49 protein-coding genes, 2 pseudogenes and 1 riboswitch (1 of these 52 running past the window's edge) are annotated in these 57,671 nt (G+C 44.9%); of the genes and pseudogenes, 29 read left to right on the top strand and 22 right to left on the bottom strand.

Annotation, left to right across the window (positions count from 1 at the left end):
• From leuS to lipA, 12 genes are all read left to right on the top strand, one after another.
• Positions 1–2,391, top strand: partial view of a leucine--tRNA ligase gene (gene leuS / locus AB6E30_RS13635; RefSeq protein WP_017068503.1) — the 3' portion only. It extends 186 nt beyond the left edge of the window; only the last 2,391 of its 2,577 coding nucleotides appear in the window; the start codon falls outside the window, past its left edge; its stop codon occupies positions 2,389–2,391.
• 179 nt (positions 2,392–2,570) lie between these two features.
• Positions 2,571–3,209, top strand: coding sequence for an LPS assembly lipoprotein LptE (gene lptE, locus AB6E30_RS13630; RefSeq protein WP_102321181.1), 639 nt, complete (start codon positions 2,571–2,573; stop codon positions 3,207–3,209).
• Between the two features lie 12 nt (positions 3,210–3,221).
• Complete coding sequence (holA, locus tag AB6E30_RS13625) at positions 3,222–4,247, top strand: DNA polymerase III subunit delta (protein ID WP_372103931.1); 1,026 nt, start codon at positions 3,222–3,224, stop codon at positions 4,245–4,247.
• Between the two features lie 66 nt (positions 4,248–4,313).
• Positions 4,314–4,631, top strand: a complete 318-nt coding sequence (gene rsfS, locus AB6E30_RS13620; protein ID WP_004735247.1) for a ribosome silencing factor — start codon at positions 4,314–4,316, stop codon at positions 4,629–4,631.
• 3 nt (positions 4,632–4,634) lie between these two features.
• A complete protein-coding gene (gene rlmH, locus AB6E30_RS13615) occupies positions 4,635–5,105 on the top strand; it encodes a 23S rRNA (pseudouridine(1915)-N(3))-methyltransferase RlmH (protein ID WP_017068506.1) in 471 nt (156 codons plus the stop codon).
• 6 nt (positions 5,106–5,111) lie between these two features.
• Positions 5,112–7,004, top strand: a complete 1,893-nt coding sequence (gene mrdA, locus AB6E30_RS13610; RefSeq protein WP_372103928.1) for a penicillin-binding protein 2 — start codon at positions 5,112–5,114, stop codon at positions 7,002–7,004.
• Positions 7,004–8,125, top strand: a complete 1,122-nt coding sequence (gene rodA, locus AB6E30_RS13605) for a rod shape-determining protein RodA (protein ID WP_017062334.1) — start codon at positions 7,004–7,006, stop codon at positions 8,123–8,125. The genes mrdA and rodA overlap by 1 nt, the downstream gene beginning before the upstream one ends.
• A 3-nt stretch (positions 8,126–8,128) precedes the next feature.
• A complete protein-coding gene (locus AB6E30_RS13600) occupies positions 8,129–8,968 on the top strand; it encodes a septal ring lytic transglycosylase RlpA family protein (protein ID WP_372103925.1) in 840 nt (279 codons plus the stop codon).
• A 93-nt stretch (positions 8,969–9,061) separates the two neighbouring features.
• Positions 9,062–10,243: a serine hydrolase gene (locus tag AB6E30_RS13595; RefSeq protein WP_017068508.1), complete on the top strand. Its 1,182-nt coding sequence runs from the start codon at positions 9,062–9,064 to the stop codon at positions 10,241–10,243.
• A gap of 232 nt (positions 10,244–10,475) precedes the next feature.
• On the top strand, positions 10,476–10,754 hold the full coding sequence (ybeD, locus tag AB6E30_RS13590; protein ID WP_026084358.1) for a DUF493 family protein YbeD: 279 nt from the start codon (positions 10,476–10,478) through the stop codon (positions 10,752–10,754).
• A 195-nt stretch (positions 10,755–10,949) separates the two neighbouring features.
• On the top strand, positions 10,950–11,609 hold the full coding sequence (lipB, locus tag AB6E30_RS13585) for a lipoyl(octanoyl) transferase LipB (protein ID WP_017068510.1): 660 nt from the start codon (positions 10,950–10,952) through the stop codon (positions 11,607–11,609).
• 4 nt (positions 11,610–11,613) lie between these two features.
• Positions 11,614–12,579 (top strand): lipoyl synthase, encoded by a 966-nt coding sequence (lipA, locus tag AB6E30_RS13580; RefSeq protein ID WP_017064177.1) that lies wholly within the window; start codon positions 11,614–11,616, stop codon positions 12,577–12,579.
• A 204-nt stretch (positions 12,580–12,783) separates the two neighbouring features.
• Here lipA and AB6E30_RS13575 read toward each other — a convergent pair whose 3' ends face one another.
• The 3 genes from AB6E30_RS13575 to AB6E30_RS13565 form a co-directional block, all read right to left on the bottom strand.
• A complete protein-coding gene (locus AB6E30_RS13575; RefSeq protein WP_017059919.1) occupies positions 12,784–14,145 on the bottom strand; it encodes a sodium-dependent transporter in 1,362 nt (453 codons plus the stop codon).
• Positions 14,146–14,434: 289 nt separating this feature from the next.
• A complete protein-coding gene (locus tag AB6E30_RS13570; RefSeq protein ID WP_136982350.1) occupies positions 14,435–15,211 on the bottom strand; it encodes a YggN family protein in 777 nt (258 codons plus the stop codon).
• Positions 15,212–15,299: 88 nt separating this feature from the next.
• A complete protein-coding gene (locus tag AB6E30_RS13565) occupies positions 15,300–15,773 on the bottom strand; it encodes a GreA/GreB family elongation factor (RefSeq protein ID WP_017059917.1) in 474 nt (157 codons plus the stop codon).
• A gap of 145 nt (positions 15,774–15,918) precedes the next feature.
• On the opposite strand from AB6E30_RS13565, the gene AB6E30_RS13560 reads away from it, so the two are divergent.
• Positions 15,919–17,853 carry an ATP-dependent DNA helicase RecQ gene (locus tag AB6E30_RS13560; protein WP_017059916.1) on the top strand — a complete coding sequence of 645 codons (1,935 nt, stop codon included), beginning with the start codon at positions 15,919–15,921 and terminating at the stop codon, positions 17,851–17,853.
• Between the two features lie 64 nt (positions 17,854–17,917).
• On the opposite strand, the gene dinB is transcribed toward AB6E30_RS13560, so the two are convergent.
• Positions 17,918–18,994: a DNA polymerase IV gene (gene dinB, locus AB6E30_RS13555; RefSeq protein WP_372101237.1), complete on the bottom strand. Its 1,077-nt coding sequence runs from the start codon at positions 18,992–18,994 to the stop codon at positions 17,918–17,920.
• A 162-nt stretch (positions 18,995–19,156) separates the two neighbouring features.
• Here dinB and AB6E30_RS13550 point away from each other — a divergent pair, with 162 nt between their 5' ends.
• Entirely contained in the window at positions 19,157–20,395 is a 1,239-nt protein-coding gene (locus tag AB6E30_RS13550; protein ID WP_372103921.1) for a response regulator, read from the top strand.
• A gap of 135 nt (positions 20,396–20,530) precedes the next feature.
• On the opposite strand, the gene nqrM is transcribed toward AB6E30_RS13550, so the two are convergent.
• From nqrM to bolA, 9 genes are all read right to left on the bottom strand, one after another.
• Positions 20,531–20,785, bottom strand: coding sequence for a (Na+)-NQR maturation NqrM (gene nqrM / locus AB6E30_RS13545; RefSeq protein WP_009848378.1), 255 nt, complete (start codon positions 20,783–20,785; stop codon positions 20,531–20,533).
• Positions 20,786–20,801: 16 nt separating this feature from the next.
• Complete coding sequence (locus tag AB6E30_RS13540) at positions 20,802–21,806, bottom strand: FAD:protein FMN transferase (protein WP_017059913.1); 1,005 nt, start codon at positions 21,804–21,806, stop codon at positions 20,802–20,804.
• A gap of 174 nt (positions 21,807–21,980) precedes the next feature.
• The gene (gene nqrF, locus AB6E30_RS13535; RefSeq protein ID WP_017059912.1) at positions 21,981–23,207 is read right to left on the bottom strand and encodes an NADH:ubiquinone reductase (Na(+)-transporting) subunit F; all 1,227 of its coding nucleotides are present in this window, start codon (positions 23,205–23,207) and stop codon (positions 21,981–21,983) included.
• Positions 23,208–23,236: 29 nt separating this feature from the next.
• Entirely contained in the window at positions 23,237–23,833 is a 597-nt protein-coding gene (gene nqrE, locus AB6E30_RS13530) for an NADH:ubiquinone reductase (Na(+)-transporting) subunit E (RefSeq protein ID WP_009848375.1), read from the bottom strand.
• Positions 23,834–23,840: 7 nt separating this feature from the next.
• A complete protein-coding gene (locus tag AB6E30_RS13525; RefSeq protein ID WP_008223083.1) occupies positions 23,841–24,473 on the bottom strand; it encodes an NADH:ubiquinone reductase (Na(+)-transporting) subunit D in 633 nt (210 codons plus the stop codon).
• Positions 24,473–25,240, bottom strand: a complete 768-nt coding sequence (locus AB6E30_RS13520; protein WP_372103918.1) for a Na(+)-translocating NADH-quinone reductase subunit C — start codon at positions 25,238–25,240, stop codon at positions 24,473–24,475. The genes AB6E30_RS13525 and AB6E30_RS13520 overlap by 1 nt, the downstream gene beginning before the upstream one ends.
• Positions 25,230–26,474, bottom strand: a complete 1,245-nt coding sequence (locus AB6E30_RS13515; protein WP_010439046.1) for an NADH:ubiquinone reductase (Na(+)-transporting) subunit B — start codon at positions 26,472–26,474, stop codon at positions 25,230–25,232. The genes AB6E30_RS13520 and AB6E30_RS13515 overlap by 11 nt, the downstream gene beginning before the upstream one ends.
• A 5-nt stretch (positions 26,475–26,479) precedes the next feature.
• On the bottom strand, positions 26,480–27,820 hold the full coding sequence (locus tag AB6E30_RS13510; RefSeq protein ID WP_032545690.1) for a Na(+)-translocating NADH-quinone reductase subunit A: 1,341 nt from the start codon (positions 27,818–27,820) through the stop codon (positions 26,480–26,482).
• Between the two features lie 519 nt (positions 27,821–28,339).
• The gene (gene bolA, locus AB6E30_RS13505; RefSeq protein WP_017059909.1) at positions 28,340–28,648 is read right to left on the bottom strand and encodes a transcriptional regulator BolA; all 309 of its coding nucleotides are present in this window, start codon (positions 28,646–28,648) and stop codon (positions 28,340–28,342) included.
• A gap of 174 nt (positions 28,649–28,822) precedes the next feature.
• Here bolA and AB6E30_RS13500 point away from each other — a divergent pair, with 174 nt between their 5' ends.
• The 4 genes from AB6E30_RS13500 (at position 28,823) to AB6E30_RS13485 (ending at position 32,570) form a co-directional block, all read left to right on the top strand.
• Positions 28,823–29,974 (top strand): methyltransferase, encoded by a 1,152-nt coding sequence (locus AB6E30_RS13500; protein WP_372084251.1) that lies wholly within the window; start codon positions 28,823–28,825, stop codon positions 29,972–29,974.
• Between the two features lie 66 nt (positions 29,975–30,040).
• Positions 30,041–30,610, top strand: a complete 570-nt coding sequence (locus tag AB6E30_RS13495; RefSeq protein WP_017059907.1) for a YajG family lipoprotein — start codon at positions 30,041–30,043, stop codon at positions 30,608–30,610.
• Entirely contained in the window at positions 30,610–31,158 is a 549-nt protein-coding gene (locus AB6E30_RS13490) for a peptidylprolyl isomerase (RefSeq protein WP_372103915.1), read from the top strand. Before AB6E30_RS13495 ends, AB6E30_RS13490 begins: the two co-directional genes overlap by 1 nt.
• A 53-nt stretch (positions 31,159–31,211) precedes the next feature.
• Positions 31,212–32,570, top strand: a complete 1,359-nt coding sequence (locus AB6E30_RS13485; RefSeq protein WP_017059905.1) for an AmpG family muropeptide MFS transporter — start codon at positions 31,212–31,214, stop codon at positions 32,568–32,570.
• Between the two features lie 66 nt (positions 32,571–32,636).
• On the opposite strand, the pseudogene AB6E30_RS13480 reads toward AB6E30_RS13485, so the two are convergent.
• Positions 32,637–32,856 (bottom strand): annotated as a pseudogene (locus AB6E30_RS13480) (2-dehydropantoate 2-reductase); the annotation flags it as partial.
• 360 nt (positions 32,857–33,216) lie between these two features.
• On the opposite strand from AB6E30_RS13480, the gene AB6E30_RS13475 reads away from it, so the two are divergent.
• The 3 genes from AB6E30_RS13475 (at position 33,217) to csdA (ending at position 36,301) form a co-directional block, all read left to right on the top strand.
• Complete coding sequence (locus AB6E30_RS13475; RefSeq protein ID WP_372103912.1) at positions 33,217–33,999, top strand: outer membrane protein OmpK; 783 nt, start codon at positions 33,217–33,219, stop codon at positions 33,997–33,999.
• A 110-nt stretch (positions 34,000–34,109) separates the two neighbouring features.
• A complete protein-coding gene (gene panE / locus AB6E30_RS13470) occupies positions 34,110–35,030 on the top strand; it encodes a 2-dehydropantoate 2-reductase (protein WP_372103909.1) in 921 nt (306 codons plus the stop codon).
• A gap of 59 nt (positions 35,031–35,089) precedes the next feature.
• Positions 35,090–36,301, top strand: a complete 1,212-nt coding sequence (gene csdA / locus AB6E30_RS13465; protein ID WP_372103906.1) for a cysteine desulfurase CsdA — start codon at positions 35,090–35,092, stop codon at positions 36,299–36,301.
• 69 nt (positions 36,302–36,370) lie between these two features.
• Here csdA and csdE read toward each other — a convergent pair whose 3' ends face one another.
• The 4 genes from csdE to AB6E30_RS13445 all read right to left on the bottom strand — a co-directional run bounded on the left by csdE (position 36,371) and on the right by AB6E30_RS13445 (position 39,431).
• Positions 36,371–36,799 carry a cysteine desulfurase sulfur acceptor subunit CsdE gene (gene csdE / locus AB6E30_RS13460; protein WP_372103904.1) on the bottom strand — a complete coding sequence of 143 codons (429 nt, stop codon included), beginning with the start codon at positions 36,797–36,799 and terminating at the stop codon, positions 36,371–36,373.
• A 41-nt stretch (positions 36,800–36,840) separates the two neighbouring features.
• Positions 36,841–37,650, bottom strand: coding sequence for a tRNA cyclic N6-threonylcarbamoyladenosine(37) synthase TcdA (gene tcdA, locus AB6E30_RS13455; protein WP_372103901.1), 810 nt, complete (start codon positions 37,648–37,650; stop codon positions 36,841–36,843).
• 113 nt (positions 37,651–37,763) lie between these two features.
• Entirely contained in the window at positions 37,764–38,876 is a 1,113-nt protein-coding gene (gene mltA / locus AB6E30_RS13450; protein WP_017059898.1) for a murein transglycosylase A, read from the bottom strand.
• A gap of 81 nt (positions 38,877–38,957) precedes the next feature.
• On the bottom strand, positions 38,958–39,431 hold the full coding sequence (locus AB6E30_RS13445) for a DUF2850 domain-containing protein (protein ID WP_372082521.1): 474 nt from the start codon (positions 39,429–39,431) through the stop codon (positions 38,958–38,960).
• Between the two features lie 161 nt (positions 39,432–39,592).
• Between AB6E30_RS13445 and argA the strand changes: the two genes are divergently transcribed.
• Together argA and AB6E30_RS13435 are read left to right on the top strand one after the other, a co-directional pair.
• Positions 39,593–40,930, top strand: coding sequence for an amino-acid N-acetyltransferase (argA, locus tag AB6E30_RS13440; protein ID WP_017064194.1), 1,338 nt, complete (start codon positions 39,593–39,595; stop codon positions 40,928–40,930).
• A gap of 283 nt (positions 40,931–41,213) precedes the next feature.
• Positions 41,214–41,405, top strand: coding sequence for a hypothetical protein (locus AB6E30_RS13435; RefSeq protein WP_046224581.1), 192 nt, complete (start codon positions 41,214–41,216; stop codon positions 41,403–41,405).
• Between the two features lie 81 nt (positions 41,406–41,486).
• Here AB6E30_RS13435 and recD read toward each other — a convergent pair whose 3' ends face one another.
• From recD to AB6E30_RS13415, 4 genes are all read right to left on the bottom strand, one after another.
• On the bottom strand, positions 41,487–43,697 hold the full coding sequence (gene recD, locus AB6E30_RS13430) for an exodeoxyribonuclease V subunit alpha (RefSeq protein WP_017064195.1): 2,211 nt from the start codon (positions 43,695–43,697) through the stop codon (positions 41,487–41,489).
• Positions 43,697–47,371, bottom strand: a complete 3,675-nt coding sequence (gene recB, locus AB6E30_RS13425; protein ID WP_372103898.1) for an exodeoxyribonuclease V subunit beta — start codon at positions 47,369–47,371, stop codon at positions 43,697–43,699. The genes recD and recB overlap by 1 nt, the downstream gene beginning before the upstream one ends.
• 428 nt (positions 47,372–47,799) lie before the next feature.
• Complete coding sequence (gene recC, locus AB6E30_RS13420; RefSeq protein WP_372103895.1) at positions 47,800–51,276, bottom strand: exodeoxyribonuclease V subunit gamma; 3,477 nt, start codon at positions 51,274–51,276, stop codon at positions 47,800–47,802.
• A gap of 127 nt (positions 51,277–51,403) precedes the next feature.
• Positions 51,404–52,354, bottom strand: a complete 951-nt coding sequence (locus AB6E30_RS13415; protein ID WP_170960774.1) for a TDT family transporter — start codon at positions 52,352–52,354, stop codon at positions 51,404–51,406.
• A gap of 208 nt (positions 52,355–52,562) precedes the next feature.
• Here AB6E30_RS13415 and AB6E30_RS13410 point away from each other — a divergent pair, with 208 nt between their 5' ends.
• The 6 genes and pseudogenes from AB6E30_RS13410 (at position 52,563) to dapD (ending at position 57,609) form a co-directional block, all read left to right on the top strand.
• The gene (locus tag AB6E30_RS13410; protein WP_048657887.1) at positions 52,563–53,459 is read left to right on the top strand and encodes a LysR family transcriptional regulator; all 897 of its coding nucleotides are present in this window, start codon (positions 52,563–52,565) and stop codon (positions 53,457–53,459) included.
• 88 nt (positions 53,460–53,547) lie between these two features.
• Entirely contained in the window at positions 53,548–53,841 is a 294-nt protein-coding gene (locus AB6E30_RS13405; protein ID WP_008223840.1) for a YebG family protein, read from the top strand.
• Between the two features lie 155 nt (positions 53,842–53,996).
• A riboswitch (Fluoride riboswitch) is annotated at positions 53,997–54,081 on the top strand.
• A 193-nt stretch (positions 54,082–54,274) separates the two neighbouring features.
• Positions 54,275–54,967 (top strand): iron-sulfur cluster assembly scaffold protein, encoded by a 693-nt coding sequence (locus AB6E30_RS13400; RefSeq protein WP_102432259.1) that lies wholly within the window; start codon positions 54,275–54,277, stop codon positions 54,965–54,967.
• Positions 54,968–54,988: 21 nt separating this feature from the next.
• Positions 54,989–55,978 (top strand): GGGtGRT protein, encoded by a 990-nt coding sequence (locus AB6E30_RS13395; protein WP_372103892.1) that lies wholly within the window; start codon positions 54,989–54,991, stop codon positions 55,976–55,978.
• Between the two features lie 197 nt (positions 55,979–56,175).
• A pseudogene (locus AB6E30_RS13390) lies at positions 56,176–56,319 on the top strand (MarC family protein); the annotation flags it as partial.
• 258 nt (positions 56,320–56,577) lie between these two features.
• Positions 56,578–57,609, top strand: a complete 1,032-nt coding sequence (dapD, locus tag AB6E30_RS13385; RefSeq protein WP_017059885.1) for a 2,3,4,5-tetrahydropyridine-2,6-dicarboxylate N-succinyltransferase — start codon at positions 56,578–56,580, stop codon at positions 57,607–57,609.
• Positions 57,610–57,671: the final 62 nt, after the last annotated feature.

The following is a 57,671-nucleotide window of genomic DNA, read 5'->3' as shown; positions in this document are numbered from 1 at the left end:
TCTCGTTTCCAACGTCTACAAGGCAAAAACGTAATGCAGCCAATTGGTTGGGATGCATTCGGCCTACCTGCAGAAAACGCCGCTGTTAAAAACAATACAGCACCTGCACCATGGACTTACGAAAACATTGAGTACATGAAGAACCAGCTTAAGCTTCTAGGCTTTGGTTACGACTGGAACCGTGAATTCGCAACGTGTACTCCAGAGTACTACCGTTGGGAACAAGAGTTCTTCACTAAGCTTTACGAAAAAGGCCTGGTTTACAAGAAGACATCTTCAGTGAACTGGTGTCCAAACGACCAAACAGTACTGGCAAATGAGCAAGTAGAAGACGGTTGTTGCTGGCGTTGTGACACTCCAGTAGAGCAAAAGAAAATTCCACAGTGGTTTATTAAAATCACTGAGTACGCTCAAGAGCTACTAGACGATCTAGACAACCTTGAAGGTTGGCCTGAAATGGTTAAGACCATGCAGCGCAACTGGATCGGTCGCTCTGAAGGTGTTGAGCTATCTTTCGCTGTTAACGGCGAAGAAGCACCATTAGAAGTGTACACAACACGTCCAGATACACTAATGGGTGTTTCTTACGTTGGTATCGCTGCAGGTCACCCTCTTGCAGAGAAAGCATCGAAGAACAACCCAGAGCTTGCTGCATTCGTTGAAGAGTGTCGTAACACTAAAGTTGCTGAAGCTGAACTCGCAACGATGGAAAAGAAAGGTATGGATACTGGCCTAACGGCTATCCACCCTCTTAACGGTCGTGTTGTTCCTGTATACGTAGCAAACTTCGTACTTATGGATTACGGCACAGGTGCGGTAATGGCGGTTCCTGCTCACGATCAACGTGACTACGAGTTCGCAACTAAGTACGGCATCGATATAATCCCAGTAATCAAACCTGAAGATGGTTCTGAACTAGACGTGTCTGAAGCGGCTTACACTGAAAAAGGTGTACTGTTTGATTCTGGTGAATTCGATGGTCTTGCGTTCCAAGAAGCATTCGATGCAATTGCTGCGAAGCTTGAAGCTGAAGGCAAAGGTAAGAAGACAGTAAACTTCCGTCTACGTGACTGGGGTGTATCTCGTCAACGTTACTGGGGCGCTCCAATCCCAATGGTAACCACTGAAGACGGTGAAGTTCACCCAGTACCAGCAGACCAACTGCCAGTCATTCTTCCTGAAGATGTAGTAATGGATGGCGTAACGAGCCCAATCAAGGCTGACAAGTCTTGGGCTGAAACAACATTCAACGGCGAACCCGCTCTACGTGAGACTGACACGTTCGATACGTTTATGGAGTCTTCTTGGTACTACGCACGTTACTGTTCACCGCAAGCAGACGACATTCTAGATCCAGAGAAAGCAAACTACTGGCTACCAGTTGACCAATACGTTGGTGGTATCGAGCACGCTTGTATGCACCTGCTTTACTCTCGTTTCTTCCATAAGCTTCTACGTGATGCTGGCTACGTGACGTCTGATGAACCGTTCAAGCAACTACTATGTCAAGGCATGGTTCTGGCTGACGCGTTCTATCACGAAAACGAAAAAGGCACCAAAGAGTGGATTGCACCGACTGACGTAACGGTTGAACGTGACGGTAAAGGTCGCATCGAAAAAGCAGTCGACGATCAAGGTCGTGAAGTTGAACACTCAGGCATGATCAAAATGTCTAAGTCTAAGAACAACGGTATCGACCCACAAGAGATGGTAGACAAGTACGGCGCTGATACAGTACGTCTATTCATGATGTTTGCATCACCTGCAGACATGACGCTTGAGTGGCAAGAGTCTGGCGTTGAAGGGGCTAACCGCTTCCTTAAACGTGTTTGGAAATTGGTTCACGCTCACTCTTCTAAGGGTGCTGCTGAATCTGTTGATGCTTCTGCGCTATCTGGCGACCAAAAAGCACTTCGTCGTGATATCCATAAAACTATCGCGAAAGTAACGGACGATATCGGCCGTCGCCAAACGTTCAACACAGCAATCGCTGCGATCATGGAATTGATGAACAAGCTAGCGAAAGCACCTCAAGAGTCTGTACAAGATCGTGCAATCCTTGATGAAGCGCTAAAAGCTGTTGTTCGCATGCTTTACCCAATGACGCCACACATCTCTTACGAAATGTGGATTGCACTGGGTGAATCAAACGTAGACTCAGCAACATGGCCAACTTTCGATGAGAAAGCGCTAGTTGAAGACGAGAAAACTATCGTTGTTATGATCAACGGTAAGCTACGTGCGAAACTAACCGTTGCTGCTGATGCAACAGAAGAGCAAGTTCGTGAGCTTGGTCTAAACGATGAGAACGCTAAGAAGTTCCTAGATGGCTTAACTATCCGTAAAGTTATCTTCGTACCAGGTAAGCTTCTAAACATCGTTGCTAACTAATTTCGTTAGCACAATGCAATTGCTAAAGAATTAACGAACTTAATTCATCAAAAGCAGTCTGTAGACAGGGTAGCTAATTGCCCTGTCTACTTATTTAAGCGCTTTAGACTTGAGCCTAACCACTCAAACGAACTAAAGCCTTTAAATAAGTATTCTACCTTCATGAGAGCCATCAAATAATGCGCCTGATTTCACTATCTTCATTGAAAGTTACTGTTGTTGTTTTAACCGTCAGCCTATTAAGTGCGTGTGGTTTCCACCTACGTGGTGATTACTCCGTACCAGAAGAACTCAACAAGATCTCCGTAACCAGTTACGACCAATACAGTACGTTTACACGTATGATGAAAGGTCAACTGCGTATGAATGATGTAGAAATTGTGCCACCGGCTGAGAATACACCTAACCTGCATATTATTAGTGAGAGCGTAGGTGAGCGAACTCTGTCTCTATACCAAAACACTCGTGCAGCAGAGAAAGAACTGACATTCCGCGCTTCATACCGCGTAACTGTCCCGGATCTAGGCTCAAAGACGTTCTCAACCAGCGTAACCCGTAGTTACCTAGATAACCCGCTAACTGCACTTGCGAAGTCGGTTGAACGAGACATGATCGAAGATGAGATGCGTAAGTTGGCAACAAGCCAAATCCTTCGTCAGATGGCTCGACTAAAAGCGAACATTGCAGCTGATAGCATGGACCTAGATGCACTAGAGCACGTTCAAGTGAAAGAACTCGAAAAGCAATACAACATCAAGAATGTTGAGATCGTACCAGCTTCAGAAGAACAACCAATACTTAGCGATTCGGCTGAGTAATAGGTTTATTTGATGCGTATTTTTGCTGACCGCTTATCAGAGCAACTTATTAAACAGTTGAGTAATGTTTACCTAATTTTTGGTAACGAACCGCTACTGTTGCAAGAGAGCCGAGAAGCGATTCAAAAGGCTGCAAAACAGCAAGGCTTTGAAGAACGTCACCGCTTTGCGATTGATAGCAGTCTCGACTGGAATCAAGTCTACGACTGCACTCAAGCACTGAGCCTATTCTCTAGCCGTCAGGTCATCGAGCTTGAACTGCCAGAGTCAGGCGTCAATGCCGCAATAGCGAAAGAGCTACTCGCAATCTCCGAGTATATCCACAGTGATATCTTGTTAATCTTGGTGGGCACTAAGCTCACCAAAGCTCAAGAAAGCGCTAAGTGGTTTAAGGCTCTTTCGAATCAGGGTCACTGGGTCAGTTGCCTAACGCCAGATGTCAGTCGGTTACCTCAGTTTGTCCAAGCGCGTTGCCGTCAAATCGGTTTAACGCCAGACCCTGAAGCGATTCAAATGCTGGCGCAATGGCATGAGGGTAATCTATTTGCTCTCACCCAAAGCCTAGAAAAACTGGCTCTCCAATACCCAGATGGAAAACTCACGTTAGTACGCTTAGAAGAATCGCTGAGTCGACACAACCATTTTACTCCATTCCATTGGAGTGATGCGTTATTGGCAGGCAAAGGTAACCGAGCACAACGAATCCTGCGTCAGCTAGAAGCTGAAGGTGTCGAACCCGTCATTTTATTACGTAGCATACAACGAGAGCTTGCTCTGCTATTACAAATGCAGCAACAAATGAAACAGATGCCGATTGGTCAGGTCTTCGAAAAACACCGTATCTGGCAATCTAAAAAGCCTCTTTATAACGCCGCGCTAACAAGAGTTTCGATTTCTCAATTACACTCTTTGTTCGCGTTGCTCACTCAAGCTGAATTGATGACAAAAACTCAATATGAGCAGTCGCCTTGGCCACTAATTCATCAGTTAAGCGTAGAGTTTTGTATCCCTTCAGCTTCAATACCATTCCACGCATAAAAGCGTGTTATATTCTAGGGTCAACAAGCCCTAAACAAAGCTAAATTCAGATTAAAGGAACACCCAGTGTTACGTGAAGAACTAAAAGATTTTCTTGCAGACAAAGCCGACGACATGAAAGCAGAATCGATTGTAACTATCGATGTAGAAGGCAAATCAAGCGTTACTGATTACATGATTGTTTGTACTGGCACCTCTAAACGCCATGTTGCCTCTATTGCACAGCATGTTGCTGATGAAGTGCGTAAAGCGGGTATGCAACCTCTAGGTATGGACGGTCAGCAAGAAGGTGAATGGGTTGTTCTAGATATGGGCACAAGCATGCTTCACGTTATGCAAGAAGAGCATCGTGAGCTGTACCAACTAGAAAAACTTTGGGGCTAAGCTTTGAAGATCCAGTTAATCGCAGTTGGCACAAAAATGCCAAAGTGGGTTGAAGAAGGGTTTCAAGAATACAAACGCCGCTTCCCTCACGATATGCCATTAGAGCTCATTGAAATTACTGCAGGAAAGCGCGGTAAAAATGCAGATATTGCACGCATTCTTCAAAAAGAAGGTGAAGCGATGCTGGCTGCAGTTCCAAAAGGCAACCGTATTGTCACGCTCGATATCCCAGGTAGAAAGTGGGATACACCTCAACTTGCTGAGCAATTAGAAAGTTGGAAGCTGGATGGACGTGACGTATCTATCCTAATTGGCGGGCCTGAAGGATTAGCACCTGCATGTAAAGCGGCCGCAGACCAAAGTTGGTCTCTGTCTGCGCTTACTCTCCCTCACCCATTAGTACGCGTTATCATGGCTGAAAGCTTGTATCGAGCTTGGAGCATCACTGCTAACCACCCTTATCATCGAGAATAAGCGTTAATGTTACGTAAACGTAGCCAAATCCGCGATTACAAAGCAGAAGCACGACTATTTACTAGCCGTGCTTTTGTTGCGTTTGCGGGGATCATAGTCATGATGTCGATGTTGGTTGTTAACCTGTACAACATTCAGGTCAATCAATACCAAGACTATAAAACTCGTTCTAACGACAACCGTATCAAGGTCGTTCCGATCGCCCCTAACCGTGGTTTGATTTACGATCGCAACGGTATACTTCTTGCCGAAAACCGTCCTGTTTTCAATCTAGAAATCATACCCGAAAAAATTAAAGATATGGATGACACGCTTGCTCGTCTGCAAGCATTAATTGAGATCCCGCCAGAGCGTATCGAGCGCTTTAATCGTGATCGTCGTAATTCACGACGCTTTAAATCAGTACCTATTCTTAATCAACTGTCTGAAGAACAAGTTGCCGTCTTCTCTGTAAACCAACACAAATTCCCAGGTGTTGAAGTTACGGGAACTTTGAAGCGTTTCTACCCTTACGGTGATGTGCTCACTCACGTAATAGGCTATGTATCGCGCATCAATGACCGTGATATGCAGCGCTTGATGCGAGAAGAAAAAGACGCCAATTACCAAGCTACACGTGATATCGGTAAGTTGGGTATTGAGCGTTATTACGAAGATATGTTGCACGGTACAGCTGGCTACCAAGAAGTCGAAGTTAACAGTCGTGGACGAGTGATTCGTACCCTCAAATTTGTCCCTTCGGTTCCAGGCAAAGATATCGTACTTAACTTAGATATCAAGCTACAGCTATACGTACATAAGTTACTTGATGGCCGCCGTGGTTCAGCTATCGTTCTCGATCCGAAAGACAATGGCGTGTTAGCCATGGTATCGAGCCCAAGCTACGACCCAAACGCATTCGTGCATGGTATCTCGTCTAAAGGCTATAACGCCCTGCTTCAAGACAAAGACCGCCCTTTGGTTAACCGTGCCACGCTAGGGATTTACCCACCAGCATCGACGATCAAACCCTTCATTGCTGTTGCTGCTCTGCAAGAAGGTGTTATTACACCAAACACTACGCGCAATGACCCAGGCTATTGGAAGATACCAAACTCAAAAACGAGACCATTCCGTGACTGGTTGCGTTGGGGACACGGGGTCGTTGATATAGAGAAAGCGATTGAAGAGTCAGTGGATACTTTCTTTTACCAAATTGCTTATGATCTCGGCATTGATCGCATATCCAAATGGATGATGATGTTCGGCTTTGGTGATTATACTGGCATCGATATTTATGAAGAAAGCAAAGCCAATATGCCAACTCGTGATTGGAAGATGGCAAGACACCGTGTGCCTTGGTACCAAGGTGACACCATCCCAGTTGGTATTGGCCAAGGCTACTGGACTGCAACACCCATGCAGATTGCAAAAGCCACATCAGTTTTGGTCAATGAAGGTGAAGTAACCGCACCTCACCTACTTCGTTCAACCATTGATAACGGTCGTCCATTCGATGAACAAATCATGTCGGACATTGAAACTTACCCACCGCTAACCGGGGTTAAGAAGAAGTATTGGGATATCGCTCAGGAAGGTATGAGGCTGGCTAACCACGGTAAGAAAGGTACGGCAAGACGTTCATTCCAGAAGATGTCTTACCAAACCGCTGGTAAATCGGGTACCGCACAGGTATTCGGCTTAAAAGAAGATGAAGAGTACAACGCGGATGAAATCGCAGAGCACTTACGCGATCACGCCCTCTTTACGGGTTACGCGCCTTTTGAAGATCCTGAAGCCGTCGTGACTATCGTTCTAGAGAACGCAGGTGGCGGTTCTTCTAACGGCGGCCCAGTAGTAAGAAGGATTTTAGACCATATTATCCTTGCAGAAGATTATCAAAGTGAGCCAATTAAATAATGAAACTTGATCCTTCAACTGGACGAAATAGAGCCCTATTCGAAAGGCTGCATATCGACCTGCCGCTATTGCTCGGCATTCTGGTTTTAATGGGCTTTGCCCTACTGATCATGTACAGCGCAAGCGGACAAAGCCTTGCGATGATGGATCGCCAGGCGATGCGCATGGCTCTGTCTTTAGGTGTGATGATCTTCCTAGCGCAAATCTCACCTCGCACTTATGAAACCTTGGCACCACTGCTATTTGTAGGTGGTGTCATCTTGCTATTGGGCGTGTTGTTCTTTGGTGAAGCCTCTAAAGGCGCCCAGCGTTGGTTAAACTTCGGCTTTGTTCGATTCCAACCGTCAGAGCTATTAAAGCTCGCGGTGCCTTTGATGCTGGCACGATTTATCGGTAAGCGCTCACTTCCACCAACATTCCAAACATTAGCGATCTCGCTAGTGATGGTGTTTGTACCGACGATTCTAATCGCAAAGCAGCCTGACCTAGGTACATCTATCCTTATCGCCGCATCTGGTATCTTCGTGATATTCCTGGCTGGTATCAGTTGGAAAATCATTGCTAGCGCCGCAATCGCATTAGGGGCATTTATCCCAATCCTATGGTTCTTCTTGATGCGTGAATATCAAAAAGTGCGTGTTAGAACCCTTTTTGATCCTGAATCAGATCCATTAGGTGCGGGTTACCACATCATTCAAAGTAAGATTGCGATAGGTTCGGGTGGTATATCAGGAAAAGGTTGGCTGCAAGGCACTCAATCTCAATTAGAATTCATTCCAGAGCGCCACACCGACTTCATTTTTGCGGTCATCGCCGAAGAGTGGGGCATGATTGGTATCTTGTTCTTGCTTGCTATCTACCTGTTTATTATTGGACGTGGCTTAGTGCTTGCGAGCCAAGCTCAAACCGCATTCGGTCGAATGATGGGCGGCAGTATTGTACTGAGCTTCTTCGTTTATATTTTTGTAAACATTGGCATGGTAAGTGGCATTCTACCTGTGGTTGGTGTTCCTCTTCCTTTAGTCAGTTATGGTGGTACTTCAATGGTTACCCTTATGGCTGGTTTTGGTATTTTAATGTCGATCCATACACACAGAAAAGCATTCTCAAAGGCGACCTAATCGATGTCTATTACAACGTTTCAAAAAAAAGCATCCTTGGTTGAAGAGCTGCCAATCAAAAAAATAGTCTCTATCTTGGGGCTAGCGATTTTAATCAATGGTTGTTCTTCAAAGCAGCCAACAGGCCGCTACGATATTGATTCAGATATTGCACCAGACGCACCGATCTCAGTAGAGCATCTCGAGGATGCTCACCCTCAGTATGAACCTTATAGTTTAGGTGGTAACACGGATTACACTTTACGTGGCGAAGACTACAAGATCGTAAAGAAGACCGAAGGGTTTACTGAGAAAGGCAAAGCCTCTTGGTACGGTAAGAAATTTCATGGCCACTTAACGTCGAACGGCGAGATCTACGACATGTATTCGATGTCTGCGGCGCACAAAACATTGCCAATTCCAAGCTATGTAAAAGTGACGAATACTGACAACAACAAAACGACAATTGTTCGTATCAATGACCGCGGCCCATTCCATGAAGGCCGAATCATTGACCTTAGTTATGCGGCAGCTTACAAGCTCGATGTGTTGAGAACCGGCACGGCAAATGTTGAGATTGAAGTCATTACTGTGGCTATGCCAACCGACGCAAATAAAAAGGCTGCTTTACCGCAATTTATTATTCAAGTCGCAACATCTCCACATGAAGATAGGACCGAAAAGTTAGCGAAAGATCTAGCCGAAAAGCTAGAAGTAGCAACGTTCTTGCAGCCAAATGATGACAAATACCGTCTGATGATTGGGCCATTTCATGACTATGCTCTGACTCAAGAGAAATTAGAACAAGTTAAGCTAATGGGTTACCCGTCAGCTTATATAAAAAAACACACCCTAACTCGCTAATTAATCTAACAGTTACTTCTGGTAATCAGCGCTCTGGTGTGACAGAGTGATTCTGTTAATATATGAATAGTTCACCAAATAATTGCATTCAAAATGATTAAATCTAATAAACTTGTTAAATCGATTTTTGCTACTTCTGTTGCTCTTTCTGCAACGATAGCTACATCGTCATTCGCCGCTCCTATTGTTGTTCCTGATGCACCTCAAATCGCCGCTAAAGGTTTTGTTCTGATGGATTACCATTCAGGCAAAGTACTAGCAGAGAAAGAGATGAATACTCAGCTTTCTCCAGCAAGTTTAACCAAGATGATGACGAGCTACGTGATCGGCCAAGAGCTCGACCGTGGCAACATCAACCTAAACGACGATGTTGTAATCAGTGAAAATGCTTGGGCTAAAAACTTCCCAGATTCATCTAAGATGTTCGTTGAAGTGGGCACTACGGTTAAAGTTGAAGAATTAAACCGCGGTATCATCATTCAATCAGGTAACGACGCATGTGTTGCTATGGCTGAACACATCGCTGGCTCTGAAGATGCATTCGTTGACCTAATGAACGCTTGGGCAAGCTCTATCGGCATGAAAGACACGCACTTTGCTAACGTGCACGGTCTAGACAACCCGAACCTATACTCAACGCCTTACGATATGGCGCTACTTGGTCAGGCGCTGATTCGCGACGTACCAGACGAGTACCGTATCTACTCAGAGAAGAAATTCACATACAACGGCATCACCCAATACAACCGTAACGGTCTGTTATGGGATAAGAGCATGAACGTTGATGGCATCAAAACGGGCCACACAAGCAATGCAGGTTACAGCCTAGTAAGCTCAGCGACAGAAGGCAAAATGCGCCTAGTGGCTGTAGTTATGGGTACCAAGAATGCGAATGCTCGTAAAACAGAAAGCAAAAAACTGCTTAGCTACGGCTTCCGCTTCTTTGAAACAGTGGCACCACACACAGCCGGTGAAACCTTCGTAGAAGAGAAGATCTGGATGGGTAGCAAGGACACAGTTGCACTGGGTGTCGACGAAGATACTTTCGTAACGCTACCTCGTGGTCAAGCTAAGAACCTGAAGGCAAGCTTCGTTCTTGAGAAAGAGCTAGAAGCGCCAATCAGCAAAGGCGATGTAGTTGGTAAACTATTCTACCAAGTAGACGGTGAAGACGTTGCTGAATACCCACTACTAGCACTTGAAGATGTAGACCAAGGCAGCCTATTCAGCCGTCTATGGGACTACCTAGTTCTTCTGTTCAAGGGTTTATTCTAAACAAGCAAAAGGTTTGTTCTAGGTAAAACCCAAGCTTGTTGTATAGCTAACCTAATGAGTAAGTTCATGATTTACTCATTAGCGAACCAAAAGCCGCCATGTGCGGCTTTTGTTGATCTTGAGTTCGGTGATATTTACACGTAATATTCCGCCTTATTACTCGTGTCTGTTGACCGAACACGCTTTTTATCGACATTTCGCCAATTTGCGAGAGTCTAGCCTTTTGGAGCTAATCATGAACATCAATTCTGATGCAAAACTAAAAGACCTCTTAGAGTTCCCTTGTTCATTCACTTACAAAGTAATGGGCCACGCTAAGCCAGAACTGACTGAGCTAGTACTAGAAGTGATCCAGCGTCATGCTCCTGGTGACTACAGCCCAACGCTAAAACCAAGTGCGAAAGGTAACTACCACTCTGTTTCTATCAATATTACTGCGACTTCAATTGAGCAAGTAGAAACTCTTTATAAAGAACTGGGCGAGATCGAAATCGTTCGTATGGTTCTGTAATCTCCGATTACACATGAAAAACAGCGGCTTATTGCCGCTGTTTTTGTTTAAAGCGCCCTATCTAGCTCAAATTCATTCAACTTAATTTTCAATAAATACAAAGAAAGTTGAAAAACCTTGCAGTCCGTCTGTAGTTAGAATCATGTTTCGCGTTTATAATGCGTTCACTTTATTAATCCTTGAGGGAGTGCAGCTTTGCAAAATAAGCTAATCGTAAAAAAATTAGGCCGTCAGGATTACGAACCTGTATGGAAAGCCATGCATAAGTTCACAGACGAACGCACGGAAGAAGACCTAGACCAAGTTTGGTTGGTTGAACACAACCCTGTCTTCACTCAAGGACAAGCAGGCAAAGCTGAGCATGTATTAAATGCCGGTGATATCCCTGTAATACAAAGCGATCGCGGTGGCCAAGTGACTTACCACGGCCCAGGCCAATTAGTGGCTTACTTTCTGATTAACATCCGCCGCAAGAAATTCGGAGTACGTGATTTGGTTACTCATATCGAGAACCTCGTAATCAATACTCTGAAAGCTTACAATATAGATTCAGCTGCCCGACCTGACGCTCCTGGTGTTTATGTCGATGGCAAGAAAATCTGTTCACTTGGATTACGTATTCGACGTGGCTGCTCGTTCCACGGGTTAGCACTCAACGTCGATATGGACCTGTCTCCATTCCTACGTATTAACCCATGTGGTTACCAAGGTATGGAAATGGCGCAGGTAAGCCAACTCGGCGGACCAAGTGAACTAGAAAACGTTGAGCAACAGTTAATACAAGAGCTCGTAGAGCTACTCGGCTATGACCAAGTAGACATTCAAGCCACCAGTAACATTACAGCAGAAGCATAAAATCATGAGCAAACCAATCCAAATGGAAAAAGGCGTTAAATATCGTGACGCTGACAAAATGGCATTAATTCCCGTAAAGAATATGCCTGCTGAACAGAAAGAAGTTCTACGTAAGCCTGAATGGATGAAGATTAAACTTCCTTCAGACAGCCATCGTATTCAAGAAATCAAATCAGCAATGCGTAAAAACAACCTGCACTCAGTTTGTGAAGAAGCGTCTTGCCCTAACCTAGCCGAGTGTTTCAACCACGGTACGGCAACGTTTATGATTCTTGGCGCTATCTGTACTCGTCGCTGCCCGTTCTGTGATGTTGCCCATGGTCGTCCTGTTGCTCCTGAAGCTGAAGAGCCGAAGAAACTGGCTAAAACAATTCAAGACATGAAACTGAAGTACGTTGTAATCACTTCAGTTGACCGTGATGACTTGCGTGACGGCGGTGCTCAGCACTTTGCTGACTGTAACCGTGAGATTCGCGAACTCAACCCAAATATTCGTATCGAAACACTGGTTCCAGACTTCCGCGGTCGTATGGACGTTGCGCTTGACCTAATGAAAGACAACCCGCCAGATGTTTTCAACCACAACCTAGAGACAGCGCCACGTCTATACCGTAAAGCGCGTCCAGGTGCGAACTACAAGTGGTCTCTTGATCTACTGAAGAAATTCAAAGAGCAGCACCCTGATATCCCAACAAAATCAGGTGTGATGATGGGTCTTGGCGAGACAAAAGAAGAGATCGTTCAAGTACTGAAAGACCTTCGCGAACATGGTGTGACTATGCTGACACTAGGTCAATACCTAGCACCAAGCCGTCACCACTTACCAGTAGAACGCTACGTGCCGCCTTCTGAGTTCGATGAGCTGAAAGAGATTGCTCTAGAGCTAGGCTTTACTCACGCAGCGTGTGGCCCGTTTGTACGTTCTTCTTACCATGCGGACTTACAAGCTCAAGGTATGGAAATTAAGTAATCACGATTGCTTAACGAACAATGCAAAGGCGCTGAATATTATGTTCAGCGCCTTTTTTCTATCTTGTTCGTGCCGCTATAGCTTTATATTTCGTGCCACTAAGCTTTATATAAAAACAACAAAGCCACTCTTTATGAGTGGCTTTGTGCTTAATATTTCAAGTTCAGAGGAGGTAATTTCAAAAAGCCCAGATAGGGTTCTGCATTAACCGAAAGATGCCCAGATAACCGTTGCTACCAAAATTGGGCACACAAACTTCACATACATTGGCCAAACCTTACCAAACCAACCAAGTTGAAAATCAGGACTGCCTTGTTCAAGCTCTTTCACTTTTGAAGCTCGGCTCCATACCCAACCACCAAACACACAGAACATCAGTGCAGCGACTGGTTGAAGATACTGAGTTGCAATCATCGCTACCATGCCAAACATCGCAGCAAAGTTGTAAACAATCACCACACTAAACAGCGCGATAGCACCACCAATCACCCAGCTTGTTGGCGTTCGTCTAGTATTGAAACGCTCACTCACTAGCGCAACCGGGCCTTCAAGCATCGAAATCGAAGAAGTCAGTGCAGCAATCGTTAGTAGTAAAAAGAACACAATCGCAAAGATCTGTCCAAGCACACCTAAACTATCAAACATCAACGGCAAAACCGTGAATACTAGAGTGTCAGAGCTTAATAGTGAGCCGTCTTCAGCGTAGATTTGAACGCCTTTTTGCATCGCAACAAACATTGCTGGCATCACCACTAATCCAGCAATAAAAGCGACAGCAGTATCCACCAGAGTTACGTTCATCGCCATTTTTGGTAGGTTCTCTTTCTTGCTTAAGTAAGAGCCATAAACCAACATCGAGCAACCGCCAATAGTGAGTGAGAAGAACCCCTGTCCCATTGCCGCCAGAATCAGTTTTCTATCCCACACTTTCTCAAAGTCTGGAATAAGGTAATGTTTTAGGCCTTCCATCGCGCCAGATTGCGTCATGATGTAAACAAACAATAAGCCAAATAAAACAAACAGCGCAGGCATCAAACGAGTCGACCATTTCTCGATGCCTTGCTTAACACCGCCCTGCACAATCAAGATAGTCAGTACATAGAACGCGACGGTACCAAATACGTTGCGCTCAACACTGAAGCCCTTAAACCAATCAGCAATCGCTTCTAGGCCGATAAGATCCGCGACCGCACCAATTAGGAAACAGATCAACCAGCCACCAACAATACTGTAAAACGCCAACACTGCGCTTGGTACACTCAGTCCAACCCAACCGACAAACTCACCGACTTTCTTACCCAAAGGGTTTGTCGTCAAAGATCGCATGCTATCAACTGGGTTTGCTTGGCCGTGACGGCCTATAGCCATCTCAACCACCAACATAGGGAAAGCAACCACGAAGATCATGATCAAATAGACTAAAAGGAAAGCGCCACCACCGTTGCTAGCAACTTGAGTCGGGAAACCCCAAATATTACCCAAGCCAACCGCTGCACCAGCCGCTGCTAAAATAAAACCTAAACGAGAGCTAAAGTGCTCTCTTGAAGAGGAAGATTGTTGGTCCATATCGCCCGCATTAAAAATCAGTGAACTAGTTGAGAAGTACAGTAATAAAAAGCAATGATAGGCACAACCAATAAATGAACAATTCTCTGATTTTTACAATCAATGCGCTATTTAGAACAACAAAATTAACAAAAAACCAGTCTTATCGTTCAATTATAAGCAACAAAGCGAAGCAGTAGGCTTAAGAAGGAAATGGATTGAATTGAGATAAATACTCGCCGTGTGGTTCCATTTATACAAACAAAAAGAGCACCGACCGGTGCTCTTACTATTCATCACTAGACTCGAATTAAATTGTGAAGACTTGGTAATCTTTTAAGTTCGGAATGATTTCATGCAGTTCTTGCTCTTGTTCTGCCATCTCATCAAGTGAATCACAGAACTCATTCGCTTCCTCCTGTACTTGTTGAGAGTGTTCTTTCATTCGCTCTTCAACTTTCAGCTTTAATTCAGCCATACTGTCAGCCAGTTCAGTCAGGTTTAGGCCACCGTCTTGTTTCATTTTTTCTGACATCGCATTAAAAGCGCTAGAGATAAATTCTTGGTTAAAGATTTCTTTCGCCTTCTCGAAATCTTCAGACCAGCCATTGGCCATCGAATCAAAGCTTTCTGCAGGCAACACTAATTCGCCATCTTTGTAATAACGCGCTTCCAGTTCTGCAAAGTAGGTTTTCATTGATTCTTTTACATTATCAAATGACTCAGGTGAATCCAGGCTAGCCGCGATATCATCAATCACGTCATTGGCTAACGCTAAGCTATCGTTGGCCATTTGTTTCGCTCGAGGTAAGTACTCACTCATGTTTTCGCGATATTTCTCAATCGCCGCTTGTTGGTCGGCATCAAGCTCAACCTTCTCACCATGAATATAGAGGTCGTTGTTATCATCAAAAACGGCCGTATCACCATTCACTTGATGGATTTCGACTTTTTGGTCATCAATTCGTAGTTCATTCTTCAAATCAACTCGACACTGAGCAGCAAACGTTGGCAGGCTCACAACAGAGATCGCCGCTGTTAACGATGCAATTAATACACTGTTTTTCATAAATACATTGTTTTTCATAACATCCTCTCATCAATCTGACAGATTACTATACCCTTGGTATATGCTCCTTTGTCAGAGAAACGTTTTATATCTATTAGTCAGTTAGTTAGTCGATAGAGATAACTTCGTAGCAAAACTGTTTATCTGCGACCTTAAACTCAATCTCATCACCAACTTCTTTACCCATTAGAGCCTGGCCAAAAGGTGCATTTGCCGTCACGATGGCAATCTCATTCTCATTCCACGTGACAGAAAGTCCGCCGACTCTCGGCCCCATAAAGAAATGTTTATATTGATCATGCTCGTCAATGACCACAACGTAACTGCTCACCGTAACCTTCTCACTATCACGCAACACTAAGTTACGATAACACTGAATATCGTCTTCACACTCTTGTACCCTCACCGCTTGACCATGGGCGAGATACGAAGCTTCTAATGCCAATGTATCGTACTTATGTTCAGGCACAGTCTCTTCATCGGTCGCAGCATCAATCGCACGCTGAGTCGCAGATTGTGCGATACGTAATCGGGATTCGAGTTGCTCTATGATTATTTGGCGAAGCTCAGACTTATTCATACTATTGGGGTGCTTTTCTATAGGAGCTACAGAATAGAATTAGGTACAATCAGGTGCAAGACATTTGATTCATCAAGCGACGCTATCATGAATAGGCGCCCGCTTTAGCATCAATACGACACTTAATAACTCAGGTAGAACATAAATGATTGAGCAGAAGCTAAAACAAGTATTCGGATTCGACTCACTGCGCAATGGGCAAAAGCAAGTCATTGATAACGTTCTATCTGGTCACTCGACTGCCGCGATATTCCCGACAGGCTCAGGTAAATCGCTGTGCTATCAATTACCAGCATTAGAGTTACCGCACTTAACCTTGGTGATATCGCCACTGTTAGCCTTGATGAAAGACCAACTCGCTTTCCTGCACAGTAAAGGCATTAGCGCAGCGGCAATCGAATCAAGCCAAGACCGACAAACCACACAACAGGTTATGCAGTCAGTGCGTAACGGTGACACCAAGATCCTCATGATCTCCGTCGAGCGCTTGAAGAACGAACGCTTTCGTCAGTTTATCTCCCAAGTGTCGATCTCACTGCTTGTGGTCGATGAAGCGCACTGTATTTCAGAATGGGGACACAACTTCAGACCCGACTACCTGAAGCTTCCTCAATACCAAAAACAGCTCAATATTCCTCAGGTTCTACTACTGACAGCCACTGCGACTACAGCGGTTATCCAAGATATGAAGTCAAAGTTTGAAATTGATGAGGAGCGCGTTGTGGTTACGGGTTTCTATCGTCAAAATCTCGATCTGTCGATTCAACCTTGTGAACAAACCAGTAAGCTAGAAACCTTGTGCAATGTGGTTAACCAAGCTTCTCTCGCTCCGACTATTGTTTATGTCACCCTTCAACAAACGGCAGAGATGGTGGCTCAGCAGCTTCGCAATGCTGGCGTTAATGCAGTGGCTTACCATGCGGGTCTTAAGCCTGAAAATAGAGATGCTATTCAACACCAATTCATGAATGATGACGTGAGCTGTATCGTCGCAACTATCGCGTTTGGTATGGGCGTGGATAAGTCCAACATTCGCCGAGTGATTCACTTTGACTTACCAAAATCGATCGAAAACTACTCACAAGAGATCGGCAGAGCTGGTCGAGATGGGCAAGCGTCTGAATGTATTTTACTGGCTAACAAACACGGTTTAAGCACACTCGAGAACTTCGTTTTTGGTGATACGCCAGACAACATATCGATCCAAGCGGTATTAAAAGAGATCTACGAAAATCAAAACATTGGCGCTTCTGGCTCGAATCAATGGGAGATCATGCTTAATCAACTATCACGTGAATCCAACATTCGTCAGTTACCGCTAAAAACACTACTGGTGTATCTCGAAATTGAAGGTGTGATTGAGCCCAAGTACAGCTACTTCGCAGACTACAAATTTAAGTTCATTCGTCCGAAACAGCAGATCACAGAGCAATTTCAAAGTGAACGTCGTCAATTTGTCGAAGCGATTTTCCAATGCTCTCCTCAAGCAAGAGTGTGGTGCCAAGTCGACTTCGATGCGCTTTGGACACACTTCCAAGCCGATCGTCAGCGTGTGATTGCGGCTATCGACTACTTCAATGAACAAGGTTGGATTGAACTAGAAAGCAAGCAGATCACCGATGTCTACGCGATCCACAATACTTCTGAAGATATGATGCAACTGTCAGAGCGTCTAACTGAGTTGTTTAAAGCAAAAGAAAACAGCGAGATAAACCGCCTTAACCAAATGCTGAATTTCTTTGAGGCGGATACTTGCCTAAGCTCACGCCTTGCGAGTTATTTTGCCGATGATAAAGCACCAACAAACTGCGGTCACTGCTCTGTATGTCGAGGAGAAGTGGCAATCTTACCAACCGTTGATGTTGAACCTATCGATGATGAGACGGTGATGACATGGATACATGAGTTTATTTCGGCTAGCCAACAACTGATTACCGACGAGGCAATTACTCGCTTCTTATGTGGAATCGCCACCCCGCTTTCAACCAAACTCAAAGCCAGTAAAATGGTCGGTTACGGCAAGCTAGAGCAGCAACCGTTCAGTGATACCTTAGCGCGAGTAAAACAACTTCCTAGGTAATTCTTACTTATAAAAAACCGACTAGGCTATGAAGCGTAGTCGGTATTCATCTCACTCATTATCTTTAAAAGAAGCTCAACTGACGCATTTGGTCTTTAGGTTGCAGCATTACGCTTAAACCAAGCAGGCGTATTTCTCGCCCCTGTTGTCTTTTCAGTATTTCACTAAGCAGCTCTTTGAAGTGTTCACGATCGAGAGAGGCATGGATGTGTTCAATCGTGGTTTGTTGAAAGTCGGCGAACTTGAGCTTAATGCCCTGCTTGATGATCGCTTTACTTGGGCTAGCCTTTTCTAAGCGAGTCTCGAGTTCAGGAAATAGCTTATCTTCGATTACCTGCCAACATTCTGCGTAGCTTGAAATGTTTTGGGTAAAGGTGCGCTCTACACCTACCGATTTTCGCTCGCGCTCGATGATAACTTCTCGATCATCAATGCCATGACTGCGCTTCCAGAGTGATGCACCTTGACGGCCAAACTTGAGTAGCAGGTCTCGATAGTCAGACTCTTTGATATCCTTACAAGTAAAGAAACCTGCTTGATGCAGCTTTTCAATGCTCACCTTGCCAACACCGGGAATCTTTTCAAGTGGTAGCTCATCGATCACTGATTGCACGTCTTGTGGAGGGATAACAAACTGACCATTGGGCTTATTCAGATCCGAGGCCACTTTCGCCAAGAATTTAATCGGTGCAATTCCTGCAGAAGCTGTCAGGTTCAGTTCGTTCCAGATATCACGGCGAATAGACTCGGCAATAAGTGTTGCTGAACCATGACACCGCTTAGAATCGGTGACATCAAGGAAAGCTTCATCCAAAGAAAGAGGTTCAATGATTGATGTGTATCGAGAGAAGATTTCGCGGATCTTTTTAGATATCTCGACATAGACCGACATTCTTCCCGGCACAACCAATAGATTAGGACAAAGCTGCAGGGCTTTTCCGGTCGGCATTGCAGAGCGAACACCAAACTTGCGGGCTTCGTAATTACAGGTACTCAAAACACCGCGTTGCTTTTCATGCCCACCAACAGCTAACGGGCGATTTCGGTAAGCAGGGTTATCACGCATTTCTACAGCAGCGTAAAAACAATCCATATCAACATGAATTATTTTTCTTACTTTCTCTTCACCCGCACTACACATCTAGGAATCACTCGACCTTACAACTGTATCTATGAACAGTATAATCAATTATTCTCAGATTTAAAATGATCTGGAGTCCAGCTCAACAGGTTTCACTTCATTCGCCGCCCACTATTCTGATAGTATTGTTAGGAGTATTTAGTCTATAAGTAGGGATAGCTTTTGAGTGAAAAAATACTAGTGGTAGAGGATAGTCGCGCATTCAGAAACTATCTTTACCAACAATTTAAGAACGATGGCTATGAAGTTGCGTTGGCGGAATCTGTAGAAGAAGCCAAAGCGATCTTAGAGCAAGAAACGGATTTCTTGTGTGCAGTCCTCGACTACTGTTTACCTGACGGCCAAGACGGCGAGATCATTGATCTCGTCTTAGGCTATCAACAGAAAATCATTGTCCTGACCGGGATGTTCGACAATCAACTGCGAGAGCAAGTCCTAGCCAAAGGCGTTATCGATTACATACTTAAAGACAGTATGTCATCAGTAAGTTATTTACTTCCTCTCGTCAAAAGAATCTCGAATAATCGACATCACAAAGCTCTGGTCGTAGATGACTCAACAGTGGTTCGTCGGTATGTCGTGCAACTTTTAGAACATCAATACATTCAAACGGTCCAGGCCGAAGACGGAGAACAAGCACTAAAGCTTCTCCGAAACGATCCTGATATTACTTTTGTCGTTACTGATCACGATATGCCAAACAAAGATGGTATTTCGATGACCCGCGATATTCGAGTTCACCACGACCGTAATCAACTCGCGATTCTAGGTCTATCTGGCAGTGATGACCGCACCATGACAGCACGCTTCCTCAAAGCTGGCGCGAACGACTTCCTTTATAAGCCCTTTAACCAAGAAGAGTTTTTCTGTCGTATCCATCAGTTGCTAGATATGAAAGAAGCGGCCAACGAGCTATTTCGACATGCCAACGAGGATGCTCTTACTGGCTTATGGAATCGTCGCTACCTGTTCAATCATCCTTGTAAAGGCTGCGATCAACGAAACATCGCGATGATGGACATCGACTTCTTTAAGAAAGTGAATGATACCTTTGGACACGATGGTGGTGATGCCGTGCTGATCGATGTAGGGAAAATAATCAAAGATCATTTCAAAGACGATGTCGCTGTGCGCTTTGGTGGCGAAGAGTTTTGTATTCAGTCGTGCGGCGCATTTGAAAGCTTTGTTGACAACTTAGAGTCCATGAGAGAAGCCATTGAAAGCCATGTTGTTGAGCATGACTCTCAAAGAATCAAGGTCAGTATCAGTATCGGCGTAACCGATTTAGACGCGAAGCTAGATGAGCAGATCAAAGCCGCTGATGAGCTTCTTTATACGGCAAAAGAGCAAGGTAGAAACCAACTAGTGTTTGCGCGTAACAGCATGCAAATCGAACAATAGTCATTCGCCTCTGTTTCCATTTTTGGTATACCAAGATTAATTGCTAGACCTCAAAACTAAAAAAGCTCAAGACGATAATCTTGAGCTTTTCAATTTGAGGGCATAGATAACTCTATCCCCTATGACTGTCACCAATTAAGCGATACGGTCTTTACTCCAAGCCGCTTCTTTTTGTTGACGCTCAGCCAGCTTCTCTTCACGGTAAGCTTCACGTGCTTCACGCTTCTTACGCGCGTCACAAGGTTCAGGGCAGTTACATACTTTATCAATACCAACAGCACCCAAACCGCCACAGCTACCTTTCACAACTTTCTTTTGGATAATGTAGCCAATTGACATCGCTGCGATTACTGCAAGAAAAACACCAAATGTAATCAGAAATGTATTCATAATTATCTCGCTTACCTTATTTACCTAAGTATGGCTTAAATGCTTCAGAAGCAATTTCTTTAAAGCCATCTGCTGTTTTTACCACCATGAACACTGGGATGTTATGTTGGTTTGCGACTTCCATTCCTTTTTCCTCACCTAAGACCATAAGGCCCGTAGATAAGCCGTCTGCAGTCATTGAAGACGGGTTTAAAACAGTCACAGAAACCACTTTATGGTGAAGAGGCTTTCCTGTTTCAGGGTTGATGATGTGTGAGTAACGAACACCATCACGTTCAAAATAGTTACGGTAATCACCAGAGGTTGCGATAGCCATATCACCCGGCTCGATGATCTCTTGGATATTACGCTCATCAACGCTTGGTTTCTCAATCGCGATACGCCAGCCCACGTTCTCACGGTTTAAACCTTTCAGACGAATTTCGCCACCGACTTCAACCATGTAGTTGTGAATACCGATAGAATCAAGGTAGTCAGCGACGACGTCAACACCCCAACCTTTTGCAATCGTGGATAGATCGACATACAGGTTAGGTAGGTCTTTCTTCAACATGTTGCCTTCAACACTAAGATGATGGATACCAATCTTAGCCTTGCGAGCCGCCAGCTCTTCATCTGATGGCACAACTTCAGGACGAGCTTCAGGACCAAAACCCCATAAGTTAACTAACGGACCAACCGTTACATCCAGAGCTCCTTCAGTAAGACCGTTCAAACGAATCGCTTCTTTCACAACCGTCGCTGTTTGCTCAGATACTTCGAACGCATCCGCACCTTTATGCTGGTTGAAACGGCTTAATTCGGAATCTTCACGGTAAGTCGACATCTGGTCGTTTACTTCTTCAAGTAGACGATCGATCTCTGTATGAACTTCATTAGACTCAGGAAATTCATCACCATTGATGTATTTAATATTGTAACTCGTGCCCATCGTTGGGCCACTCAAATGCACTTGCTCTCTTGACTGCTCACAGCCCGCAAGAAAAATCAAAGAAGTTAATGCAACAAGCCAAATTCTCACTTGCTTACTCCTGTCTAATGTTGAGGATTTATATAAGGAAAAATAAGAGTAAAAAACAGGTATTTTGAATGCCTTACTCTTTCTTATATAAGCCAGTATGTTGTCAAAAGCTGTCTTAGAAAAACAAATGGCTGACTCGTAGGAGTCAGCCATAATATCAATCACTTAAGTGGATTAACCACCGAAGTCATCTAGTAGGATGTTTTCATCTTCTACACCAAGATCTTTCAGCATGCCGATAACAGCAGCGTTCATCATCGGTGGACCACACATGTAGTACTCACAATCTTCAGGAGCTTCGTGATCCTTCAGGTAGTTTTCGTACAGTACGTTGTGGATGAAACCAGTGTAACCGTCCCAGTTGTCCTCTGGTTGAGGATCAGACAGTGCACAGTGCCACACGAAGTTTTCGTTTGCAGCCGCTAGGCCATCGAAATCTTCAATGTAGAACATCTCACGCTTAGAACGCGCGCCATACCAGTAAGACATCTTACGAGTAGACTTAAGACGCTTAAGTTGGTCGAAGATATGAGAACGCATAGGCGCCATACCTGCACCACCACCGATGAATACCATTTCATTGTCTGTGTCTTTAGCAAAGAACTCACCAAATGGACCAGAAATAGTACATTTGTCGCCTTCTTTAAGAGACCAGATGTATGAAGACATAACACCAGGAGCTACGTCAGGGTTGTTTGGCGGCGGAGTTGCGATACGCACGTTAAGCTTGATGATGCCTTTCTCTTCTGGGTATGAAGCCATAGAGTAAGCACGGATCGAATGCTCTTTAACGATAGACTCATAACGGAACAAGTTGAACTTATCCCAGTCACCACGGTATTCCTCAGGAATATCGTAATCTGCGTATTTCACGTGATGTGGTTCAGCTTCAATCTGAATGTAACCACCCGCGCGGAACGGAACTTCTTCACCTTCAGGGATCGCTAGAGCAAGTTCTTTGATGAAAGTAGCTTCGTTGTTATTCGAGATAACAGTACATTCCCACTTTTTAACACCAAAGATATCTTCGTCTAGTTCAATCTCCATGTCAGTTTTCATAGCAACTTGACATGCAAGACGTTCGCCTTCGCGAGCTTCACCTTTTGTGATGTGATCAAGTTCAGTTGGAAGGATGTCGCCACCACCAGACTTAACTTTTACACGACACTGACCACAAGAGCCACCGCCACCACAAGCAGAAGATACGAAGATACCAGCGCCAGCCAGGGCACCAAGTAGCTTGCTACCAGGTTGAGTAACGATCGCCTTTTCAGGGTCGCCGTTTACTGAAATAGTGATGTCACCTGATGGTACTAACTTAGACTTAGCGAAAAGAATCACTAGTACTAGAGCCAGTACAATAATGGTAAACATCGCTACGCCAAGAATAATACTAAACATTTGTTATTCCTTATTACTGGGTGCTTACCCTACAGTTGAACACCAGAGAAAGACATAAAGCCTAACGCCATCAGACCAACAGTAATGAACGTGATACCAAGGCCACGAAGACCTGGAGGTACGTCAGAGTACTTCATCTTCTCACGGATACCCGCAAGAGCAACGATAGCTAACATCCAACCCACACCAGAACCGAAGCCGTAAACAACAGATTCAGCAAAGTTGTAGTCACGAGTTACCATGAAAGATACACCACCAAAGATTGCACAGTTAACTGTGATCAGTGGAAGGAAGATACCTAGTGCGTTGTACAAAGGTGGGAAGAAACGGTCTAGAACCATCTCTAGGATTTGTACAAGTGCCGCGATAACACCGATGAATGCGATGAAGTTAAGGAAACTTAAATCGACACCTTCAACAAGCGCGTTTTCTTTCAGGATGTGTGTGTAAACAAGGTTGTTTACAGGAACAGCGATTGTAAGTACTACAACTACCGCAACACCAAGACCAAAAGAAGTTTTAACTTTCTTAGATACCGCTAGGAATGTACACATACCTAGGAAGAAAGAAAGCGCCATGTTTTCGATGAAAATCGATTTAACTAGCAGACTAATATAATGTTCCATGACTACCTTACCCCTTCGCTTCTACTTGTTCTGGTTTGAACACACGAATTGCCCAAATCAAGAAACCAATTAGGAAGAATGCAGAAGGTGCTAGAAGCATCAAGCCGTTTGGCTGATACCAACCACCGTTGCTCACTAGAGGTAGTACTTCCATACCAAATAGTTTGCCAGAGCCTAGAAGCTCACGGAAGAAACCAACAGTGATAAGAACGAAACCGTAACCAAGACCGTTACCAAGACCATCGATTAGAGATGGGATTGGCGCAGACTTCATTGCGAATGCTTCAGCACGACCCATTACAATACAGTTAGTAATGATTAGGCCTACGAATACAGATAGCTGCTTAGAGATATCGTATAGGTATGCTTTAAGCACTTGGTCTACCACGATTACTAGTGATGCGATAATTGCCATCTGAACGATGATACGCACACTGTTAGGAATGTGGTTACGGATCAAAGAAACGAAGAAGTTAGACAGAGCAGTAACGAACATTACCGCGATAGTCATAACAAATGCTGTTTCTAGCTTAGTGGTTACCGCAAGAGCAGAACACACACCAAGAACCTGTAGCGCGATTGGGTTGTTGTCCAACACCGGCGCTAAGATGCTCTTTTTAATTTCTTTTGCACTAGACATTAGTTCAGACCTCCGTCACGAACTTTTGCTAGGAACGGACCAAAGCCCATATCACCTAACCAGAAGTCAAATGTATGTTGAACACCAACGCTAGTCAGTGTTGCACCAGAAAGGCCATCTACACCGTGCTCAGAACCTTGAGGAGCGCCACCTTTAACAACCTCAATAGCAGGTTTGTGGTTTTCGTCGAATAATTTCTTACCAACGAATTGAGCGCGCCAAGATGGGTTCTCAACTTCACCACCAAGTCCAGGAGTTTCACCTTGCTCGTAGTAAGTGATACCAGAAACTGTGTTGCCATCAGTTTCTACCGCAACGAATGCGTACATCATTGACCATAGACCGTTACCGTGAACAGGGATGATAACTTTAGAAGTTTCAGCGCCATCTTTCACAAGGTATACAGTACCCGTGTTAGCACGACGAAGGATCTTAGCGATGTCATCTTCAGCTGAAAGCTTGATTGACTGAGCTGGATCTTTTGCCGCTTTACGTTGGTCGTATGCAGCAGCGTCGCCGTCAACGAAATCGCCAGTAGCGAAATCAACTAGACGAGGTTCAATGTTCTCTGCGTACAGTTCAGGGATATTACCCGCAAGTTCAATGCCCGCAACTTCAAGGATCTTGGTTTGCTGATCCAGAACCGCGTTAGCTTGTTGCTTAGGTTTAAGAACAACTGCAGCTGTTGAAACGATGATTGAGCACACTAAGCTCAATGCGATAACAACAAACAGCGTCTTTTTAATGCTATCGTTATTACTTGCCATAGCGCGCTAGTCTCCGCTTAATGTTCTTCTCGATTACAACGTGGTCAAACAGAGGAGCAAATAGGTTTGCGAATAGGATCGCAAGCATCATGCCTTCTGGGTATGCAGGGTTAACTACACGAATCATTACACACATTGCGCCGATTAGGATGCCGTACCACCACTTACCACCATTGGTAAATGACGCTGATACAGGGTCTGTTGCCATGAAGAACATACCAAATGCGAAGCCACCTAGAACTAGGTGCCAGTGCCAAGGCATGCTGAACATTGCGTTAGTGTCAGAACCGATCACATTAAACAATGTTGATACAGCAATCATACCGATCATAACACCAGCAATGATGCGCCATGAAGCAATGCCCATGTATACGATCATTGCAGCACCGATCATAAGTGCAAGCGTTGATACTTCACCGATAGAACCTGGAATGTTACCAATGAATGCGTCCATCCAAGTGATCGTCTCACCAGATACCGTGTTCATTAGCGCGCTACCACCGCCTTGAGCCCATTGGCTAAGCGCTGTTGCACCAGAGAAACCATCAGCGGCAGTCCAAACTACGTCACCAGAAATCTGAGCAGGGTATGCAAAGAATAGGAACGCACGGCCAGCAAGTGCAGGGTTTAGGAAGTTACGACCCGTACCACCAAAAATCTCTTTAGCAACAACAACACCGAAGGTAATACCTAGTGCAGCTTGCCATAGAGGAAGTGTTGGCGGAACAATAAGCGCGAACAAGATAGAAGTAACAAAGAAACCTTCGTTAACTTCGTGCTTACGCACCATACAGAACAGTACTTCCCAGAAACCACCAACGATAAAGACCGTCGCGTAGATAGGTAAGAAGTAAGTCGCACCCAAGAGCATCTTACTGCCCCAACCTGCATCGGCTCCTAAGGAGGCTCCAAGCATTTCGGTTAGCCAGTAGTGCCAGTTACCATCAATGATAGAAACTAGTTCTGCACCTGAATACATGTGGTTTAGTGCTGCAATAGCTTGACCACCTGCGTTGTACATACCCCAGAACATTGCTGGGAATACCGCAAGCCAAACCATGATCATGATACGTTTTAAGTCAACGCTATCACGGACATGCGAGCTTTTCTTTGTAACTGTACCTGGTGTGTAGAAAAGTGTTGCTGCAGCTTCGTAAAGCGCAAACCACGTTTCGTGTTTACCACCTGGTTCAAAATGATGCTCGATGTCTTCAATAAACTTTTTAAGGCCCATGAAAATTACCCTTCCTTCACAATTGTATCTAGGCATTCACGAAGTAACTGACCGTACTCGTACTTACCAGGACATACAAAGGTACACAGTGCTAAATCTTCTTCATCTAGCTCTAGCGCACCAAGTGCTTGTGCACTATCAACGTCGCCAGCACATAGATCGCGAAGCAGCAAAGTAGGCTCCATATCTAATGGCATTACTTTCTCGTAGTTACCAATTGGAACCATAGAGCGATCACTACCGTTTGTTGTCGTTGTCATGTTGAACAACTGACCTTTAAACACGTGACCAAGGAATGAACGAGTAACAGAGAACTTGTTCTTACCAGGCATAGCCCAGCCAAATAGCTCTTTATCACGACCTTCACGAAGAACCGAAACCTGTTGATGGTAACGGCCAAGGTAAGCATGTGGACCTGAAGCGTGAACACCAGATAATACTGAACCTGAGATCAGGCGAACTTCACCTGGCATCAACTCGCTGTCCGTCAACTCTTCAAGGCTAGCACCAATTTGAGTACGAACTAGGCGTGGGTTATTAACTACTGGACCAGCCAGAGAAACAACACGCTCAGAGTAAATCTCACCAGTAAGGAACAACTTACCGAATGCGATAACGTCTTGGTAGTTAATGCTCCACGCTACATTTTGTGCATTTACCGGGTATAGGTAATGCATATGCGTGCCTGCAAGACCTGCAGGGTGTGGGCCATCAAAAACATGTTCTTCAACGTTAGACTGAGCTGAACGAGGTAAGCTAGTACCTTTTTTACAAACGTACACTTTACCGTTAGTCAGAGTTGAAAGAAGATCTAAACCAGCAACGAAAGCATCAGACTGCTCGTTAATGATTAATTCTGGCTCAGCTGCTAGCGGATTAGTATCCATAGCAGTAACGAAAATAGCCTGAGTTTCAGAATCAACTGCTGGAACCTTGCTGAACGGACGAGTTCGCAAAGCGGTCCATGCGCCAGACTCAACTAACTGAGCTTTAACCGTTTCACGGTCAAGACTTGCTAGTTGGTTAGCTTCATAGCTATTGAACGTGATTTGCTCATTGCCTGCTACTTCAATCACTACTGATTGAAGAACACGCTTAGCACCACGGTTCACTTCAATAACTTTACCGCTTGCTGGAGAAGTAAATACAACACCTGGGTTCTTTTTATCTGCAAAAAGAACTTGGCCTTTCTTCACTTCATCACCAACGCGAGCATGCATCGTAGGACGCATACCAACGTACTCTTCGCCAAGCAAGGCGACTTTAGTGATGGACTTACCATCATTAATCACCTGGGATGGAGTTCCTGCGATAGGAAGATCCAAACCCTTCTTTATTGTAATCATACGCACTTGCACTACTTTATCGGGAAAAAGATTCTTTTAATTGCGTAAATTCAGGACGTTTTAAAATCGCCCTTAGACACGACATTACAGTGTCCGGTTTTGGTAAATTTGAGATACCAAAATCGCAACATTTTCATAATAAAATCACCACACGAATCATGTGAGATTTATCAGGTGCGATATTCTAGCATTTTTTGACAACTCGATGCCATGACCAATAACTTGAATACAGCCTTTATTTGGTGAGATTTGAAGCATATGGCCTCTCAAATATGTATAAATTTGACGAGCCGCACAGATAAAATGGCTTTTGAATCGTGTTTTAAACAAGAGATTAATACTCTGTCACAAACTAATATTTTACTAGTTATGTTGAAACACTGTTAATAAAAACATTACTCATTGTAGGTATTTGAGCTCGTTCAATTTGACATCAGTTTGGGTGATATAAGAACGAAAAATACATACGTTTGACGACAAAAAAAGCGCCATGGCGCTTTTCTCTGTATATAGGCCTTCTTACTTTCCGCCACCCATACACATTGGACTGTCTGGCACGCTATCTAGCTGCTTCATCCATTCATCTTTTGTATAAGTGTGAATAGACAGTGCGTGGATATTATTGGCTAACTCTTCTGAAAGTGCCTTATTTACCGCTCGATGACGAGCAATAAGACGCAAACCTTCAAACACATCGCTGACAACAATCACTTTGAAATGACTCTCAGAACCAGCCGGAACATTGTGCATATAGCTCTCATTGACCACGTTTAAATGACTTGGTGAAAACTCATTGTGCAATTTTGTTTCGATAACTTCTTGGATCATTGTGATTCCTTAATAACGTATTGGCATTATCCGTGGGCTGAGTATAAACCCTAACAGGTCGAGTGTCTGAGTATTTCATAGCAAATGGCATAGGTTTGGTTGAGTTTTTTCTATCTTGTTCAGCCTGCATTTGAGACAATATCTTTGTTATTTCTTACATAAGTATCTCAAGCAATGAAAACCGAACTTACCCTTCACGATAGAACTTTAACCTTACATCGTTTCCCGAAACGTTCAAATGAAACCCTTCAAGCTTGGGATGCGGGCGACGAATACATTATTAGCCATGTTGAAGAGATGAACCTTGAACCTGGTAAACACATCCTGATCATGAACGACAGCTTCGGTGCCCTATCCGCTTGGTTCTCGAAAGATCATGATGTCACTATGATGAGCGACTCATTTATCTCTCACCGTGGTGCCCTGAAAAACTTGCAGCGCAATCAAAGTAACCGAGTGAACTTCTTGAACACGATGGATGATATCCCACACGGTATCGATCTTGTGATCATGCAGCTGCCAAAAACAAATCGTCACCTAATCTGGCAATTGAGTCAGCTACGCCAAGCATTGCCTGAAGGCTGCCAAGTGATCGGCGTCAACAAGGTAAAAGAGATTCACACCTCTACGCTTAACCTGTTCGAAAAATACCTAGGCGAAACCAAAACATCACTAGCGAAGAAAAAACACCGCTTAGTCTTCTCATCTCCAAACTGCCAGCCAATTCAAACGGTAGAGCCTTTTGTTGAATGGGATGTAGACGGTGAAGATATCCGCCTGAAAAATTTACCAAATGTTTACTCAGGGGAAGCACTCGATCAAGGCGCTCGCTATATGCTAGAGCACATTCCTCAAGATCCTGAGCTACGTCATATCATCGATCTTGGTTGTGGCAACGGTGTATTGAGTGTAAAAGCAGGGCAATTGAACCCACAAGCCCGTATCACCTGTGTGGATGAAAGCTTTATGGCGGTGGAATCGGCGCGCCAAAACGTCAAAGATAACCTTGGTGAAGAAGGCAACTTCCAGTTCATCGCCAACAACTGTTTAGATGGCTTCAAGAAAAACAGCACCTACTTAGTGATGTGTAATCCTCCATTCCATCAGCAACAAGCGATTACGGATCACATTGCGTGGCAAATGTTCTGTGATGCAAAGCATGTTCTAAGCAATGGAGGCAAATTAATTGTTATTGGCAACCGACACCTCGGATACGATGTCAAACTAGCAAGACTATTTGGTGAAGCTAACGTTGAAACGCTTGAACTAAACCAAAAATTTGAGATATTACAAGCAACAAGAGAACCTGCGAATTTTAATAAATAAGCAGAAACGACTTCACAAGAATTTAAGATACCGAGCTTCTGGTGTGAATTTAGAAAGGATAAAGGAATGAAAAAACTGATTTTGGCTGCTTCTATTATGGCTTTGACAGCATGTTCAGCCCCTCAGCAAGAACAGATCAATGTAATGCCAGAAGCTTCACTAAGCTCAAGCAACCTTGTACAAGGCAAAACATACACACTAACCAGTAAAGATGTTCGTGCCGCTCAATATGTTGCATTGGTTGATAGTGGCCGTTCAAACATTCAGCCAATTCACGCTAAGCAAAACATGCGTATCTCTCTAGAAAATGCTGTTGCACAGCAGTTAGAGTCTCAAGGTTTTCGTGCAAGCGTAAACAGTGAAAACTCAATTGTTTTGGAGATTCAAGAAGCGCTTGTTACCGTAGAACACACCATTATGGAAAACAAAATGGACGGTAAAGTAACGCTTGAAGTTACGGCTGAAACGCCTGAAGGCAAACTAGTTAAAACATTCAACGGCACTGCAACACGCACTGGTGCATTGAGTGCATCTAACGACGACATCTCTATGGTTCTTAATGACGTGATCAACTTGGTTCTTACTGAGATCGCTAACGACCAAGAGCTACAAACTTACATGAAGGAACGTTTCTAATGGGTCGTATTTTATCTTCTATCGCATTAATGCTAGTGAGCGTAAGCGTTTGGGCTGGTCCTAAAGTAAACGTGGAAACAACATTAGGCGACTTCACAATTGAGCTAAACCAAGAACAAGCACCGGTTAGCGTGGAGAACTTCCTAAAATACGTTGCAGACGGCAGCTACGAAGGCACTATCTTCCACCGTGTTATTCCTGGCTTTATGGCTCAAGGTGGCGGCTTCGATCAAGAGATGAATCAACAAGCGACTTATGCTCCTATCAAGAATGAAGGCAGCAACGGCCTGAAGAACGATACAGCAACAATCGCTATGGCTCGTACTAATGTGCCAGATTCTGCAACTCGCCAGTTCTTCATTAACTTCTCTGATAATGATTTCTTGAACGCAAAAGGTGGTAACCCAGGCTACGCTGTATTTGGCAAAGTAACTGAAGGTTTTGATGTTGTTCAAAAGATGGCAACGATTCCAACCAAGCGAATGGGCCGCATGTCAGACATCCCAGTCGACCCAATCGTCATCACTAAAGTGACCCTTCTTAAGTAATCCAATGTAACGCCCTTATTTCTTAAGGGCGTTTTTCTATACAAGGACGCCCTATGTCATCAGGCACTCCCTCTCTTTCTTGGATGCAGACTTTTCGCAGCTACCTAGATAAACGTCTACTTTGGGTGTTTATGCTCGGCTGTTCGAGTGGCTTCCCATGGGTTCTTATTGGATCCAATATGTCTGGTTGGCTAAAAGATGCAGGTTTAACGCGTGCTGCCATCGGCTACTTTGGCAGTGTGTTTGCCGTGTATGCGATTAACTTTCTATGGGCACCATTGGTAGACCGAGTAAAACTGCCGGTGCTTCACGCAATACTCGGCCAGCGACGCAGTTGGATCTTTTTCTGCCAATCCATTGTTTTAATCGGTACCTTATTCATCGCAGGCGTCAATCCCGCAGAGAACTTGGCGTTTACTTCAATGTTGGCGCTCGCTATTGCCATTGCCTCAGCCACGCAAGACATCGCGATTGATGCATTTCGTATTGATACCTTCCCAAAATCCGAAGCATCAAAACTGCCGCAAGCTTCTGCAATGGCCGTAATTGGTTGGTGGACGGGGTATTCTCTACCAGGCTACCTTGCCTTTATTAACGCAGACTCAATCGGTTGGAATGGCGTGTATTACGGAATGGCAGGCGTCGTTGTCGTACTAATGCTGTTTACTCTTTTTGTCGGAGAGCCAAATACACAACGCGAAGCCCTGCAAGAACAGGCTCAGCAACGCCACAATAAGGTTGTCGGTTCGAAAGTCGTGGCTTGGTTCAGTGTTACCGTGTTAGAACCGTTTTATGACTTCTTCAAACGAAACGGAGTTCAAGTTGCCATCACCCTACTGCTGTTCGTATTCCTATTTAAGATAGGTGAAGCCTTCCTAGGTCGCATGTCGATCACCTTCTATAAAGAGATAGGTTTCAGTAACGAACAGATCGGCCACTATTCGAAGTTAATTGGTTGGGGCGCAACCATATTCTTCACTTTGGTAGGCAGCGTCTTCAATGTAAAATTCGGCATTGTACGCGGACTGATGATTGGCGGTGTTGCCATGGCAGCCAGTAATCTAATGTTTGCATGGATCGCTCAAGCAGGCCCAAGTGAAACACTGTTCTTGGCAACGATTATTGTCGATAACTTCACGACCGCCTTTTCAACAGTAGCTTTTGTCTCTTTCTTAACGTTATTAACTGGGCAGGCTTTCTCTGCAACCCAATATGCATTACTCGCATCCTTGGGTAACTTCGGTCGAACAACACTGGCTTCATTTAGTGGTGAATTGGTCGATTACCTCAATGATTGGTCAACCTTCTTTATACTGACCGCACTTATGGTGATTCCAAGTTTGATCATGCTCTACTCGTTACGCCACTTTTTCACGGATTTATTAGAGAAAGCCAAAACTAACCAAGAATAGAGTCAAAGAAAACAAATAAGAAGAGGGTAGCATTGATCTACCCTCTTCTACGTTCTGTCTTCAGATCTAGTCTGTTGTGTCGCTCACGATAAGATTAAAACCTGTTCCCATCGAATCATCAATCGCCACAACCAAAGGCTGACCCGCTACAGTAATCGTCACAAAGTAAGACCCCGCCGCAACATAAATGCCATTTGCATAATCTTTGAATTTCACATCACTTAGCGCCGGAGTGCTGCCAGCAATACCCACCGTTTTCGGTCAAAGATAGATCAAAGACTGGATTGTAAGACGGGTTGAATTGTCATTTTTTAAGAGAAAACGCTTAGAAAAGAATACTGTTGATTTTGATATGCATATCACTCTATTTAGTATAATCGTTTGCTTAGAGCATCAATTCACCAATTTATCTACAAAATAATCTAATTTCACAAAATCAATAGAATTAGAGGTGCATCAAGATGCATTGCCACCTTAAAGTTCCATCATTTAGATCATTAGTGTGATCCACTTCAAATTAATAATTGTAGTTTTCACTCTGTCTCACTTTTATTTGAGAACAAAATCGCTATTATGCTCGGCATTCGGACATCATAAGCACGCACGGATTAGCGGGTTATTCATTTTTAACATAGAGAGTTCCATTATGCGTAAATCACTTTTAACTCTTGGCCTACTTGCAGCAACTTCTGCTCCAGTAATGGCAGCGGATTATTCTGACGGCGACATCCATAAGAACGATTACAAATGGATGCAATTCAACCTTATGGCTGCAATTGACGAACTTCCAGGTGAGTCTTCACATGATTACCTAGAGATGGAATTCGGTGGCCGCTCGGGAATCTTCGACCTTTATGGCTATGTTGACGTATTCAACCTAACGTCTGATCCAGGCAGCGATAAAGCTGGTGCTGAAAAGATGTTCATGAAGTTCGCTCCTCGTATGTCTCTAGACGGACTTACAGGTAAAGATCTTTCTTTCGGTCCAGTTCAAGAGCTTTACGTATCTACACTTATGGAATGGGGTGGTAACTCTGGCGTTAACACTCAAAAAGTTGGTTTAGGTTCTGACGTAATGGTTCCGTGGTTAGGCAAAATTGGCCTAAACCTTTACGGTACATACGATTCAAACAACAAAGATTGGAACGGTTACCAAGTTTCTGCAAACTGGTTTAAACCTTTCTACTTCTTCGAGAACGGTTCATTCGTCTCTTACCAAGGTTACATCGATTACCAATTTGGTCTGGAAGACAAGTACTCTTCTGCAAGTAACGGTGGTGCAATGTACAATGGTATCTACTGGCACTCAGATCGTTTTGCTGTTGGTTACGGCCTAAAAGGTTACAAAGACATCTACGGTATTAAAGATACTGATGGATTCAAATCAACAGGCTTCGGTCACTACGTTGCAGTAACTTACAAGTTCTAATCGAACTTCTAAGAAAGTTTCCTAAATGGCACCCTCGGGTGCCATTTTTTATTGCTTTCATTTAATGCCTCGCTATCCTTGCAGCATCACTTTCTTATCTTGGTATTGCTGTGAACATCACGATTGTTGGACCTGGAGCAATTGGCTCTTTATGGGCAATAAAACTACTTCAAGCTGGTCAGAATGTCTCTTTGTGGAGCCGCTCCCCTGAAACCTCAATTGACCTATCACTTGATGAGCAAACTTCACTTCACTTCAGTAACAACAATATCGAACGATTAGCCGCGAGTGATTTGGTTGTCTTCACAGTCAAGGCTTGGCAAGTAGAAGAAGCCACCACTCCGTTACTTCAATATCTCGACTCTGACACCATTCTCATGTTCATGCATAACGGAATGGGCGCGGTCGACAACATTGCCACTCAAATTAATGCTCACCCGATAGTATTGGCTACCACGACCCAAGCAGCATTCAAACCTGATCGTAATAGTGTATCTCATACAGGAATAGGACAAACCCAGTTGGGTGCTTTTAACCAAACGGGTCAACAGTGCACGTTTTTGGTTGATGTATTGGATGATGCTCTCCCCGCTGTGAGTTGGAACCCACAAATAGAAACCGCGCTTTGGACTAAGCTCGCCATCAATTGTGCGATCAACCCGCTCACGGGCCTTGAACAGATCAAGAATGGCGAACTCGCAGATAAAAGGTTTGAGGATATTTTGAGTTCTATCGTTAAAGAGCTCACGCAGGTTATGCAAGCCGAAAGGATCGTTTGTTCATTCGATGAATTGGAAGCAAGCGTCAAACAGGTTATCCAAGCAACGGCACAGAACAATTCATCTATGAAGCAAGATATGTTTTACCAACGTAAGACAGAGATCGACTTCATTAGCGGCCATCTAATCAAGACAGCACTTAAGCACGGCATAAAGGTTCCTGTTAACCAAAAGCTGTTTGCTCAAGTCAAAGAGCAAGAAAAGCGCTGGGATCATGAATATTCGTCAGCAACGCTTAACAAGTCGCGATAAAATAACAAGACCGCTCAGCATAATGCTAGCACCCACTTTCAAGATTTAGGTAAGAACAGATGTTTGATATCAATCACATCCGAGAGCAGTTTCCTGCGCTATCCCAAACCATCAATCAACAACCGTTGATTTACTTAGACAGCGCGGCGACGACACAGAAGCCTCAGGTGGTTATTGATGCCATTAGCCAATATTACTCGAAGCAGAATGCCAATGTGCACCGTGGTAGTCATAGCTTAACGGCGAACGCGACCAGTCAATTTGAAGCGGCAAGAGATAAGATTGCTCAGTTTATTGGTGCAAGCTCTTCAAAAGAGGTCATCTGGACTCGTGGTGCCACGGAAGCACTTAACCTAATTGCTCAAACGTATGCAAGAAGCACGCTTCAACCTGGTGATGAGATCTTAGTGAGTGAGATGGAACATCACGCCAACATAGTGCCTTGGCAAATTGTGGCAGAACAAACCGGGGCTAAAGTAGTTAAAGTACCAATGACATCTGATTGCGAATTTGATCTACAAGCTTTTGATCATCTTCTTAATGATAAGACCAAGATTGTTGCCTTAGCTCAGATCACCAATGTCACTGGCTCTCGCCAACCGATTGAACAAGTGATCGAGAAAGCCCATAAGATGGATGCCATTGTTGTGGTCGATGGCGCGCAAGGTATTGTTCATGAGCCCGTAGATGTTTCATCTTTAGGTGCGGATTTCTACGTATTCTCTGGACACAAGCTCTATGCCCCTGCGGGCATCGGTGTGCTTTACGGCAAGCTTGAATTGCTAGAAGCGATGCCACCTTGGCATGGTGGTGGCAAAATGGTCGAGCGCGTCTCTTTCTCTGGCACTACTTTTTCAGAACTGCCTGGCAAATTCGAAGCGGGCACGCCAAATGTGGCAGGGGCCATAGCACTAAACACCGCAATAGAATGGTTAAGTGGTTTTGTACAACAAGATGTCGAAAATCATATCCACCAACTACAACACGAGACTTATCTTGCGCTCAGTAAACTGGATGACATTCAGATTTTAGGGTATCAACCTAACGCAAGTGTGATTACTTTTGTGATGGATGGTGTTCACCATCAAGATATAGCGACTCTACTGGATCAGCAAGGTATCGCAGTACGTGCAGGACATCATTGTGCTCACCCATTAATGGATACACTTAATGTGAAAGGAACGGTTCGAATTTCATTTGGTATTTACAACAACATGGATGATGTTGAAAAGCTCGTAGCGGCGATAGAAAAAGCCGTTGATATGCTTTAGGGAGTAGCGAAATTACTTAGGGTTGGCGTTTAACGTCAACCCTTTTTGCTTCTGTGTATCAAGGAGATATTAAGCACTTAGCTCTTGGATTTGAGCAACAATCGCTTTTAATCCATTACCGCGAGATGGGCTAAGGTGGGTAATTAGACCGATTTGTTCAAAGTAACCATCAATATCGAACGCTTGAACCTGCTCTGATGTTTTTCCATCATACGCAGCCATCACTAATGCAATCAGACCGCGCACAATACGAGCATCAGAATCAGCACAAAAGTGCCAAACACCGTCGATATTTTGAGAAACCAACCACACTTGGCTTTCACAGCCAGAGACAATCACCTGCTCACTTTTCAGTTCATCAGGCATCGTTGGCATTTTCTTACCCCATTGAATCACTTGGCGATAACGGTCTTCCCAGCCGCTGAATGTCTGCATCTTCGCGACAATATCATCACTGGTAATTTCTTGGCCGAATGGAGAACTTGGAAATGACGTCATTTTTATATCCAGTAAATTCTTAGTAAGCTCAAAGTAACGAGTTACTTAGTATGCTTTTGAACGATCTTTTCTACGATACGTGAAACCGCCACAAAACCAAACGTAGCCGTTACAACTGTTGCCGCACCAAAACCCGTCGCACAATCCATACGTTTTGGACCTTCTGCTGTCGCTTTCGCAGCACATACACTGCCGTCAGCTTGAGGGTATTTCAGCTGTTCAGTTGAGAACACACAATCGATACCAAACTTACGTGCTGGATTCTTAGGGAAGTTATGATGACGACGAAGGGTATCTTTTAGCTTCTTCGCTAGCGGATCTTGAATCGTCTTAGTCAGATCAGCCACTTTGATTTGAGTGGGATCGATTTGACCACCCGCACCACCGGTGGTGATCACCTTAATTTTGTTGCTACGACAATATGCCAACAGTGAAGCCTTAGCTTTCATGCTATCAATCGCATCTAACACAAAGTCGAACTCTTTCGATAGGTATTCAGCCTGATTGTCTGGGCCGATGAAGTCGTCAACCAAGTTAACTTTACACTCAGGGTTAATCAGCTTAACGCGCTCTGCCATCACTTCAATTTTGCTTTTACCAACGGTACCCGACATTGCGTGGATCTGACGGTTGATGTTGGTCACACACACATCATCCATATCGATCAAAGTCAGCTCACCTAAACCAGTACGAGCAAGCGCTTCAACCGCCCATGAACCTACACCGCCAATACCGATCACACACACGTGTGCTGCTCTAAGTATGTCGACTTCACTATTGCCATATAGGCGACGGGTGCCACCAAATCGTTGGTCATAGTTTTCTGAAGCTAGAGTGGTCAATTCACGCATTGTTGCCGCCAATTTATTTCTGAGAAAAAGAAAAGAGTGCGTTTTATACGCACTCTTGAATAAAAAGTCTAGGGGATTAGCGATTCGCTTTCAATGCCCTATTTTATTGTAGCTTACTCAACCTTTTCAGGAGGCAAAGCCCAAGGCGCTTCAGTTGCGCTGCCATCTAAACCGAGCTTCCACACACGACCAAAATGCTTGTAATGGCCCGCTTCTGTACCCGCTCGAGGGCCCATGCCGTGGTAAAGGTCCAAATGGTTTTGCTTAACCGCGCCGCCCGTATCCAAAACCAATAGCAGTCTTAGTTGATGAGCGCCGCTCCAAGTACCATCAGCATTCAGTAGTGGAACCTCAGCAAGAATCGGTGTTCCCATAGGTAAGATAGAGCGATCGCCCGCTACCGCCGCCATCGGTAATAGAGGAATGCCCGCGCTGCCCATTACCGATAGGTCGTCTCTCGCTTCAAAGAAAACGAAAGAAGGGTTTTGCTCAAGCAGCTCTTTCACTACTTCAGGATCGTTTGCCAATACCCACTCTTTGATTGCTTTTAGCGACATTTTTTCGCGTGGAACTAAGCCTCGTTCAATCAGAACACGGCCAATGCTCACATAAGCTTTATTATTCTTACCCGCGTAGGCGAAATACTGCAGCGTGTCATCATCACCGAAGTGCACAAATCCACTGCCCTGCACTTCCATCATAAATGGGTCGATGCGGTTTGCTGAATAACCTAGCTCAAGGCCTTGACCTTCTAATGCGCCGTTGTAAATCTCTTCGCGTGTTGGACACTCTTTGCCACACTCAGGAAGCCCGTAAACAGGGTAACGGTATTCTTCATTCGCTTCGTGGCGCAGCTCCATCACAGGAGAAAAGTAGCCCGTGAACAAAACATTGCCTTGTTTATCACCACCACCTAGTTGAGCGGTTTGAACGCCAAAATTCGCTAGCTCGCTTGGATCTCCACTCAGCATCGCCCACTCATTGAGTTGTTGATAAAGCGGCTCATAGATTTTAGCCATCGAAGGGGATTTAGAAACCACCATCTCAGCTTGTTCTGCAAATGCGGTGTAGTCTCTTGGTTTATTGGATTCAACCTGATCGACCTTATTCAAGGTGCGAGGAAATTCGTCATCAAGGTGTTGCTGAGCAAGATCAGTGGGTTGAGCACAGCCAAATAACAAAGAGGCAGCGACAAGGGGAAGCCATTTTTTAATCACAAGAGTCATCCTAAAAATTCTATGCATCGAGGATGACAAAAACAGTCAGATAACACAATCTTAGATTGTAAGAGTTTACAAGAAGATAACCTATCGGACGGAGTTATCGATATGGCCCTTAAGGCGGAAGATGGGATTGTAGTGACTGTCAGAATCGAGCACCATTTCTGTATTGTCAGAATTGGTCATGCGGAAGCGATACGTTTTATCCCCCGCCTTATATTCAAAGTAGTTACCATCGAACTCAAAGTTAGTCGAAATAACAGAGCCACCGACTGAGACACCGTTGGCATTTAGTACAAATTCATCGGTCGCATAATGTGCAACATCTTGCTCTATCCAAGTGCCGTATATCAGATTGTCGGGCGTCGCCGCATTTTGCACTCGGGAAAGCACATCGCCGAACAAAGAAACCACCGCAAACGAACCCACTAAGGCTAGAACCATTAAACAGCGTTCAATGATCTTACGCTTCAACTTAGATTGATTGCGCTGATCAGCTTCGCTGTAGAGACCTTTGGTTATCTCATCGATTTTGTTCTTTGTTGCTGGAGCTTGTTGCATTCGGTGACTACTCATAAGGATGCTATGCGCATTCTACACTGAGACAGTTTATATATTGAAGCCTAGATAAGAATAGTTTGCGCTTTATTCCAAAAAGGTGTTGTTTACATTTGAATTTAAATGCTAAATTATCGAATAAATAAACAAAATGGACTTGTTCTGTGAAATTAAGAAGTACAGCGCTAGTAAAAGGTTTCAGACAATCAACCCCTTACGTAAATGCTCACCGTGGCAAAACCATGGTCATTATGCTGGGAGGCGAAGCCGTTGCCGACAGGAACTTTGGTAACATTATTAGTGATATAGCCTTGCTCCACAGCCTTGGAGTAAAGATTGTTCTCGTTCACGGGGCAAGACCGCAGATCAACCAATTGCTCGCCAAGCAAGATTGCCATACGCCTTATCACAAGAATATTAGGGTCACTGATGAATATTCTTTGGGCGTCGCTATGCAGGCTGCTGGACAGCTTCAACTTGCCATCACCGCACGCCTCTCAATGAGCTTAAACAACACGCCGATGGCAGGCACTCAACTCAATGTTATGAGTGGTAACTTCATTACGGCTCAACCGCTTGGCGTGGATGACGGTACGGATTATTGCCATAGCGGGCGTATTCGTCGAATCGATATCGAAGGGATCAATCGCACGCTTGACCAAGGTTCAATTGTACTGCTTGGCCCTATTGCCAGCTCCGTGACAGGCGAAAGCTTTAACCTACTTTCTGAAGAGGTCGCTACCCAAGTTGCTATTCGTCTAAAGGCCGACAAGCTGATTGGCTTCTGCTCCGAACAAGGGGTAACAGATGAACGCGGTAACGTGCTCGCCGAACTCTTCCCTAAAGATGCCAAGCAAATTCTAGAACGATTAACGGAATCTCAAAATCCTGCCGAAGACATGAGCACAGGAACACTGCGCTTCTTGAAAGGAGCGATCTCCGCTTGTCGAGCTGGTGTGCCTCGTTGTCATCTAATCAGCTACAAGGTAGATGGCGCATTAATCCAAGAGTTGTTCTCTTTTGACGGTATTGGAACCCAAGTGGTCATGGCTAGTGCCGAGCAAGTAAGACAAGCTCAGATCGACGATATTGGCGGCATCTTTGACCTTATTCGCCCTCTTGAAGAACAAGGCATCTTAGTGCGCCGCTCTCGAGAACAGCTAGAGCAAGAAATCCACCGATTTACCATTATTGAAAAAGACGGGCTGATTATCGGTTGCGCAGCGCTTTACGCATACCCGGAAGATCATATGGCGGAGATGGCGTGCGTGGCTATTCATCCTGATTATCGTGATGGCAACCGCGGGCAAATATTACTGGACTACATGCGTCATCAATCGAAGTCTCGTGATATCGACCAAATTTTCGTTTTAACCACACATAGCCTGCATTGGTTCCGTGAACAAGGGTTTTACGAGATCGGAGTTGATGAGCTACCGATGGAAAAACAGGGGCTGTACAACTATCAACGTAACTCAAAAATCTTAGCGTTAAATGTGTAAATAAAGTTTTGGACTAAAACCTCACTTCAAAGGAAAAATAATTGCAAATGTAATCGTTTTCTATATGAGATTTATTAACTATGCACTTTCACTCACACGTATAATTGTATAGAATTTAGACGCTTTAATAATCTTAACAAATGTTTTTATTGGAATTGCCATCTCGATAGTCATGTCGAACTCATTGAGGTGGTCACTGCACGGATTGCTATACCCGTTGACGGCCAGCACGCTAACATTAGCTCTGCTCGTTAATATAAACAGCAAAAAGAGCAATATTGATATGAGAACCATTGTTTGTAACTCGCTGCAAAGTTTTTGGGATATGGCTGATAACCAATTCTTAGAAGGGCTAGACGTACACTGCGTGTTCCCTGTTAGCGAGAATCTAAAAGAGTTTATTTTGAATTGCCAAGCAAAGTACAAGATAAACCACATATCGTTTACTCGAGCGTTTTTAGGCTCTGATTCCTAATAACGCTCAAAGCAACCAAGGATGGTTGCTTTGTGTTTGTCTAGCCCTAAGTTCAAAACCTTCTCTAGCCGTCCATAACGACTAATTCGTTAAGCGACTGCCTAAACCACTCACTCGCTCTGTTTTCACCTTAATCCCACGCTTCAACACATTTGTATCGCTGAACATCATCAGTCGTTTCTTCGCACGTGTAATACCTGTATAGATAAGCTCCCGCGTTAAAATAGGGCTGAAATCTGGCGGCAAGATCATTAAGGTCAGATCAAATTCACTACCCTGAGATTTGTGTATTGTCATTGCATAAGCCGTTTCATGATCGGGCACTCGGCTTGGTAGCACAGCTTTTACGCTGCCATCGGGCAACTCAAAATAGACCTTCAAACGAGGGGTTAAGTCAGGTTGACTAGAACCCGCCTCAAGCATACAGATACCAATATCACCATTGTACAAACCCAAGCCATGATCATTTCGCGTCACCATAACAGGACGTCCGTGATACCACAGCTCATCATTATGAGGGCTCACCAAACGCCTTGCGGCCAGTGCTCTTTCAATTCTGTGGTTGAGGCCTTTAACACCAAAATCCCCTTCACGAATGGAACACAACAGTCGGCATTGGCTGAACAAATCGAGTACCGATTTCGCTCTCGCTTCTTGAGTTTCTAACTCTTCCAACGGCACATTCATTCTATTGAGGTACGCACCATACTCGTTAACCAAAGTACGCAGCATCAGGTTATAGCTGTCACTCGACAGAGGGTGGTTTTCGATATCGCCAAAACCTTTGGCAAACACTTGGTCTACTTGATTCGCAGAACCATTATTGATTGCTTTTGCCAGTTGACCGATACCGGAGCGCGCATCGAAACGATAACTCTTCTGCAGCATACACAAGCTATCCGCAATCGCAGGCGGATTCACCGCTCCAGCTTTGTCTTGTCTTGGTTTAGCTATCGCATCAAAACCTGTCATCTCTGCAATCAAATTGCCTTGCGCTGTGCTGTACCCTGCAGAGTTGAATGAACAGATATCACCGAGCACAGCACCTGCCTCTACTGAAGCGAGTTGGTCTTTATCACCCAATAAGATGAGCCTTGCGTGCTCAGGAAGTGCATCCACCAGCTTATACATCATCGACAGATCAACCATTGAAGCTTCATCCACTACCAAGATATCAAGGTGGAGTGGATTGCGTCGGTTATGCCTAAACTCAGCACGGTTAGGAATCGCGCCGAGTAATCTGTGTAAGGTGCTCGATTCGGTCGGTATGTTGGCTTTCACTTCAGGCGCTAATGGCAGCTGTTCAATTGCTTTACCGATCGACTCGGTTAAACGCGCCGCCGCTTTACCCGTTGGTGCCACTAGCTTAATCGTTGGTGTTTTACCTTGGCTGAGAGATTGCTCGACCATCGCCGACAGTAATTTGGTTACCGTGGTTGTTTTACCAGTACCCGGCCCACCAGAAATCACCGCAAAGCGACGACTCAGCGCCACCGCTGCCGCGACTTTTTGCCAGTTCAAACATGCCGATAACGGCACCAAGTCGTCCAACACATCTAAGTCCGTCACCTGCTTAGCTTGTACAATCGCTTGGTCGATTGATCCCCAATCTAAAGCCTGCTCATTCACAATATCAAGATGGTCACACACCAATTGTTGGCGTAATACCTGAGACGTCTGCTGATTTGCTTCAGCCCTGGCTAAGGCGTTAAACAGAAAATGATAGCTACGTGCAAAAAGCAGATTGAGCGTTTCAGTCAGCGCTTTTTTCTGCTCAGTATTGAACTCTACCGGCTTACTTAAACGGTTTAAGGTCTCAGCCAACACAACTTCGTAGTTCCAATAACGCTGTAAATAGACACGCTGCCCATCGAACATTAGAGGCTTAACACAATCGTTGGTCGTTCCCACTAAGTTTGATGATTGAAGCACAGCCACCCAATCAATACCCAACAGTTTTTGGTTCAATTGCAGTGCAGTTTCACCGTATAACCCAAGTAACTGAGCAAGATCTGCCGCTAGTTCAGGGCCTGTCGTATGCTGCTGTATAAGCTGAGTACAAATGTGTCCTTTGCCTAATTCATGGCTCACTACCCCCGCGAGAAAGCCGATCTCTTGAGGGTAGCTCGTGGCTTGCTGAGCAAGAAAACGGGCAAATTGATAATCCAACTGACGAATAGAACCCTTATCCGCAAGAAACTGGAGTACATCCATCAGTTGCTCAGGAATAAGTGAAACTGGCTTTGCTGTGTTCGCAGTATCTATGCCGGTATTAGTGGTCGTTGTTGTCATTATAAAAGCCCCATCTGTCCAGTTTCATCGTCATTCAATTGTGCCGAACGTCTGTCTATCACTTTACCGTCAATCAATTGATCCATTTCATCAAGTAAAGCCAGTGTTGGTTTCGCCGAGAAAATACCTTGCTGAGATTGGCCGTCCATTCCTCGTAAGAACAAGTAGTACACGCCACCAAAATGTTGTTCGTAGCTGTAATTGGCAACGCGGCTGCGTAAGAAACGGTGCAACGCCAATGCATAGATTTGATATTGCAAATCATAGCGATGGTCGGCCATCGCCGATTTCAATGCCTCGCCATGGTAGACAGCAACATCATCTCCTAAGTGATTCGATTTCCAGTCGAGTACATAGTATTTACCTTGGTGCTCAAACACCAAATCGATGAAGCCTTTCAACATACCTTGCACGGTTTGGAAACCTAGATCGCCCGCTTTGGCTGACAATGGATCGTGATATTGAATGGTTTGATTCAGTTCAGATGCAGCCAATACTTCGATCGGCAGTAAGAATTCCATCTCAACTAAACGTTGCGTCGAGTCTTTCTCGCTTAGCTTTAAGTTCTTGCCGTCTAATGCGGTGTTCAGCACTGTATCGACCAGTTGCTGAAGCACAGGTAGCCACTCTAATTCATATTGCTCTGATTCTAATAAGTAAGTGATTACTTGCGTGTTATGTTCACTGGTTGCTGGCTCGGTAAATTCAACCTCCTCAAACAAGGTGTGTAAGAAAGTACCTGGGCGAGCACCACGAGGGAACGTAAAGATAGAGCGTTCAGGCTCAATCAACTCAGACTCATCCTGCTCATCAGCCGAGTCAATATCAAAACCAGACACCTCAATGGTCGCGTCATGGCTCGCGCCGTGACTGCCTTGCTTTACAAGCCCCGAGTAACTGGTGATACGCCAAGCTCGGTCGATTGAAGCCTTGAGTTCATTAGCATGTAAGTCGTCACTCACTTGCTCTGTTTGTACAAACACCTGTTCATGAGCGGTTGGTGTTTCGGCTAACAGCACACTTGAATTTTTGCCTTCAATTGCCGTTAGAGCTTGATGCAATTCGGCAATACCCTGCTCTTGTCCGTTTTGAACCAAGTAGCCCATCGCACTCAAATGCACGCCTGTCGGTTCTTTGGTTGAACGCCCTTTACGCAGTGGCGCTATACCAATAAAACAGCCATAAACCGCACGAGTCAGCGCTACATAAACCAGGCGCAAATCTTCCGCTAGTCGTTCTTTATCGGCTTGCGCTAAGGCACTGTCGCTGCCAGTAATATCGAGTACTGTGGTGTCTGAATCATGGTCGTAGAACTTACCTTCACTCGCTTCACGATAGCTTGCAACGAACGGCAAAAATACTAAGTCATATTCCAAGCCTTTCGATTTATGAATGGTAACGATTTGAACCAAGTTTCTTTCTGATTCAAGGTGTTGAATGTCGTCGTCACTGCCACCTAAACCATTTTTTGCATCTGATATCGCTTCTGCTAGCCAGCGCAGCAAACCATAATCACTATCGAGCTCTTGTCTTGCCTGTTGCAGCAATTCGCCAATGTGCATTAAATCGGTAAGTGAGCGCTCACCATTTTCTTCTTCCAATAAGCGTTCCGCGAGATGTCGTTTACTGATCACGCTACGCAGCATTGGCAACACACCACGCTGTAGCCACAATTTACGATACTCACGAAATTCGTTAACGACGTTTTCCCACACCACTTCATCGTTGTTGAGTTCGTCCAATGAAGCCGCATCCAGAGCAAACAACTCGGAGGCCAAGCTCGCACGTAATGCACGATCATTTTCTGGCGTCAGCACCGCTTGTAGCAAGCGTTGAATATCTTGCGCGACCAAGCTGGTAAACACACTGTCTCGGTTCGACAAATACACGCTCGCTATGCCTTGTTCCGACAACGCGTTCTTAATCAGGCGACCTTCACTGCCGGTTCGAACCAACACAGCAATATCACCCGCATTCACGGCCTGTTGTTTTTTGCCATTATCAAAATAGGCTTGTTGATTTTGAGAAGCGGTCAGAATGGTTTGAATTTGACTCGCTGTCGCCTCGGCCATGGCTTTATGATATTCGCCCTTTGGTAACGGCTTGTCTTCAGCCTCTTGCAGCCAAAAGGTGAGCGCGTGCTGAGTTTGACCATTCATCACCCATTGGCGCTTATCTGCCGATGGACTGGCGGCTACTGGCAAAAATGGAATGTCTTGGTCATAGATAAACGGGCTGTCCGAATTCATAAACACTTGGTTTACTGCACTGACCATATCGGCACTTGAGCGCCAGTTGGTGCCTAAAGTGTAGTGAGCTCTAACTTGGTTTCTCGCCTTGATATAGGTAAAGATATCTGCGCCACGAAAGCCATAAATAGCCTGCTTCGGGTCACCGATCATAAACAAGCCGCACTGCGGATTATCGAGATAGATTCGGCTAAAAATACTGTACTGCAGCGGATCGGTATCTTGGAATTCATCGATCATTGCTACCGGGTATAAGGTGCGAATTCTTTCCACCAGCAAGGACTGCTCATCGACATCAATCGACGCAGATAACTGAGTCAACAAATCATCGAATGACAACCACTGCTTCTGCTGTTTCGCCTTGGCTAGCATGGTTCGACAGTGAGTTATCGCATGTGCCAATAACGGCGCTTTCAAGTCAGCTGGGTGATTTAAGAAATCTTCAATCGCTTCGAAAACGGAATGCTTAGGCGCTGTGCCTTTAGGTGTTTTCTCAATTAACGTGGCTTGTGAGAACTTCTCTAATTTATCTGGGTATTGATAGTCATGGGTGTCGCTTTGCGCCCATGCCGTCACCGCCTCTAACCATGTCGGCAGAGACTTCTTGGTGTAGCTGCGCTTATTCACATCCGAGCCAGAGATCAAAGCCAAAAAGTCCGCTTCAGATTCACACCACAGCGCTTTAAGCTGCTTCACTTTGTCTAGGTTTTGGTTGTGCAGAGTTTGCAAATCACCCGACATCGCTTCTACGGTTAGCTTCAATGGAGAGCCAGTCAGATAACGATTTACGTCGGCTAATAATGCCGCCGGTGAGCCCCAAATATTACGAACCTCACTAGCCAACTGAATCGGTAGCGGGTAAAACTGCTTACGCCAATAGTCAGCTACCACTTGCGCTTTAAGATGGCTTTCATCTGTCACAAACTCATTATCAAAACGGCTGCCAGACTCAAAGGCATTTTGAGTCAACATACGCTGACAGAAGCCGTGAATGGTGTAGACCGCCGCTTCATCCATTTGCCTTTCCGCATTGAGCAGTGTTTTCGCTGCACCAGCGTGGTCTTCGATTTCTTTCAACAGAGGCGCAATCACTGGGTCATCACTTTGCCCGCGAGCAAACGCTATGCGTGCATCATGGATTCGAGCACGGATACGATCTCGCAGCTCTGCAGTTGCCGCTTCGGTAAAGGTCACCACCAGAATTTGGTCTACCGTCAGCGGCTCATGGTGTCGAGTGGCTTCAGTCAGATCACCTTGTGGAGCGGCCGTGCCGTGTCCGAGCAGTAAGCGCAAGTACAAGCCAGCAATAGTAAATGTCTTACCTGTACCCGCCGATGCTTCAATTAAACGCGCGCCATGAAGTGGAAACGTCATGGTATCGAGTGTTTTTGGAGCGATTACCTGAACACTGCTTGTGGTCGTCATGCCTTACTGCCTTTTGATAGATGAGTCTGTTAAAAATGTGACTATTGCTATAAATGTGACCTAGCGTGGAAAACGTCATTCAATTTACGTCCTACGCTGATTTGTTAATAGTTAGTGCGATCTCTCTCACGGATCAATTCGGATCGCCTCGCTACTATGCGCCCACGAGTTCAGGAGCACGTACGAGTTTTGTACTTTACGGCGTTACTTTGAACCACAGAATAATGGTCCCTCTGACCTGTGGCCGTACAGCGAACGCCCTACACTAATAATGATTTACTGGCGGCCACTTTATTTCCTGTACCTTGCTTCTATTCACCTTGATTCCCTTCATCTTGAAAGCAAGCGTACCAAACGCTTACCAGCGACTCTCTTTTGTCTTTCATTAATTCAGCGCACTCGCTATTGATCTTGTCGATCACAGCCACCTACTCCTGATCTTCCAGATCGGCAGTAGCCAACCTTGCCGCCTGTAGCACAAGCGTTGAATACATACGCGACTCAGTAGCCAATTCATCGTCCCATTTAGACCAGATTCGTGAGATGTAGGTATCTCTACCCTCGCCCGTGAAGGCGAAGCTGTCATTAAAGGTATCGGCCATTTTCTTGAGTGACTTTTCTTCATCATCGACCCACTTACCACGGCTAAAGCCCGCTTCAACACCAGCTAATGCCGTTTTCGGGAAGTATGGCAATGGTGCAGTCATACCTTGATAAAACAGTCGTACTAACTCAGCTAATATACTCTTCGCTTGCTGCGCATCGCCGATAGGTTGTAGCGTTTGGTGAACCACGCCCTCTTTTCTGTCATAGCCAATAATATGGGTCGTCTTTCCGTGTCCCATAACAGCGCAGGATAGATGATCAATCCACGCAGCCAAGTAATCTTGAGAGCGTATTTTGCCGCTACGGAAGCGCACTAGACCTGATTGATAGTTTTGAGTTAACCACCCCATCAAGCGAACAGGCTTACCTTCGCCTAACACGTCAAACTCGATATTCACTTCGAGATCTTGCTGCGGTGATCCGCTCACAAATCTAATCTCTTTGGCTAAGTCTTCCGCTTGAACACGATTGGTTTCAAATTCGATGTCACCAAAGGCGCCGACCGGTAATCGACCTTGGGCTTTTTGCTCAGAGACAAACAGTCGCACCGCTTCGTCTGCACCTTCTGGGTGGTCCAGCAACACTTGCAGCAGCGCATCTTTAAGCTGGAAGCTCTCTAGGCCATTGAGTACGAATGGCTCATCGTCTTCCATTACAGGAAGTGGCGGTTCAAACACCACTTTGAGACGGCGATTAAAGAAGTACTGCACTGGCAAACGCCAAAAACGCTGTAACTCAACCAGGTCCAATTCCAACGGGTACGTTGCCCCCAACAAATAGTCATCCAATGCACGATTGAATTCACCACTGCGCTCACCAGAACGATTTGCCGCAGGAAGCCATTCTTTGGCGTAGCTCAATACATGACTTGCATCACCTTGCGTAAAGGCTGCTGGGCTAAATGGTGTCATGGTGTGTTCAAAGCTGATTGCTTGAGTCAGTTTGATACCAGAATCATCACTTGGTAACGCTTGATCTGCACTTAGGCAGTAGTTCTGGTGGCAGTACTCAATCAACTCAGAAACCAATACCGACGGTACTCGCTCAGTATTATCTTGAATCGAGCGGCCGACATAACTGATGTATAAACACTCTTGCGCCGACAACATCGCTTCTAAGAATAGGTAACGGTCATCATCACGACGAGAACGATCTCCCGGACGAGTGCGTCCGTTCATCAAATCAAAACCTTCCGGCGGCATTGAGCGTGGGTAAACACCGTCATTCATGCCTAATAGACAAACAGTTTTGAACGGGATAGAACGCATCGGCATCAGGGTACAAAAGTTCACTTGCCCCGCTAAGAAACGCTGACTGATACGCGCACCCGACAGTTTATTGTTTAAGTACTGATAGATAATGCTTAGCGATAGTTCTTGTTCGTACAAGGCATCATCAAGCTGTTCATTCAGTTGAGAAAGTGCATCACGAATCGACTTAAGCACCACCTCGCCTTCTAGCTCAACGGCGAAGAAATCATCAATCATTTGCAGCAAGGTTTCACGCCACATATCGATGGATTGCGTCTCAGCAAGGCGTTGACGGTAATGGGCAATACGATCAATAAAGTGCGCTAACTTACCAGCAAGTTCGGCGTTAATGCCCTGAACTTCGTTATAAGCTGCAATTGGAGAGTGTCCAGTTTCAAACAAACCTGCGGAATCCGACATCGCATAACCCAGTAACATACGCTGGATACCAAATAGCCAAGTATTTTGCTCGGTGGCAGGCAAATCAAACTCTGTTGCCGTAGAAGAATCGACGCCCCAGCGGATACCCGCTTCTTCAACCCACTGCTTAGCTTGTTCAAATTGAAATTCATCAATACCGAAGCGTGCCATCATCGCTGGGATTTCTAATAGCTCTAGAAGTTCAGAAGCTAGACAACGCGTGTTCGGTAACGCGACCAACTGCATGAACGCGGTCAGAATTGGGCTCTCTTGGTCTGCAGTTCTATCAGAGATCGAGTAAGGGATATAACGCTCACCCGGAGCATTACCAAATACCGCCTGAATAGCAGGGCTGTAAGCATTGATGTCTGCCACCATCACAATGATATCGCGTGGTTTTAAGCTTGGATCAGCATCAAACATCGCTAACAACTGGTCATGGAGAACCTCCACCTCGCGCATTGGGCTGTGACAAGCGTGTACCGTCAACGAACGATCGCCCAGCTCAACCACTTGTTTGTGGTTGCTGGAGTCTAAGATGTGATCGTCTTGGTGCTCTTCTAACTCAAGAATATCGGCTTGCAGTTGATGCAGCAGGCTGTCTCTCTCGACATCAATAAAGAACTCATGCTCTTCGCTGTCTGATTGAGACAGCAAGAACAGGTTATCTCTGCCCAGTTTACCCATAGACGCCAGTAAGCTATTACCGACCGCTTGGCTGGTATGCAGTTCGTCTTCAATATTGGCTTCAATGCCATCTTTTAATGGTGAGACTTCGCCTTCTAGCTGAGGTAAACCATCAACCAAAGCAAACTGCTTACGACGCTGCGCTTCCACTCTTGCCAAGTATTTACGATCGCGAATATCGCCCCAATAATGTTGGCAAGGGTTGGTAAACATCAGGTGGACATCAATCTGCTCGCCAAGTGCTTTCAACGCGTCCATATAACGAGGAGGCAGCGACGAAATACCAAACACAAACAGACGTTTCGGCAGGTGTTGTAGTTGACCTTGTTGATTAGCTAACGCTTCAATGAAGTCATGATACAAATTACCACGGTGATATTTCGATTGGCCTTGAGAGAGCGTTTGCTCGTAGAGTGCCTTCCACAAAATTGGCTGCCAAGGGTGCTCTTGATGCCCTTCACTATCAATTAATTCTGCAACGGGTTCTCCCGCTTCCCACATCGCCATCCACTCAGGTCGGTATACCAAATAGCCATCGAAGATATCAGCAATTTTCTCAGCTAATTGATACAACTTAGAGTCATCTTCGTCGTTTTCAAGATAGCGCTGTAGGGGTAAGAAATCAGGGTGGTCAAGTTTCGCGGGTAACAAACTCATCAGCTTCCACGTCATCGCTTCTTTATTAAAAGCACTGCGTTTCGGTACATCAGGAAGCACTTGGGTAAACATATCCCAAATGAAGGTTGCTGGGAGAGGAAAATCGATATTTGCTGCTACACCAAACTCTTTGGCGAGTTCCATCTTAAGCCATTGAGACATACCAGGGCTCTGAACCAAGATCTGCTCTTTTTCGAAAGGATTGGCTAAAGGGTCACTTTTGATTAAGTGAACGAGAAGGATTTTTAAAGTATCAACTTTATTGGAATGATAAACAGTAAACAAAGTGCACTCACGCTAATCTTGCCACAATATAGTGCCAGATTAGCATAAGTGCTGAGTTTGGATGAGGAATATAAGCTTATGAAATACCGAAAGCTTAAGCTTCGTTTATCTTTTGAACTATTGCCTCTTACAATCTACCCGCTACCGCGCCTAAAACACGATGAGGTTTGTAGTTCATGTAGTAACGAACAGCGACATAACCCACAACCAACGTAGCCACAATCAATTCAAGATACGCTAGGCCAAACACTTGATTGATGTAATGCGCTTCAATACCTTGTGCTTGCATCCACGCAGCCAGTTTAAACAAGGCTGTTGCACCAATCACGATTGGGAAGGTAAACGCTGCATAACCAGGGCTAAATGGAAGACGAAGTAGTTTGAAAAACGCCATATAGATAATGAACGTCATCAACACTGCAATACCAAATAGTAAACCAATGATCACAGGTGAAGGGCTAGCAGTAACGGTTAAGTAACCCGCCAAAGATAGGCTTGCAGGTGCTGCCATAATCGCAATCGTTGGTTTTGCAGCATCTGGCACTTCGTGAGAGAAGATCAAACGGTAAACCATGATTGGTAGCATTACTGCGTAAACCAATAAGCCGAATACCAAAGTCGCGTTAGCTACTGGCTCTAAAACTGGATTACCAGAGAAAGAGACGTCAGCGACGATAATACCGATCGGGGGCACAAACCAGCTTGGCACCATGTGGTGAATCTCAAAGTTTTTAGCTCTGTGGTACAAAAAGCTCATTAGAAACACAACGTGCAAAGCCACAGAAGCTAACCACATAGCTTCTTGTAAGAATTGAGAGATTGGCGCCAAAGACGCTGACACCACCATGCACCCCATTGCAAATGTTGGTACCACACTGCCGACAACAGGGTGAGCAAGATCTTCACGAAGTAAATGACCGTGAATCAAAAATTTCACAGCTAAAACAAGAAGCAATACCGCTGCAATAGCTGCACTGATCCACTGGACTAAGCCTGGGGTGTGCAAAATACCTTGTGCGACTAAAACGCCATCCCAGCACCAGCCTAAGCTTGCGATTGCTAGTGCTAACCCTGCCATGGGTGTTGGAGCTCCTGTTAATCTATATTTAATACGTTGAATCATGTCAGCCTCTCTTAAACTTAATTCACTAAACTTGTGAACTCATCAGCTTGTTGAAGCCATAATACGCTTGCGCTTCGTTAAACAATATCCAATTATATATAACAAGTGTTCATCAATACTGAACAGAACCCGTTTTCACCAGCAGAGCAAAACTAGGAATCTGATGGCTAATATTTCAATTAAACAACTCAAAGTGTTTGTCACCATTACCCAGCATTCGACGCTTACCGCAGCATCAGAAGCGCTGTTTTTGTCTAAAGCTGCGGTCAGCATGGCACTAGGCGAAATGGAGAAACAACTCGGTCACTCTCTATTTGACCGGGTCAACAACCGATTAATTCTCAACCAAGAGGGACATAAGTTACTTCCTTTGGCTGATGAAATACTTCACCGAGCTGCGGGTATTGATGTTTTGTTCCGTGACGACCAGCCTTTAAGTGGCAATTTAAAGGTCGGCGCGAGTGACACGATTGGTAATCAGGTCGCACCGTTTATTTTGTCAGGTTTTCGTGAACGAACTCAGCACCAGGATCAAAGCTTGTTCATTTCAAACAGTGCACTGATCTGTCAAAAGTTGGTGGATTATGAACTTGATATCGCGCTAATTGAAGGAAAAACATTACACCCTGAACTCATTTCGAGTCAGTTTAGCAGCGATGAAATGTGTATTATTGTTAGTAATCAACATCCTCTCGTTTCAAAAGAAAAAGTAACTTTAAGCGATTTAGAAGGCAGCCATTGGATTCTACGTGAATCAGGCTCAGGGACTCGCGAGTTTTTCCTTCGTGCCGTCGCACCACGTATCGAACACTGGTATGAATCTTTTGAGCTCAACACCACAGAAGCAATCATCAACTCTGTTTCTGCCAATCTTGGATTCGCGTGTTTATCACGATTGGCGGCGCAACGAGCGATTGATTCAGGCCGGGTGAAAGCGCTCGATGTGCCACTGGACATGAAACGACGTTTCTGGATGCTGGTACATAAAGACAAATACCAGAGCCCGCTGCTGAAATCTTTCATGAGTTATTGTGAAGACTGGGCTACACATCAAGATTGAGGCCGCATAGTTGGGGCTCCAACTGGACTTTTAACATCAGAAACTGTATAAAAAGCCAGTAAAATTTATCAAACTTAGAGGATTAACCATGGCTGTTATCGTCAAGTACGTGGTGGAACGCAACGGAGAAGAGAAAATGACTTTTACCTCTAAAGCCGAAGCTGACGCATACGACAAAATGCTGGATATGGCTGATGAGCTTTTTGAACTGTTAGGCAAAAGCGATTTAGTTGAAGATGAAGGCAAGCAAGAAGAACTTGCAATGTACCTAGCGAAGAACAAAGAAGAAGTTCTTTACGCATTAGGTGCTAAGCGTAAGCCAGCTCCGAAAAAAGCTAAGAAGCTTGAAGCTGTTGAAGACGCAGAAGAAGATGCAGCATAACTAGCTGATCGCTTTCTAGAAAACGTCAATGACGCCTCTAATCAGAGTTCGTTATTGGCGTTTTTTTATACTTATCGAAATATAATGAAGCTTGTTTATAGTCGAAATTGCTCTAAACATTCGCTTGCATAAAAGTGTGATAAAGATCTAATCTATAGCCATCAGGTGATGGGGTTCCACCTAAGCTTTTGCTTCAACCGCCCGTTCTTTTCGAACTGTGCTAATGACTCCTACAGAATCGAAAACAGGTAATACTGTTGGATGTATCGCTATTCCTCCATTTTGAAATGGACTTAGTCTATTAAGACCAAGCTCCATGACGCCTTTGGATTATCGATACTCAAGATCTGTAGTGAATTAGCCGCACCTCTTCCAACACGTCCTGTTTCTCAACGCCCTAGGTCTTCAATGACTCTAATAGTGAGAAAACATTATGCACTACTCTTCAGAAATTCAATCAATGTGCCCTATTCAAAGGGGTGACCTTCACAATTCAGCTCCAATTCCAGTTGAAGGCGCAATGGTTAGCCCAAAAGATGTCATCGCTATTTCTGGCTTAAGCCACGGTGTTGGCACTTGTGCACCACAACAAGGTGCTGCAAAACTGACTCTTAACGTAAAAAACGGCATCATCGAAGAAGCACTAATCGAAACGATTGGTTGTTCAGGCATGACTCAATCAGCCGCGATGGCCGCTGAAATCCTCACCGGAAAAACTATCCTAGAAGCACTGAATACAGACTTAGTATGTGACGCTATTAACGTAGCCATGCGTGAAATCTTCCTGCAGTTTGTTTACGGTCGAACTCAATCAGCTTTCTCTGAAGGTGGTCTAGAAATTGGCGCTGCATTAGAAGACTTAGGTCAAACACAGCGCAGCCAAGTGGGTACCAGTTACTCAACCGCTGCAAAAGGCGTACGTTACCTAGAGCTTGCAGAAGGTTACGTAACTAAGCTTGCACTTGATGATCACAGCGAAGTGATTGGCTACGAATATCTCAACCTCGGCAAAATGATGAAGGCGATTAACCAAGGCGTGCCAGCGAATGAAGCGGCCGACCTTGCGACAGGGACCTATGGCCGCTTCGATGAAGCCGTGACCACTATTAACCCACGCCAACACTAATTGCCAATTTAGAGGAAAGATATGATGAACACTCAATTTAATGAATCAGTAACTCGCGTATTGGCAGAAATGAACTTCGACTCTTTGGAGCAAGCTGACCAATACTGTAAAGCCCACAACGTTGATCCAAAAGCGCTAGTGATGGATACCCAACCTATCGCTTTTGAAAGCGCTGCAGATGCTTATATCCTTGGCTCAGCACTGGCGTTATTTCGTAAAGCCACCAGCGCAGAACAAGCCGCTAATATTATTGGTGAAGGTCTTCAAGCATTCACCAAACCTGGCAGTGTTGCTGAACAACGCCAAGTTGGTATTGGACATGGCGCGCTAGCCGCTCGTCTTCTCAATGAAGAAAGTCACTGCTTCGCCTTCCTTGCGGGTCACGAATCTTTTGCTGCAGCAGAAGGTGCGATCAAAATCGCACTAAACGTCAACAAATCACGTCAAAACCCATTGAAAGTGATCTTAAATGGCCTAGGTAAAGATGCCGCTTATCTTATCTCACGCATCAACGGCTTCACTTACGTGCGCACTCAATACGATTACCAAACAGGTGAACTTGTTGAAACAGAACGTCGCCGTTTCTCACAAGGCCCTCGCGGCGACATCTTGTGTTACGGCGCTGATGATGTTCGTGAAGGTGTGGCTATCATGCACAGAGAAGAGGTGGATGTCAGTATTACGGGTAACTCAACCAACCCTACTCGCTTCCAACACCCAGTAGCGGGTATCTACAAAGCAGAACGCACTCGCCAAGGTTTGCCATACTTCTCAGTTGCTTCAGGCGGCGGTACAGGTCGAACATTGCACCCAGATAACGTAGCAGCAGGCCCAGCGTCTTACGGCATGACCGATACCATGGGCAGAATGCACGCTGATGCTCAGTTCGCAGGTAGCTCTTCAGTTCCTGCTCACGTGGCGATGATGGGCTTCATCGGCATGGGCAACAACCCAATGGTCGGATCGACGGTTGCATTGGCTGTGGCAGTGAGTGAATCTCAACACGCATAACGACAAAGTGAGTCCCACAATCTGCCTGTTATGTAGAGTCTGTTAGTTGAGAATCAAGCAATAACGGACGACTAAAACTCTACACCTATCACTAAAACCAAACAGCCAGCCTTATGCTGGCTGTTTTTTATTCACACTTGCTCTACTATCTATTTCTAATAATTATTTGTATCTAAGATTAAATACATTCTGCTGTCGTATTTGGCGAGCGCTTCGTTAAAGCCGTTGGACCAAGCGCACTGAACGTGATTACTCGAATGATGGGGTTGATACTCGCGGTAATCGGTATGCAGATGTTGATTGAAGGGATTGAGCAAGCTTATAAGGCACTGTTTATCTAAAGAGGGGATTCACAGGAGAATGTTGATTAACGCACCAATCAATTTGTGTTGATCTGCAGTGTTTTCTCATTGCAGAAAACTATCTCTCAAAAGACAAGCAATATCATTTTACAGACTTTATCCCGATACGCCCTTTCATAACGAGGGCGCTCTCTTTATGATGAACGCAATTAAATTAACTTTGCTAACGGCAGCGCTTGTTATTCGAGCCGTTGTTTTGGAATAGCAAAATCAAGACTCAACACATGGAGATTCAACATGGCTTATTTTTCACTAGCCTTCGGTACGGCAACCAAAAATCGCGACAATAAAATCATTGAAGCGTTCTTCCCTAACCCGCTTCTAAACCCAAGCGACGCTCTTGTAGCAGCTGTAGCTGAAGTGTCAGGTTACGCTGAAGGCAACCAAGCTATCGAAATCTCTGCTGCACAAAGCGCAGAACTGGCGAAAGCATTCGCAGCAAACGATGATGCAGCTAACGCATCTTTCGCAGAAAAAGCGGCAGCGTCTGAACAGCCACTTGTTCTTGTTGTTCTTGCTACTGACGAGAAGCCAGCATCAGTTGCTGAAGGCTTCCTAAAGCTACAACTTATCTCTAACCGCCTAGTACAACCACACGGTACGGTACTGGACGGCATCTTCGGTCTACTGCACAACATCGCATGGACAAACGAAGGCCCTATCGACCTACCTGAGCTGGCTGAGCGTCAAATCGAAGCTCGCCTTGCAGGTCGTGCTCTGTCTGTAGATTGCGTAGACAAGTTCCCTAAAATGGTGGACTACGTAGTACCAACAGGTATTCGTATTGCTGACACTTCTCGTGTTCGTCTTGGCGCACACGTAGGCGAAGGCACAACAGTAATGCACGAAGGTTTCATCAACTTCAATGCTGGTACAACTGGCGTGAGCATGGTTGAAGGTCGTATCTCTGCGGGTGTTGTTGTAGGTAACGGTTCAGACATCGGCGGCGGCGCTTCTATCATGGGTACTCTGTCTGGTGGCGGTACGATGGTTATCTCTATCGGCGAAAACTGCCTACTAGGCGCAAACGCTGGTCTTGGCTTCCCTATGGGCGACCGTTGTACGGTTGAGTCTGGTCTTTACGTGACTGCGGGTACTAAGGTTCGCATGTTAGATAAAGAAGGCAACGAAGTAGAGATCATTAAAGCTCGCGATCTAGCTGGCGTTTCTGATCTTCTGTTCCGTCGTAACTCAATCACTGGCCAAATTGAATGTCTTGCGAACAAGTCTGCTGTTGAGCTAAACAGCGAACTACACAGCAACAACTAATCTAAGCGCTAGATGCTAGATGCTAGATGCTAGATGCTAGATGCTAGATGCTAGATGCTAGA

The organism is Vibrio sp. 10N.247.311.12 (genome assembly GCF_041467515.1).
GTDB classification, from domain to species: domain Bacteria; phylum Pseudomonadota; class Gammaproteobacteria; order Enterobacterales; family Vibrionaceae; genus Vibrio; species Vibrio crassostreae_C.
The sequence above is the reverse complement of the archived record's forward strand: the minus strand, read 5'-3'. Positions and strand labels throughout refer to the sequence as shown.

What these genes read in the sequence shown, in the direction of transcription:
- nqrF (WP_017059912.1), bottom strand. Translation starts at nt 23,207, where the DNA reads ATGTTTAGTATTATTCTTGGCGTAGCGATGTTTACCATTATTGTACTG.
- AB6E30_RS13565 (WP_017059917.1), bottom strand. Translation starts at nt 15,773, where the DNA reads ATGAATAAGTCTGAGCTTCGCCAAATAATCATAGAGCAACTCGAATCC.
- dinB (WP_372101237.1), bottom strand. Translation starts at nt 18,994, where the DNA reads ATGTGTAGTGCGGGTGAAGAGAAAGTAAGAAAAATAATTCATGTTGAT.
- mltA (WP_017059898.1), bottom strand. Translation starts at nt 38,876, where the DNA reads ATGACTCTTGTGATTAAAAAATGGCTTCCCCTTGTCGCTGCCTCTTTG.
- AB6E30_RS13525 (WP_008223083.1), bottom strand. Translation starts at nt 24,473, where the DNA reads ATGTCTAGTGCAAAAGAAATTAAAAAGAGCATCTTAGCGCCGGTGTTG.
- nqrM (WP_009848378.1), bottom strand. Translation starts at nt 20,785, where the DNA reads ATGAATACATTTCTGATTACATTTGGTGTTTTTCTTGCAGTAATCGCA.
- AB6E30_RS13575 (WP_017059919.1), bottom strand. Translation starts at nt 14,145, where the DNA reads ATGGACCAACAATCTTCCTCTTCAAGAGAGCACTTTAGCTCTCGTTTA.
- AB6E30_RS13500 (WP_372084251.1), top strand. Translation starts at nt 28,823, where the DNA reads ATGAAAACCGAACTTACCCTTCACGATAGAACTTTAACCTTACATCGT.
- AB6E30_RS13600 (WP_372103925.1), top strand. Translation starts at nt 8,129, where the DNA reads ATGTCTATTACAACGTTTCAAAAAAAAGCATCCTTGGTTGAAGAGCTG.
- AB6E30_RS13495 (WP_017059907.1), top strand. Translation starts at nt 30,041, where the DNA reads ATGAAAAAACTGATTTTGGCTGCTTCTATTATGGCTTTGACAGCATGT.
- csdA (WP_372103906.1), top strand. Translation starts at nt 35,090, where the DNA reads ATGTTTGATATCAATCACATCCGAGAGCAGTTTCCTGCGCTATCCCAA.
- AB6E30_RS13595 (WP_017068508.1), top strand. Translation starts at nt 9,062, where the DNA reads ATGATTAAATCTAATAAACTTGTTAAATCGATTTTTGCTACTTCTGTT.
- tcdA (WP_372103901.1), bottom strand. Translation starts at nt 37,650, where the DNA reads ATGCGTGAATTGACCACTCTAGCTTCAGAAAACTATGACCAACGATTT.
- AB6E30_RS13570 (WP_136982350.1), bottom strand. Translation starts at nt 15,211, where the DNA reads ATGAAAAACAATGTATTTATGAAAAACAGTGTATTAATTGCATCGTTA.
- holA (WP_372103931.1), top strand. Translation starts at nt 3,222, where the DNA reads ATGCGTATTTTTGCTGACCGCTTATCAGAGCAACTTATTAAACAGTTG.
- rodA (WP_017062334.1), top strand. Translation starts at nt 7,004, where the DNA reads ATGAAACTTGATCCTTCAACTGGACGAAATAGAGCCCTATTCGAAAGG.
- lipA (WP_017064177.1), top strand. Translation starts at nt 11,614, where the DNA reads ATGAGCAAACCAATCCAAATGGAAAAAGGCGTTAAATATCGTGACGCT.
- AB6E30_RS13415 (WP_170960774.1), bottom strand. Translation starts at nt 52,354, where the DNA reads ATGGCAGGGTTAGCACTAGCAATCGCAAGCTTAGGCTGGTGCTGGGAT.
- bolA (WP_017059909.1), bottom strand. Translation starts at nt 28,648, where the DNA reads ATGATCCAAGAAGTTATCGAAACAAAATTGCACAATGAGTTTTCACCA.
- AB6E30_RS13515 (WP_010439046.1), bottom strand. Translation starts at nt 26,474, where the DNA reads ATGGGCCTTAAAAAGTTTATTGAAGACATCGAGCATCATTTTGAACCA.
- lptE (WP_102321181.1), top strand. Translation starts at nt 2,571, where the DNA reads ATGCGCCTGATTTCACTATCTTCATTGAAAGTTACTGTTGTTGTTTTA.
- mrdA (WP_372103928.1), top strand. Translation starts at nt 5,112, where the DNA reads ATGTTACGTAAACGTAGCCAAATCCGCGATTACAAAGCAGAAGCACGA.
- nqrE (WP_009848375.1), bottom strand. Translation starts at nt 23,833, where the DNA reads ATGGAACATTATATTAGTCTGCTAGTTAAATCGATTTTCATCGAAAAC.
- dapD (WP_017059885.1), top strand. Translation starts at nt 56,578, where the DNA reads ATGGCTTATTTTTCACTAGCCTTCGGTACGGCAACCAAAAATCGCGAC.
- csdE (WP_372103904.1), bottom strand. Translation starts at nt 36,799, where the DNA reads ATGACGTCATTTCCAAGTTCTCCATTCGGCCAAGAAATTACCAGTGAT.
- recD (WP_017064195.1), bottom strand. Translation starts at nt 43,697, where the DNA reads ATGACAACAACGACCACTAATACCGGCATAGATACTGCGAACACAGCA.
- AB6E30_RS13410 (WP_048657887.1), top strand. Translation starts at nt 52,563, where the DNA reads ATGGCTAATATTTCAATTAAACAACTCAAAGTGTTTGTCACCATTACC.
- AB6E30_RS13485 (WP_017059905.1), top strand. Translation starts at nt 31,212, where the DNA reads ATGTCATCAGGCACTCCCTCTCTTTCTTGGATGCAGACTTTTCGCAGC.
- AB6E30_RS13560 (WP_017059916.1), top strand. Translation starts at nt 15,919, where the DNA reads ATGATTGAGCAGAAGCTAAAACAAGTATTCGGATTCGACTCACTGCGC.
- recB (WP_372103898.1), bottom strand. Translation starts at nt 47,371, where the DNA reads ATGACGACCACAAGCAGTGTTCAGGTAATCGCTCCAAAAACACTCGAT.
- AB6E30_RS13445 (WP_372082521.1), bottom strand. Translation starts at nt 39,431, where the DNA reads ATGCAACAAGCTCCAGCAACAAAGAACAAAATCGATGAGATAACCAAA.
- AB6E30_RS13400 (WP_102432259.1), top strand. Translation starts at nt 54,275, where the DNA reads ATGCACTACTCTTCAGAAATTCAATCAATGTGCCCTATTCAAAGGGGT.
- AB6E30_RS13490 (WP_372103915.1), top strand. Translation starts at nt 30,610, where the DNA reads ATGGGTCGTATTTTATCTTCTATCGCATTAATGCTAGTGAGCGTAAGC.
- AB6E30_RS13520 (WP_372103918.1), bottom strand. Translation starts at nt 25,240, where the DNA reads ATGGCAAGTAATAACGATAGCATTAAAAAGACGCTGTTTGTTGTTATC.
- AB6E30_RS13405 (WP_008223840.1), top strand. Translation starts at nt 53,548, where the DNA reads ATGGCTGTTATCGTCAAGTACGTGGTGGAACGCAACGGAGAAGAGAAA.
- AB6E30_RS13510 (WP_032545690.1), bottom strand. Translation starts at nt 27,820, where the DNA reads ATGATTACAATAAAGAAGGGTTTGGATCTTCCTATCGCAGGAACTCCA.
- AB6E30_RS13395 (WP_372103892.1), top strand. Translation starts at nt 54,989, where the DNA reads ATGATGAACACTCAATTTAATGAATCAGTAACTCGCGTATTGGCAGAA.
- AB6E30_RS13475 (WP_372103912.1), top strand. Translation starts at nt 33,217, where the DNA reads ATGCGTAAATCACTTTTAACTCTTGGCCTACTTGCAGCAACTTCTGCT.
- AB6E30_RS13435 (WP_046224581.1), top strand. Translation starts at nt 41,214, where the DNA reads ATGAGAACCATTGTTTGTAACTCGCTGCAAAGTTTTTGGGATATGGCT.